This is a genomic window from Bradyrhizobium sp. URHD0069 (genome assembly GCF_000701345.1).
In the GTDB taxonomy this organism is placed as follows: Bacteria; Pseudomonadota; Alphaproteobacteria; order Rhizobiales; family Xanthobacteraceae; genus Bradyrhizobium.
Map to the genome: position 1 here is coordinate 1 of NZ_JNIJ01000041.1, position 57,671 is coordinate 57,671.

Genomic DNA, 57,671 nt, shown 5'->3' on the forward strand with positions numbered 1-57,671 from the left:
CTGGTCGTAGGGTATGTCTTTGCGATCCGCTCCGAGCGGCTGATCTGCCGTGAAGTGCAGGTGAACCTAGCCTATCGCTGGTTCTGCAAGCTCGGCATCGAGGACACTGTCCCGGATCATTCGGCATTTTCGCGCACCCGCAACGAGCGTTTCCGCGAGGGAGACGTTTTTCGCCGCGTTTTCGAGCGTGTCGTTGAGACATGTATCGCGTCAGGTCTGGTTGACGGTGAAGGCTTTGCCGTCGATGCGAGCCTGATTGCGGCCGATACCAACAAGCAGCGCTCGATCGCGGGTCAGGATTGGCGCAGGGATCGCGATCCTGCAAGGTCAAGTCGCGCTGTGAAGGAGTATTTGGCGACTCTCGACGATACAGCGTGGGGCGCCGCAAGCGATGTCGTCCCGAAGTTCGTCTCGCCATCGGATCCGGCGGCCCAGTGGACCGGAGCTCACAAGGGCCCGGCATTCTTCGCTTACGCCAACAATTACCTCATCGACGTGAAGTTCGGCGTCATCGTTGACGTCGAGGCCTCCCGCGCCATTCGCCAGGCCGAGGTCGGCGCGGCGAGGACCATGATCGCACGAACTGAGGAACGCTTCGGTCTAAAGCCGGCGCGACTCGCGGCCGATACTGCCTATGGGGCGGCTCCGATGCTGAACTGGCTGGTCGAGGAGAAGGGCATCACGCCGCACGTTCCTGTGTTCGACAAGTCGAAGCGAGATGACGGCACCTTCTCGCGCAGCGACTTTCGATATGATCCGACAAGCGATGTCTATCACTGTCCCGGGGGTAAGACCCTGAGAACGACCGGGACACTCGTGAATGATGGAACCACGCTTCTCTATCTGGCCAGAAAGCATGACTGCGATGGTTGCAAACTCAAAGCGCAGTGCTGTCCGAAGGTCCCGTTTCGCAAAATTCCACGCAATCAGCACGAAGCCGCTCGCGATACTGCGCGTTCTTTCGCCGGGACCGCCGCCTTCGAGCAATCAAGGCGAGAGCGCAAGAAGATTGAGATGCGGTTCGCGCACTTGAAGCGCATCCTGAAGCTCGGTCGGCTTAGGCTGCGCGGCCCGCGAGGCGCCCAGGATGAGTTTGTTCTTGCAGCCATCGCTCAGAACCTGCGGCGGCTTGCATCGTTAGTCGCTCGGCCGCCACCCGATCGGGCTCTGTGCGTTGCGTAGCGTTGGAGTTGCGTAAAGCGCGTTAGGGCCGCCGCGTCAAAGCCGTGGCTCTTGACGAAAAGCCCAAGGGGCCCAATCCCCGTTGCAGCCGACTTTTGCAACAAAATCCGCCAACACCGGACGTTCGTCCCAGGTCGGCTTTTGACCTCGAGTCGGACATTGTCCTCATTCCGGCGTATTAGCTGTAGGCGAGCGATCAAGCCTGCTTTCGGCCGGCCGCGTCGATGTACTAGAATTGTCGCTCCTGCTCCTTCGAAGGGCGACGTAAATGGCAATTCATGCTCCCTCGCGTACCCGTGTCCGCTTCGCGGTTGCAGTACTTTCGGCGGTCTGTGCATTTCATGCCGACGTGCATGCGGCGTCGCCGGTACCCGAAGGAGTGTCTCTCAGCGAGTCGACGATTACGTGGAGCACCGTCAAGTACGCGACCAATGCGGAGAACGGATTCGTCAGCGGGTCGCTCGACAAGAAGACCATCGTCGATCGCACGTTCAAGACCCACGTGCTCGAGAATCGTTATCTGAAGGTAACGCTCCTGGCCGAATTTGGCGGGCGCATTCTTTCTATCATTTACAAACCGACCGGCCACGAACAACTTTATCGCACGGAAGTAGGCGTGCCTTACGGAATCAAGGGCGGCATTTTTTATTACGACTGGCTGATGGTGTATGGCGGCATCTTCCCCACGTTCCCGGATGCCGAGCACGGCAAGGCGTGGCTGAGGCCGTGGGATTTTAAGGTGGTGAAGGAGAGTGCCGGCGAAGTGACGGTGTCGATGTCGCTTAAAGACGATTTCGAGTATTCCGCGGCACCGAGGAAGTTCGGGGGCTCGACGGGTATCGAAGCGACTTATTATGTCACGCTGAAAGCCGATCGCGCCGCGCTCGATGCGCGCGTGGTGCTGAAAAATCCGCACGACAAGACGATCAAATACGAGTACTGGACGTGCACGACGCTCGCGCCAGGATCGGACCCGAAAAATCCTAAAACTACCGGCGGCGCCGAAATCATCGCGCCGATCCAGACGTACAGCACGGCCGACTGGTCGACCAATCTGTCCGACGGCGACAAGAGCGCGGGCATGGGCAAGAGCCGTTTCGAAAAATTGCGCTACTTCAAGAACTGGCCGACGATGGGCATCGCGTACGCGGAGCCCGGTATGCTGGGCGGGAATTTCTGGGGCGTGATCAACCACGACAACGAAGAGGGGATCTTCCGCATCGCCGACAATACGGTCACGCCGGGCTTGAAAATGTGGACGTGGGGATTTCCGTCGTTTACGAACGAAACCGACGCACGCAAAGACCCGAACGAACAGCGGCCTTACATCGAATTATGGGCGGGCGTGTCGGACGAGTTTTTCCACAGCGCCAGCTTTCCCGCACTCGGCGAAGTGTCGATTCCGGAAACCTACAGCTCGACCGTCGGCATGAGCAACGTAACGCATGCGAACGAGAACATCCTGATCAATCTCTCGGCCGAGGCGTCCGGCGTGAATCTTCAGTTCTTCAGTATCGAACCGGCCACGCCGTTGCGCGTAACGTTGAAACGCGGCGACGCGGTATTGTTCAACGACGCCGTGAAAGCCGACCCGAAAAACGGAAATCGCATTTCCGCGACGATTCCTGCCGGCAGCAGCGGCGAACAGGTAGAGCTGACGATCACGACCGCGGAAGGTAAAGAGCTGATCACGACCGCGACAAAAATAAAATGAATTCTTGCCGACCGCAAACAATTGGCTAGGTTGGCCGTTGCGGGTGAAGGGACGTCTTCTTTTGTCAAAGCCGCAGCTTAGCGCTGGCGACGCGGAATTATCCTTTATTCAGTCGCTCGAAATGAGCCAGCGCCAGGGCACGCGTGCATGGGAGTTGCGCACTGCGACCGCCTTGGCAGCCCTATTTGCCAGCCAAGGACAATCCGAACGCGGCCGGCCGCTTCTACAAACGCGGCCGATCTGAAGGCGGCCGAACGCGTGCTGGCGACCTTGGGTTCAAAGGTTGGCTTGCCATCTGGGACCGGCGACTACGTTTTAAACGGGAGATGACGCCTTGTTATGTCTATGGGAACCCAGGATCGACAAATTGACGCCGAGGATCGCGGTCGCGATCGGTTACATTATCGGTTTTGCACCGGTCTTTGCGCAAGACGGCATCAAAGTCGACTTCAAGACCGCGCCTATGCAGCTTACGCTGCAGGTCACGACTGACCCCTCCGACGAACAATGTCGTCGCATCGAAACGTCAGACCCCGCGTCTCTGGCACCAATGTTCTTGCACAGGACCTTCCACGATGATTTCGACGAGCATCCGTTGTCGAAAGGAAAGTGGGCGCCTCACTACGCCGGGGGCGCCTCTTGGCCGGAAGCGCGCTACTGGGGAGGAGATGGGTCCGACTTCAAACGGAAAACCACCTATAACGGCGAACAGCAGATCTATGTGGATCCACGCTATGGCGGCCGGGGAACAACTCCGCTGGGGCTCGACCCGTTCAAAATTCGAGATGGCGTTCTCTCGATCGTTGCAAGCCGCACACCACCTGCACTGAAGTCGGTGCTGTTCGACAATGAATACGTGTCCGGCATCCTGACCACCCAAAGTTCATTTTCGCAAAAGTACGGATATTTCGAGGTCCGTTCGAAGATACCGGTCGGGACCAGTGTATGGCCGGCCTTTTGGATGCTCGCGGATGACGGCGGCTGGCCTCCCGAAATCGACGTGATGGAAGGACGCGGGCAGCGGCCCGGCTATCTGGCGATGACGACGCATTGGCGGATTCCGGCCACCGGATCCGTGAAATACTGCGGGTTCGACTTCCTGGTGCCGGACGCATCGACCGATTTTCACGACTACGGCGTGCTATGGGCGCGGGATCGGATTGTCTACTTCATCGACCGCAAGCCGGTGTTGGAAATCAAGGTCCCGAGCGGCTTCGACGATCCCATGTACATGATCGTAAACCTTGCAATGGGCTCGAAGTACTTCAAGGGCGTAGGCATAGTCGACGGCGAATCTCCTGATACCGTCGAATTCGAGATCGACCAGATTTCCGCTTATCAAATTGATTCCTATTAGTCATTGTGCCGTTCGCAATGGCGCATGCGTGATGGAAGCCTGACGGGAGAAGTCGATGTTTGGTAAGTTCTCGCGTCGGCATTTCGCCAAGCTTGCAGGTTTTTCCGCCCTCGGGATGGCGGCGACGCCCGCAAGGCCGCAGGACAATGAGGCCAAGCCGGCATGCGACCGCGACGCCCCTGGCAGTTTCCCGAATGGCTTCCTATGGGGCGCGGCCACTTCCGCATATCAGATTGAAGGCGCGGTCGACGAAGACGGCCGCGGCCGCTCGACCTGGGATACGTTCTCCCGCACGCCAGGCAAGATCGGCGATCACAGTAACGCGGACCGCGCCAACGATCACTACCATCGCTACAAGGAAGACGTTGGCCTGATCAAGGAATTGGGGGTCAAGGCCTATCGCTTTTCGATCGCGTGGCCACGGGTGTTTCCCGAAGGCACAGGGGCGCCAAACCCCAGAGGTCTCGACTTCTACGATCGCCTGCTGGACGAGCTCCTGAAAAACGGCATCGAACCGTTCGCGACGCTGTATCATTGGGATCTGCCGCAAGCGCTGCAAGACCGCGTCGGCCGCTGGCAATCCAGCGACACGTCCAAGGCGTTTGCGGATTATGCCGGCTACGTGGCGGAGCGTTTGACCGATCGCGTCAAGAACATCTTCACCGTCAACAAAGCCGGAAGGTTTGTGAACTTTGGTTATGGATGGAACATTGACGCCCCCGGTCTCAAAATGCCGCAGGCCGAACTGAATCAGGTGCGTCACCACGTCGCGTTGGCCCACGGTCTCGCCGTGCAGGCGATCCGCGCGAACGGGCGCGCGGGGACCAAGGTCGGCCCCGCGGAGAATATCGCGGCCTGCTTGCCGGCGATCGATACGCCCGAAAACGTTCACGCGGCCGAGATCGCGACGCGCGAATTGAATTCGGGCTTCCTGGGCGTGATCCTGGAGGGCAAATACACCGACGGGTTCTTGCAATATGCTGGCGCCAACGCTCCAAAATTTACCGCCGACGAGTTGAAGATCATTTCCTCGCCGAATGATTTCGTCGGCCTGAACATTTACGCGCCGCAATATTACGTCGTCGCAGCCGACCGCGCGCCGGGTTTCAGGGTTCTACCCTTTCCGGCCTCGTTTCCACATATGAATGTCGATTGGCTCAGGATCGGCCCGGAGACCATCTATTGGGCGCCGCGACTTGCAGCAAAAATCTGGAACATCGATACGATCTACATCAGCGAGAACGGCACGTCTTCGGCCGATGAATTGGCTGCCGACGGCAACGTCTACGACCTCGACCGCATCATGTACCTGCGCAACTACCTGACGCAGCTGCAGCGCGCGACATCCGAGGGCGTGCCGGTGCGCGGATATTTTCTGTGGAGCCTGATGGATAATTTCGAATGGATATACGGATTTCAAAAACGCTTCGGGCTGTATCGGGTGGACTTCGACACGCAACTTCGGACGCCGAAGCTAAGCGCATCGTTCTACCGCGACGTCGTCTCACGGAATGCAATAAGTGCTTAAACGAGAGGACACCTTAGCATCGGCAACGGCACGTTCAGATTCGGATGACCGCTACGACGCGCGATGGTACGCAGCAAAGGTCTGGACTGACCAACTCAATTAGTTAGTGTACCAGCGAGAAAATACAGAGCGGAGGAAAGCCTTCATGCATAAGAAGGTCCAAATAATTGCAGTGATTCTCGGCATCGCCGCCTGCGGACCGTCTTGGGCGACATGGCCAGAGGATAAACCGATTGAAGTTGTCGTCGGCTTCGCTGCTGGTGGCGGAACCGACGTTATGGCCCGCAAGCTCCTGCCGTTCGTCGAGAAAAGGGTGGGCGGAAAGGCCAAGTTTGTTGTGCTGAACAAGCCCGGGGCCGGAGGAGAGATCGCGTTTGCCTCGATTGCTCGAGCCGCTCCCGATGCCTACGCGATGGGTGTGGTCAACGTGCCCGGGTACAATTTTCTTCCGATGACGAGAAAGACCCAGTACAGCATGGATGACATTCGTTTGGTGGCGCGCGTGGTCGATGATCCGAGCGTCATGGTGGTACGTGCTGAAAGTAAACTCGCAAATCTTTCGGACGTTCTTGCTGCGTTGCGTAGCAAGACGGGTTCGGTAACGTTCGGTCACAACGGCGCAGGTACGAACGGTCATTTGGCGCTACGCATGTTAGCGGGCGCTGCTAAAGTTGAGCCCAACGAAATTTCTTACAGGGGTACTTCGGCGCAGAGGACCGATATTCTGGGCGGCCATTTGGAGGTTGGAATGGTCAGCCTTAGCGAAGTTCCCGAGCTGCACGGTACCAACAAGGGAGAACTTCGCGCTATTGCGATATTATCAAAGACGCGCTCTCCGTCACTCCCCGACGTTCCGACGGCAGCGGAAGCAGGCGTCCCGATCACAATGACAGCGGAACGCGGCTTTGCAGTACCGAAGGGCGTTCCCGACGACGTCGTCAAGAAGCTCGAAGCTGCAATTGCTGATAGCGTGCGTGATCCCGAGTACATAAAGAGCTCGCCAGGCGACGTCCCGGTTCTCGCTTTCATGCCCGGCGCGGAATGGCAAAAACGTCTCGATGACATGTCACAAGGCCTGCGGCCTTTGGCGGACGAGATGCGAGTCAACGAGCAGAAGTGATCAGCCGACGCCGCCCGTGTGCCTGTCGTAAATCAAATCCGGAGGTATTGATGATGCAACCCGCCCAGTACGGGCCGACAATTGATGTGCCCTGCCCTCTCAACAGCGCGCGGTACTGGCGCATCCTTCTCCATGGATAGATGGGTTCGCATCTCGTTATAGTATTTCATGTACGACTGCAGCACATGACGAAGATGCCGCTCGCCGAACACAACAACGTGGTCAAGGCATTCCCGTCGGATCGAACCGATCAGCCGTTCGGCATGTCCGTTTTGCCATGGGGAGCGCGGCAACGTCGGCTGATCGCGAATGCCCATTGATCGAAGCGGTCGGATGAAGACCTCGCCATAAGCCCCATCCCGATCGCGGATTAGATAGCGGGGAACTTGATCCCAGCCGCATGCTTCCGTGAGCTGATTTGCGATCCATTCTGCGGTCGGATGCGCTGTGACGCCAAACCATAGAATCTGCCGCCGGCCATGCCCCATGATCAGTAGGCCGTAGAGCAGCCGAAACGAGATTGTCGGCACGACAAACAGATCCATCGTCGCGATGCCGTCGGCATGATTTCTGAGAAACGTTTTCCAGCCTTGGGACGGCGGCCCTCTGCGCCTGGCCATATATTTGGCCACGCTGGTCTGGCCGATATCGATGCCGAGCTTGAGAAGCTCGCCGTGGATGCGCGGCGCGCGCCCCAAAGTGGGTTCTCGATGCTCATCCGCCGGATCAGCGCGCGCAATTCCGTCTCGATCTGCGGCCGCCCTCCCCGTCCCAATGACTTCCAACGCCAATAACAACGAAAACCGGCCCGATACCATCGCACCAGCGTTTCAGGCTGGATAATCCTCAGGACCTTCAGGATCGTGGGAAACCATCGATACATCTGGAGGAAGAACCAACGATCGTTGTTCGTGAGCCAGGCCGGCCGGGCATCTTGCGCCGCAGAACGATCAACTGATGTCGGAGCGCAGCATTCTCAGCCTCAAGCAGGCTCTTCGACTTGTATGGCGAGGCCAGCACGGCCAGAACAAACCAGATCAGCGCGATCATCGCGCCAACTTACCCGATTCTGTTACACGGCAAATCCGGATAAGGTTTTCGGTACACACAGGAACGTCATTGCGTCAACAGCAACGGTTGCTGTTCTTCCCTTTGCAATGCCAGCCGCGAAAATTCCCCCAGCGATGTCCATCTGCCCGAGCAGCCACCCTCCGAAAATATCTCCGTACTGATTGGTGTCCGCGGGCATACCGAGAGTCCGAATGGAAAGTAAACCGCGTGGTTCGCCTGCAGGGTTACCTCAGGACCTATGTCTCGTTTCGGTACGGTCATAAAGGCTGCTCGCAGCTCATGTTGTCTGGATAGCGCACCATACAAGTCACGCCGCTCGTCAAGAAATCCGCTACGCTTGAATGCGGCAAGCAGTATCTAGTCGGTCTGTCCAGCCCGTCCGATCTGGCTGTAGTAGCGAATGGCGCCAGGATGAAGGGGAAGGAACGTGTTGCGCTCGACATTGGCTGGAACGGTCGCGGCCGCCGCTGCATGCACCTCCATCATCTCTTCATGCTTCTCGAAGACAACCCGAACGATGTTGTAGACGAGATCGTCGGGCAGCTCGGCGTGCGCGACAGCGAAATTGTAGAGGCCGACCGTCTGATAATGGCGAAGCAGGGAGGGATATGTGCCGGCGGACACACGTGAGCTGGTCAGCTCCGGCATTACAAGCCGCAGCGCTGCGATGTGCTCTGGGGAGAGCGCGATGTAGCGAACCCTGTGTTTGGATTCGAGTTCAATGAACGATGGAAACGGCACGCCGGCCGCGACCGCTAGAACGTCGATCGAGCGCATCTGAAGTTGGGAAGCCAAGTCGGCCCAGTCGCCATAGACGAAGCTCGCCGAGACTTTCAGAGCATTGAAAATTTCCGGAAAGTAGATGGCCGAGGTGCCGCCTCGTGGGCCGGCACCGATGCGCCTGCCGGCCATGTCAGCTACGGACCGGATGTTGGTGTCCTGCAGCGCGAGGAATTGGAACGGCGTGTCGTACATCGGAAAGATGGCGCGCATCTTGCGCGCGGGTAACTTGCCCGTCCAAACGCCTGTTGAATTCCAGGCCTGCAGCGCAACGCCGATCGTGACGAAGCCGAGCTTCGCCTCGCCCGCTTCCAGCAGCGCGACATTTTCAGCTGGCCCTTCCGTCGGTCGGGTGACGACCGGAAGATCAAGCGCGCGCGTCAGGATCTGGGCGAGGCCCGTGCCATAGACGAAGTAGGTGCCGCCGGGCGAGGCGGTACCGATTGTGAGGTGATCGGGCCAATAAGGTTCGGCGGCCCGGCCAAGTGACGAGAAGGTGAGCGTGGCGGCGATTGCCGCAATCCGGGCCAACAGGGGTATCTGCATGGTCTTCCCCCAATGCTTGCTCTCAGGTTGATGGCTGCGGCAGCAGCGGGTCGGGTGGACCCATTGCGGCCTCCGGGTCCGAGGCTTCGAGTTCCGTCTCGCGATCGAGCGTCCGGCGCATGCGATCCTCGTCGAGCGCGTCTTCCCATTTGGCAACAACGACCGTCGCGACGCCGTTACCGACCAAATTGGTCAGCGCGCGAGCCTCCGACATGAAACGATCGACACCGAGGATCAGTGCAATGCTCGCCACCGGGACCGTCCCAACCGATGCGAGCGTTGCTGCCAGCACGATGAAACCCGACCCCGTTACGCCGGCCGCGCCCTTCGAGGTCAGCAGAAGCACGCCGATGATGCCGAGCTGCTGCCATATGGTCAGCTCGGTATTGGTCGCCTGCGCCAGGAAGATTGCCGCCATGGTCAGGTAAATGCAGGTACCATCCAGGTTGAAGGAGTAACCGGTTGGGATCACCAGGCCAACGACCGACTGCTTGCAGCCCAGGTTCTCGAGCTTCGCGATCATGCGCGGCAGCACCGATTCGGATGAAGAGGTGCCGAGAACGATCAGCAACTCTTCCTTGATGTACTTTATGAACTTGAGGATGTTGAATCCTGCAAACCAGGCAACCCCGCCTAGCACGAAGAGCACGAAGATCAGGCAGGTCACATAGAAGGCAATCATCAACTGCGCGAGCGAGAGCAGCGTGCCCACGCCATACTTGCCGATCGTGAAAGCCATCGCGCCGAAGGCGCCGATCGGCGCCGCTTTCATGATGATGCCGACGATCGCGAAGAAAGCATGCGAGACGATGTCGATGATGGCGAGGACGGGGCGCCCGCGCTCACCCAACATGAACAATCCGAAAGCGAACAGGATCGCGAAGAACAGAACCTGCAGGATCTCGCCTTCCGCGAAGGCCCCGACCACAGTGTTGGGGATGATGTGCATAAGGAATTCGACCGTGCCCTGCTGCCCGGCCTTGGTCGTATAGACCTGGATCGACTTGGTATCGATCGTTCTGGCGTCCACATTCATTCCGACGCCGGGCTGAAGGATATTGACCACGATCAAGCCAACGATCAGCGCAAGCGTGGTGAGGACCTCGAAATAGATGAGCGCCTTCAGTCCGACGCGGCCGACCTTCTTCATATCCTCCATGCTGGCGATGCCGTGCACGACGGTGCAGAAGATGATCGGCGCGATAAGCATCTTGATCAACTTGATAAACCCGTCGCCCAGCGGCTTCATGGCCTCGCCAAGGTGCGGGTAGAAATGGCCCAGCAGGACACCGAGCACGATGGCGGTAAGCACCTGCACATAGAGATGCGTGTAAAACGGTTTGTGCGGAATATCGGCAGCCGTCGAAAGTGCCGTATCCATGGCCTCCCTCCATGCTAATCGACGCCGGTTGACGCCCTGACGTCACATAATGTTACGCGATTTACGGGTGGCTGTCTCCAACGCGTCTCACTCCCTGCATCATTGTGGTCTGATGCGCCCGCTCCATTCGGCAGCATTGGGAGCGGGCAATCAATGGATTCGACATCGAAGCGTCAGCAAAACGGGGCCATGTTGCAAGACGCCGGACGCACCCGGGCATTTCTGATAATTCGACGGAATCTCGTTCCGTTCAGAAAGCGAGCAAACGGCACGTGCGATATTATCGGAAACCCTGGGCGCGCGTTGTCCGGTAATCCGGCCGTAGCGGCACTCCCGCGGCCGCCCTACGATTTGGATTTCCCTACATTACGCACGTCGTCATTCCGAATTTTTGCACAAACAAATGAACCCGCAATACGTGGTGCACAAAGGATGCTTGCAGTTGCAAAACGTTGGGCGCATTAGAAGAAGGCCAGCTCCCTGGCACGGATCCTGCCAGACCTGGCCCAACCAATAATGGCCGAGGAAACGCCAAGGGGAGGACCAAATGGAACGCATGCAGGATCTTGACCCAGTCGAAACTGGTGAATGGGTCGACTCGCTGCGCGCAGTTCTCCACCATGAAGGCTCGGTTCGCGCGACCTACCTGCTCGAGATGCTGGCCGAGGAGGCACGGCGCGCGGGAATCGTCCAGCCTTCAACGCTGAACACGCCCTATGTGAATACCATCCCGCCGGAGCGCGAGGAACGCGCCGACTGGGATCGCGACATCGAGCATCGCATTCGGTCGATCATCCGCTGGAATGCCATCGCCATCATCCTGCGGGCCAACAAAGAATCGTCCGAACTGGGCGGCCACATTGCCAGCTTCCAGTCAGCGGCGACCCTCTACGACATCGGTTTCGGGCATTTCTGGCACGCGCCGTCGGCCAATCATGGGGGCGATCTGATTTACATGCAGGGGCACTCCGCCCCCGGCATCTATGCGCGTGCCTTCGTGGAAGGACGGCTCAGCGAAGAGGCGTTGCTGGCGTTCCGACAGGAGGCTGGCGGCCAAGGCCTGTCGTCGTATCCGCATCCCTGGCTGATGCCCGACTTCTGGCAGTTCCCCACCGTGTCGATGGGGCTCGGGCCGTTGATGGCGATCTATCAGGCGCGGTTCCTGAAATATCTGCACGGGCGCGGCATTGTCGATACCGCCGCTCGCAAGGTCTGGGCCTTCATGGGCGACGGCGAGATGGACGAGCCGGAATCGCTCGGTGCCATTTCGCTTGGCGGCCGCGAGCAACTCGACAACCTGATCTTCGTCATCAATTGCAACCTGCAGCGGCTCGACGGCCCGGTGCGCGGCAACGGCAAGATCGTGCAGGAACTGGAAGGCATGTTCCGGGGCGCTGGCTGGAACGTCATCAAGGTGCTGTGGGGCTCAGGATGGGACCAGCTGCTCGCTAAGGATGCGTCCGGCATGCTGCGCAAGCGCATGGAGGAGTGCGTCGACGGGGAATACCAGGACTTCAAGTCGAAGAACGGCGCGTACGTGCGCCAGCAGTTCTTCGGCAAGTATCCAGAAACCGCCGCGCTCGTGAAGGACATGAGCGACGACGATATCTGGGCGCTGCGCCGCGGTGGCAGCGACCCTGTAAAGGTCTATGCTGCTTATGCGGCGGCCGTGAAGCACGCGGGACAGCCGACCGTGATCCTCGCCAAGACCGTGAAGGGCTATGGCATGGGCGAGGCGGGCGAAGGCCAGATGATCACCCATCAGCAGAAGAAGATGGGTCTGGACGCGCTGCGCAAATTCCGTGACCGTTTCGCAATCCCCGTCACCGACGCCAAGCTCGAAGAAATCCCCTTCCTGAAGCTGGCAGAAGGCGGCCCGGAGCAGAAATACCTGCAGGAGCGTCGCCGGCAGCTAGGAGGGAGCCTGCCGCAGCGGCGGCGCAAGTCGGCGTCCCTCGAGGTGCCGGAGCTTTCCGCCTTCAGCGCGCAGTTAGCCAGCACCGAACAACGCGAAATCTCCACCACGATGGCGTTCGTGCGCATCCTCAACACGCTCCTGCGCGACAAGACGTTCGGAAAATTCGTCGTGCCGATCGTGCCGGACGAGTCGCGGACCTTCGGCATGGAGGGCATGTTCCGCCAATTCGGCATCTTCTCGCAGGTGGGCCAGCTCTATAAGCCTCAGGACGCCGACCAGCTGATGTACTATCGCGAGGACAAGTCCGGCCAGATGCTTCAGGAAGGCATCAACGAAGCCGGCGCCATGTCCTCATGGATCGCGGCCGCGACGTCGTACAGCACAAACAACGCGCCGATGATCCCGTTGTATATCTACTATTCGATGTTCGGTCTGCAGCGCGTGGGCGATCTCGCCTGGGCGGCAGGCGATATGCGCTGCCGCGGATTCCTGCTGGGCGGCACTGCCGGACGGACCACCCTCAACGGCGAAGGACTGCAGCACGAGGATGGCCATAGCCACCTGCTCGCCGCTACCATCCCCAACTGCGTCTCATACGATCCGACGTTTGCCTATGAGGTCGCGGTCATCATCCAAGATGGGCTGCGGCGTATGTTCAAGGATCAGGACGACGTCTACTACTACATCACGTTGATGAACGAGAACTACCCGCACCCGGCGATGCCGAAAGGCGCAGAGGAAGGAATACGCCGCGGCATGTACCTGTTCCGCGAAGGGGCGGGAAAGAAGAACGCGCCACGCGTCCAGCTTCTCGGCTGCGGCACCATCCTGCGCGAAGTCATCGCCGCCGCGGAGCTCCTGCAGAACGACTTCGGCATCGCAGCCGACGTCTGGAGCTGCCCGAGTTTCAACGAACTGCGCCGGGACGGCCTCGCGGCCGAGCGATGGAATCTGCTTCATCCATCGCAGACGCCGCGCAAGAGCTATGTAGAAAAATGCCTCGACGGTCGCCAGGGGACGGTCATTGCATCGACGGATTACATGCGCGCCTTCGCCGAGCAGATCCGGCCGTTCGTGCCGCAGCGCTATGTGTGCCTCGGCACCGACGGTTTCGGTCGCAGCGACTACCGGGTGGCGTTGCGGAAGTTTTTCGAGGTCAACCGCCATTACGTGGTGGTCGCGGCGCTCAAGTCGCTGGCCGACGAAGGGGTGGTGCCGAAACCAAAGGTTGCCGCGGCGATCGCCGCCTATGGAATTGATCCGGAGCGGCCACCGCCCTGGACCATGTGACGGAGACACTGGTGGCGCGGACAAGGATGCCGCGCCGCGTTTCGCAACAGCACGCACCCGTGGGGTGTTACGATGGGTGAAACCAGGCAGGTCCTCGTTCCCGACATCGGCGACTTCAAGGAAGTCCCGATTATCGAAATTCAGGTGAAGCCTGGCGATCGCATCACCGCCGAGGCGCCGCTGATCACGCTGGAGTCCGACAAGGCCTCGATGGAGGTCCCTTCCCCGTCAGCGGGCGTCGTGAAGAACATTGCGGTGAAGCTCGGCGACCGGGTGAGCCAGGGCGCGCCGATCCTCACGCTCGATCTCGACGGGGCCGGTGCCGCCGCGGAAGCGGCGAAACCAGCTGTCACCGCGCCGCCGGCGCCGACCAGCGCCCCGGCGGGGGTCGCCGAGGTAAGGGTACCGGACATCGGCGACTTCAAGGACGTGCCGATCATCGAGGTCATGGTCAAAGCAGGCGACACGGTCAAGCCGGAACAGCCGCTGGTCACCCTCGAATCCGACAAGGCCTCGATGGAAGTGCCGTCTCCGCTCGCGGGCGTGGTGCAGGACCTCAAGGCCAAGATCGGCGATCGGGTGAGCGAAGGAACGGTCATCCTCACGCTGCGCACCGGCGCCGCGGCGGCGCAAGCGCAGCCTGCAGCACCGGCCGCGGCCGCAGCGCCGGCGAAACCCGCGGCACCTGCAGCCGCGTTACCACCGGCCGAGCGGAGCCTGTCGGAGATGGCGGCCGACATCCCTTATGCCGGGCCATCGGTCCGAAAGCTTGCGCGCGAACGCGGCGTCGACTTGCGTCAGGTGAAGGGAAGCGGACGGCGCGGCCGCATCCTCCCGGAGGACGTCGCTAATTTCGCCAAGGCTCCGGCCGCAGGCGCCGCGGTCGCCGCGGCGGACGGAGCCGCTCTCGGCCTGCTGCCGTGGCCGAAGATCGATTTCGCCAAGTTCGGGCCGGTCGATACCAAACCGCTGGCACGCATCAAGAAGATTTCCGGCGCCAACCTGCACCGCAACTGGGTGATGATCCCGCACGTCACCAATCACGACGAATGCGACATCACAGAGCTCGAGGAATTCCGCAACCGGCTCAACAGAGAGAACGAGAAATCCGGCGTGCGAGTCAGCATGCTCGCCTTCATGATCAAGGCGGCGGTAGGGTCGTTGAAGAAATTTCCAGAGTTCAACGCCTCGCTCGACGGCGACAATCTGATACTCAAGAAATACTACCACATCGGGTTCGCGGCCGACACGCCGCAGGGGCTGGTGGTACCGGTCATCCGCGACGCAGACCACAAGGGCGTCATTGCGATTGCCAAGGAGATGGGCGACCTCGCCAAGCTCGCTCGCGACGGCAAGCTGAAGCCCGACCAGATGCAGGGCGGCACCTTTACGATCTCCAGCCTGGGTGGCATCGGCGGCACCCATTTCACGCCGATCATCAATGCGCCCGAGGTCGCCATCATGGGAACCTGCCGGTCGTTCCAGAAGCCGGTGTGGGACGACAAGCAATTCGTGCCGCGCCTGTTCCAACCCCTGTCCCTCTCGTGGGACCACCGGGTGATCGACGGAGCAGCGGCCGCGCGGTTCAACGCGCATTTCGGCAGCCTGCTCACCGACATGCGCCGCGCCCTCGTATAGGGGAATAGACGATGGCCAACCTCATCGACGTCAAGGTCCCCGACATCGGCGAATTCAGCGACGTGCCGATCATCGAAGTACTGGTGAAGCCGGGTGATCCGATCAAGGCCGAGCAATCGCTGATCACGCTCGAATCCGACAAAGCCTCGATGGAGGTGCCCTCCCCGGTCGATGGCGTGGTGAAGGAGATCAAGGTGAGGGTCGGCGACAAGGTATCGGAAGGCACCCTCATCCTCACGGCAGAAGCGGAGGCAGCTCCGGCCGGCGTTGTCCCCAAGGAGAAAGTGACTGGCGGTGGCACGGCGACCGGCGAAGGCGCGCCGGTTGCCGACTACGGCGCGGCGGCCGGCGTCTACGAGGTGGTCGAGGTGCGGGTGCCCGACATCGGCGACTTCAAAGACGTGCCGATCATCGAGATCGCAGTGAAGGGCGGAGACAAGGTCAAGCCCGAAGACCCGCTGATCACCCTCGAGTCCGACAAGGCGTCGATGGAAGTCCCGTCGCCCACGGCCGGCACCGTGAAGGACCTCAAAGTCAGCGTCGGGGACAAGGTCAGTGCCGGAAGCCTGATCCTGATATTGGAGACCGGAGTCGCCGGCGCAGCTCCGGCCGCGCCCTCGGCAGCACGCGGGCCGGCGACCGCGCCAGCTGCGCCGATCCCGATGGCGGCCAGACATTCGGGCGACGCCGACGTCGAATGCGACATGCTGGTCCTCGGCGCCGGACCGGGCGGCTATTCGGCGGCGTTCCGCTCCGCCGACCTCGGCATGACGACGGTTCTGGTGGAGCGCTATCCGACGCTCGGCGGCGTCTGCCTCAATGTCGGCTGCATCCCCTCGAAGGCACTGCTGCACACCACCGCCGTCATGGACGAAGTCAAGGCAATGGCCGCGCACGGCATCGCCTTTTCGGAGCCGCAGATCGACATTGCCAAGCTGCGCGGTCACAAGGAGAAGGTGATCGGCAAATTGACCGGCGGCCTGGCCGGCATGGCGAAGGCGCGCAAGGTCTCCGTGCTGCAGGGCGTCGGAAGATTTCTCGACCCCTACCACCTCGAAGTTGCCGCAAACGACGGCGCCGGGCGCAAGGTCGTAAAGTTCGACAAGGCGATTATCGCGGCCGGCTCGCAGGCCATCAAGCTGCCGTTCATTCCGGACGACACCCGCGTGGTGGATTCGACCGGCGCCCTGGAACTGCGGCAGATTCCCAAATCGATGCTGGTGATCGGAGGCGGTATCATCGGACTCGAAATGGCGACTGTCTACTCGACGCTCGGGACGCGCATCGACGTGGTCGAGATGCTCGACGGACTGATGACCGGTGCCGACCGCGACCTGGTCAAGGTGTGGGAAAAGAAGAACGCGGGCCGCTTCGACAAGGTCATGTTGAAGACCAAGATGGTATCGGCAGAGGCGACACCGGACGGCATCAAGGTCGGCTTCGAGGGCGAGAAGGCACCGGCTGAGCCCCAGCTCTACGACATGGTGCTGGTCGCGGTCGGGCGCAGCCCGAACGGCAAGAAAATCGACGCCGAGAAGGCGGGCGTCGCGGTGAGCGACCGCGGCTTCGTCGCAGTCGACAAGCAAATGCGCACCAACATGCCGCACATCTTTGCCATCGGCGACATCGTTGGCCAGCCGATGCTGGCGCACAAGGCCGTGCATGAGGCACATGTCGCGGCGGAAACCGCGGCTGGCAAGAACAGCGTGTTCGAGGCACGCCAGATCCCTTCGGTCGCTTACACCGATCCGGAGGTGGCGTGGGCGGGCGTGACCGAGGAGCAATGCAAGGCGCAAGGCATCAAGTACGGCAAGGCCGTGTTTCTGTGGGCCGCATCGGGTCGCGCGATCGCCAACGGGCGCGACGAGGGATTCACCAAACTGCTGTTCGATGAGGCCAATCACCGCCTGCTCGGCGGCGGCATCGTCGGCACCCATGCGGGCGACCTGATCGGCGAGGTCTGCCTCGCCGTGGAGATGGGATGCGATCCGGTCGACGTCGGCAAGACCATCCACCCGCATCCCACATTGTGCGAATCGATCGGCATGACGGCGGAAGTGTTCGAGGGCGTGTGCACCGATCTGCCGCCCGCCAGGAAGAGATAGCGAGTCGCGGTTGCGCGACGAGAGAGACAGTGGGAGGACATGATGGAAGAACAGCTGCGCCGCGACGCACTGGAATATCATCGCGTGCCGACGTCGGGAAAAATCTCCGTCACGCCGACCAAAAGCCTGGTGAACCAGCACGACCTCGCGCTCGCCTATTCCCCCGGCGTCGCCTACGCGTGCCTCGCTATCCGGGACGACCCGAAGGAAGCGGCCACGCTGACGTCGCGCGCCAACCTGGTTGCGGTAATCACCAACGGCTCCGCCGTACTTGGCCTCGGCAATATCGGGGCGCTCGCCGGTAAGCCGGTGATGGAAGGCAAGGGCTGCCTGTTCAAGAAGTTCGCCGGCATCGACGTGTTCGACATCGAGGTGGACGAGAGCGATCCGGACAAGCTGGTCGAGATCGTGGCCAGCCTGGAGCCGACCTTCGGCGGAATCAACCTCGAGGACATCAAGGCCCCGGAGTGCTTCTACATCGAGCGGGCGCTACGGGAGCGCATGAAGATACCGGTGTTCCACGACGATCAGCACGGCACCGCAATCATCGCCGCGGCGGCCGTCCTCAATGGCCTCGAGCTGGTCGGCAAGAACATCAGCAATGTGAAGATCGCCTGCTCCGGCGCCGGTGCGGCGGCCATCGCCTGCCTGGACCAGCTCGTCAGCCTCGGCGTTCGCATGGAAAACATTCTCGTCACCGATGCGAAAGGTGTCGTGTACGAGGGCCGCCCCGAAGGAATGGACCCGATCAAGGCGCGCTATGCGCGGCCGACTTCCGCGCGCACCCTGGGGGACATCATCGAGGGGGCCGATATCTTTCTTGGGCTGTCGGCCGGCGGCGTGCTCAAGCCGGACATGGTCAAACGCATGGCGAAGGACCCGCTGATCCTGGCATTGGCCAACCCGACCCCGGAGATCTTGCCGGAGGAAGCCAAGGCCGTACGTCCCGATGCCATCATCGCGACGGGCCGCTCTGACTATCCAAACCAGGTCAACAACGTCCTGTGCTTTCCCTTCCTGTTCCGCGGCGCCCTTGATGTCGGCGCAACGACCATCAACGAGGCGATGAAATCGGCCGCCGTTCGTGCCATCGCCAGTCTGGCGCACGCGGAGGTGTCGGATGTCGTCGCCACCGCCTATGGGGATCAGCGTCTCCAATTCGGCCCCGACTACCTGATCCCCACTCCGTTCGATCCGCGCCTGATCGAGCGCATCGCGCCAGCGGTAGCCAAGGCCGCGATGGAGAGCGGCGTGGCGAGTCGCCCGCTGGCCGACCTCGAAGCCTACCGGCAAATCATGGCTCGCTTCATGTACCAGTCCGGCGCGAGCATGGAGCCGGTCTTCGCAGCGGCCAAGGTCGCGCAGATGCAGATTGCACTGGCCGAGGGTGAAGACGATCGCGTACTGCGTGCGGCGCAGCTCATCGTCGACGAAAGTCTCGGAAGACCCGTTCTTGTGGGGCGGCCCGACGTCATCAATCCCCGCATCGAGTCCTTGGGGTTGCGCCTGGAGGACGGTCGCAACTGCGAAATCGTCTGCTTCGAAAACGATCGCCGATATGAGGAAAGCTGGCGCGAGTATTATGACCTCGTGCGCCGCAGCGGCGTGACCCAGACGCTGGCGCGCGAGGGCATGCGCAACCGCTCGACGCTGATCGCAGCGATGCTGCTGCGCCGCGGCGATGTCGATACCATGCTGTGCGGGACATCGGGGGCTTTTGCCGAGCACCTCAACTATGTGCGCCAGGTCATCGGCCTGCGCGACGGCGTGCGCACGCTGGGCACGATGAACATGGTGATCCTGGGCGGGCGTCCGCTCTTCATGTGCGATACCTACGTGAATTTCGACCCATCACCAGAGCAACTCGCCGAGCTCACCCTGCTCGCTGCCGAGGAGGTTCGACGCTTTGGCCTCGTGCCCAGCGTCGCCTTGCTTTCGCATTCGAGCTTCGGCAGCGCCGACTCACCCTCCGCCGGCAAGATGCGCGCGGCGCTGGCGCTCATTCAGTTGCAGGCGCCCGATCTGGCGGTGGAAGGCGAGATGCACGCCGATGCCGCGCTGTCAAAACGGGTGCTCGATCGGGTCTTCCCCGACTCGCATCTGGCGGAGGAAGCCAATCTCCTGATAATGCCCAGTCTGGACGCGGCCAACATCGCCTTCAACCTGTTGCGGATGGCCGCCGGCGGCGGCGTCACCGTAGGACCGATCCTGCTCGGTGCCGACAAGTCCGCTCATATTCTGACACAGACCGCCACGGTCCGCGGCATCCTCAACATGACGGCGTTGGCGGTCGTCGATGCGGCACAGACCAGCGCGCATGCGCTGCCCCGAATGGCGGCGGAGTGACCCTGTCCGACGCCGGCAAGCTCGGAACGGAACACATGGTGAGCGAGACGTCCGATCTCCATCGCGTTATCGTCGTCGGCGGCGGCGCCGGCGGGCTGGAGCTCGTGACCCGGCTCGGCAACAAGCTGGGTCGTTACAAACGGGCCGACGTGACCCTCGTCGACAAATGCCGCGCCCATCTGTGGAAGCCGCTGCTGCATGAGATCGGAGCCGGCAGCATGGATCTCGGCGTGCACGAGATCGACTACCTGGCGCAGGCGCATTGGCATCATTTCCGCTATCGCATCGGCGAGCTGATGGGGCTCGATCGGCGGGCGCGCGCCGTTCATCTTGCTGCCCATGTCGACGACGAGGGACAGCTGGTCACGCCGCCGCGGAGCTTTCATTACGATACGCTGGTCATCGCGATCGGCAGTCAGTGCAATGACTTTGGCACACCGGGCGTACGCAAGCACGCGTTGTCGCTGGATACGCCCCTGGAGGCCAAGCGGTTTCACAGCCGCCTGGTGAACGCATACATCCGTGGCCATGCGCAATCCACGCCGCTGCGGCCCGAGCAACTCCAGGTGGCGATCATCGGTGCAGGAGCCACGGGAACGGAGCTCGCCGCGGAATTGCACTACACGACGCGACAGGTCGTTGCCTACGGTCTCGATCGCATCGATTCCAAACGAGACATCAGGATCAATCTCATCGAAGCGGCGGACCGCATATTGCCGGCGCTACCCGAACGGTTGTCGAATTCGGCGGCTGCCCTTTTGAAGGACCTCGGGGTGCGCGTCTGTGCCTCATCGAAAGTCGCCGAGGTCGCGACAAACGGAGTGAAACTTGCAAGCGGCGAATTCATTCCGGCGGAACTCGTCGTCTGGGCCGCCGGCGTCAAAGCGCCCGATGTGCTCAAGGACCTCGACGGTTTGGAGACAAATCGCCTCAACCAGCTGGTCGTCACATCGACCCTGCAAGCAACCCGCGACGAGAACATTTTCGTCATCGGCGACTGCGCGGCCTGTGCCTGGGATGGCAAGCCGGGCCAGAACGTTCCGCCCCGAGCCCAGGCGGCACACCAGCAAGCGACGCACGCCTTCAAGCAGGTCAAGCGACGGTTGGCGGGCCAGTCTCTCGCGCCTTGGCATTACCGGGATTTCGGCTCGCTTGTGTCGCTCGGTGAGTACTCGACGGTCGGAAGCCTGATGGGCGGCCTCATGGGGCGTAGCCTCTGGATCGAGGGCCTGTTCGCGCGGCTGATGTACCGATCGCTCTACAAGATGCACGAATTCGCGCTGCACGGGCCGACCAAGGTAACGCTCGATACCCTTGCGCGACTGATCACGCGGCGCACCGAACCGCATGTGAAACTGCATTGAGGGACCAATGAACAACCCGATCCCGCTCGAGTACCTAACGAGTTTCTCGCAAACCAGCCAGGCGATGATGCAGCAGCTTGCGACCGGCCTGCTAACGAGCGGCGACAACGCAACCAACTTCACACGCTACAGCGAACTTGCCTCGGTCCAGCAGAATTACTTACAACAGATGGGCGCGTTGTGGATGAACAGCGCCTTCGGTTCCGGCCCCATGCAGCCGGCCAAGGGCGATCGGCGGTTCGCAAGCGAGGAGTGGAAGAAAAGCCCATATCACGAGTTTCTCAAGCAGTCGTACCTCGTGAACGCCCGCTACGTGAACGATCTGATCGAGCGTGCGTCCCTCGACGACAGGACGCGGGCAAGAATGCGTTTCTTCGCACGGCAGATCCTGGATGCGCTGAGCCCGTCGAACTACCTTGCCACCAATCCCCGGGTGATCCGGCGTGCGATGGAGACCGGCGGCGACAGCGTGGCGACGGGCGTGAGGAACCTGCTCGATGATCTCGGCAAAGGCCGCATCTCGATAACCGACGAGCAGGCTTTCGAGGTCGGCCGGAATCTGGCGATTACGACCGGTTCCGTGGTCTTCGAGAACGAGCTGCTTCAGTTGATCCAGTACCAGCCGCTCACGGAGACGGTAGGCGCGCGGCCACTGGTCTTGATTCCGCCCAGCATCAACAAGTTCTACGTGTTCGATCTGCAACCGGCCAATTCGTTCGTGCGCTACGCCGTCGAGCAGGGCAACACCGTCTTCATCGTGTCCTGGCGCAACGTGATGGTCGAGCAAGGCCATCTGACGTGGGACGACTATCTCACCGAGGGGATCATGCGGGCGATCGACGTCGCTTGCGAAATCACCGGTGCCAACAAAGTCAACGCACTGGGCTTCTGCGTCGGCGGCACGATGCTCGGTTGCGCGGCTTCCGTGATGGCGGCGCGCAACGAGGACAAGATCGAAAGCCTGACGTTCCTCACGACGATGCTCGACTTCGCGCAGGCCGGCGAGATCGCCTTGCTGATCGACGAGCAGAGTGTGGCGGCGCGCGAGCAAACGATCGGCGGCGGCGGCATCCTCCCGGGGCGAGAGCTCGCGTTCGTGTTCTCCACGCTGCGCGGAAACGATCTCATCTGGCCCTACGTGGTCGGCAACTATCTCGAAGGGCGCCAGCCGGGTGCGTTCGACATTCTGTACTGGAACGCCGACAGCACGAACCTGCCGGGCCCCATGTACTGCTGGTATGTGCGTAACACCTACCTGGAGAACAACCTCCGCAACCCCGGGGAGACGACCCAATGCGGGGTCAAGGTCGACCTCTCGGCGATCCACGTGCCCACCTATGTGCTGGCAAGTCGCGAGGATCACATCGTGCCCTGGCAAACCGCCTACCGGACCACGCAACTGGTGTCCGGCGACTTGCGCTTCGTGCTCGGAGCAAGTGGCCACATCGCGGGTGTAATCAACCCGGCAGCGCGCAACAAGCGCAACTACTGGATCGAAGGCGAGCAGGGAAAGCGGCCCGAACGCTGGCTGGAGACGGCGCGCGAGGTACCCGGAAGCTGGTGGTTGGACTGGAGCGCCTGGCTTCGTTCTCACGCCGGCACGCAGGTGCGGGCACGCACGCGCCTGGGCAGCACCGCGTTTCCCGAGATCGAGCCTGCGCCCGGCCGCTACGTCACGGTGCGCGCCGCCTGAACCAGATATGGAGACTAGAGGAGGAAAATCATGACTGACATCGTTATCGCCTCGGCGGCAAGGACCCCGGTCGGGTCGTTCAACGGCGCGTTTGCCAACCTGCCCGCGCACGACCTTGGTGCGGTTGCCATCAAGGCCGCCCTCGAGCGGGCAAAGCTCGCGGGCAAAGAAGTCGACGAGGTGATCCTCGGCCAAGTGCTCACGGCCGGCCAAGGGCAGAACCCGGCGCGGCAAGCCGCCATGAAGGCGGGCATCCCCGAAGACAAGACGGCCTGGAGCCTCAATCAGGTGTGCGGCTCGGGACTGCGGGCAGTCGCGCTCGGCATGCTGCATGTCGCCAGTGGAGACGCCGACGTCATCGTCGCCGGCGGCCAGGAATCGATGTCGCTGTCGCCGCACGCGGCTCACATGCGAGACGGAACGAAGATGGGCGACGTGAAGTTCGTCGACACCATGATCAAGGATGGCCTCTGGGATGCGTTCCACGGCTATCACATGGGGACAACGGCGGAGAACGTCGCCCAGAAATGGCAGATCAGCCGCGAAGATCAGGACAGATTCGCCGTCGCCTCGCAGAACAAGGCGGAAGCGGCCCAGACATCCGGCCGCTTCAAGGACGAGATCGCACCGGTGACGGTGCAATCACGCAAAGGCGACATCGTCGTTGACCAGGATGAGTATATACGTCCCGGCACGACGCTCGACGCGGTTGCGAAGCTCAAGCCCGCTTTCTCCAAGGACGGCACAGTCACCGCCGGCAATGCCTCGGGACTGAACGACGGTGCCGCCGCGTTCGTCATCATGAGCGCCACAGAGGCGCAGCGGCGCGGCATCACGCCGCTCGCCCGCATCGCCTCCTGGTCCACCGCCGGCGTCAATCCGGCCATCATGGGCTCAGGCCCAATTCCCGCCTCTCGGCGGGCGCTCGAGAAGGCCGGCTGGAAGGTTGCCGACCTTGATCTCGTCGAGGCGAACGAGGCGTTCGCCGCGCAGGCGCTCGCCGTCAACCGGGACATGGCCTGGAACACCGACATCGTGAACGTCAACGGCGGTGCCATCGCCATCGGTCACCCGATCGGCGCGTCCGGCGCACGTATTCTAGTGACCCTTCTGCATGAAATGCAGAAGCGGAACGCCAAGCGCGGGCTCGCGACGCTGTGCATCGGCGGCGGTATGGGCATCGCTCTCACTGTCGAGCGCTAGTCGCAAGTTGGCTTGGTAAACTATTTATCGCAGGTAGCCGAGTGGGGATTCCATGGGCAATGCCTTTAGATTGGAGCCAACCGAGGGAGGAAGGCCATGTCGCAACACGCACTCTCAAATCCTGAGCTGCCGAAGCGGGCACTATCTTGGCTGATATGGACGGGTATAACCGCGCTGGGCGCATTCGCACTTGCTGGCATCGCGCTCAATCGCAATGAGCCGGTTAGCGCGGCCTGGCTGGTGACAGCGGCTATCTGCGTCTACCTCATCTCCTATCGCTTTTACAGCAAGTTCATCGCCGAGAAGGTCTTGCAGCTGGACGACACGCGCATGACGCCGGCCGAGCGCCATAATGATGGCCTCGACTACGTTCCTACCAACAGATACGTCGTCTTCGGTCATCACTTCGCGGCCATCGCGGGGGCCGGACCACTGGTCGGGCCGGTGCTCGCTGCACAGATGGGCTATCTGCCGGGAACTCTATGGATCCTCGTAGGAGTGGTGTTTGCGGGCGCGGTGCAGGATTTCGTTATTCTATTCTGCTCGATGCGACGCGACGGCCGCTCGCTCGGCGAAATGGTGAAAATGGAAATGGGCCCAATCGCGGGCGGCGTTGCCCTCGTTGGCACCCTCGGGATTATGATCATAATCCTCGCCGCCCTCGGCCTGGTCGTCGTGAAGGCATTGGGCGAAAGCCCGTGGGGCACGTTTACGGTTGCCGTCACGATCCCGACCGCCATGCTCATGGGTGTCTACATGCGGAGCATCCGGCCAGGCAAAGTGGGAGAAGCCTCTGCATTCGGCGTGATCGTTCTCTTGCTCGCCATCTGGTATGGCCAGTACGTGGCCCAAGACGCAACGCTCGGGCCAGCTTTCACCCACAGCGCGCCTGCCCTAGCTTTGGCAATCATCGTTTATGGCGCCATCGCCTCTATGCTGCCAGTGTGGCTCCTCCTCGCTCCTCGCGATTACCTCAGCACGTTCCTCAAGATCGGCGTCATTGTCGCGCTCGCGATCGGCATTTATCTGGTCCAGCCCGATCTGAAGATGGAGGCGGTGACCCGTTTCACCGACGGTAGCGGACCAGTGTTTTCCGGCCCGCTATTCCCGTTCCTTTTCATCACCATCGCATGCGGCGCAGTTTCGGGCTTTCACGCGTTGATCTCGTCCGGCACGACGCCAAAGATGATCGAGCGGGAGTCGGACGCCCGTTTTGTCGGCTACGGCGGCATGCTGATGGAGTCTTTCGTCGCCATAATGGCGCTTTCCGCTGCATGTGTGCTCGATCCTGGCATCTACTTCGCCATGAACAGTCCGGCGGCGGTAATCGGCGACACGCCTCAAAAGGCAGCCGAGGTAATTAGCAATTGGGGTTGGGTGATCACCCCCGAAGCGATCACCCAGACCGCAACCGACGTGGGGGAACACACTATCCTCAACCGAGCCGGCGGCGCCCCGACTTTGGCGGTGGGCATGGCACAAATCATGGCACAGGCCTTTGGAGGCAAGGCGCTCGAAGCCTTTTGGTACCACTTCGCCATCCTGTTCGAAGCACTGTTCATCCTCACGGCGGTTGATGCCGGCACCCGCGCAGGGCGATTTATGATTCAGGATCTGCTCGGCAACATCTATGCCCCGCTCGGCCGCACCGAGTCCCTGTTTTCCAATGTGGTTGCTACACTGCTCTGTGTCGCCGCATGGGGCTACTTCGTCTATCAGGGCACGGTCGACCCGCTTGGGGGAGTGAATACGATCTGGCCGCTATTCGGCATCTCGAACCAGATGCTCGCCGGCATTGCTCTTCTGTTGGCCACTACCGTGCTGATCAAGCTTAAGCGCGAGCGCTACGCCTGGGTGACGCTTGCGCCCACGGCATGGCTTCTGGTTTGCACCCTCACGGCAGGGTGGATGAAGGCGTTCTCGTCCGATCCGCGCGTTGGATTCTACGCGTTGGCCAACAAGTACAGCGAGGCGGCTTCGGCTGGCACTGTCCTCGCTCCGGCCAAGAGCATTGCCGAGATGGAGCGTGTGGCTTTCAACAACTACATATGCGGCACGCTCACAGTGCTGTTCGTTGCTCTCGTGCTAGTCATGGCTTATTTCACGCTGCGAATGTCGCTGAAAGCGTTCCGCAATGCCATGCCGAGTGCGGCTGAGACGCCGCCAGCAATTCGTGAGGGAGGATTGTCCGGTGCTCCTGCGTAATGTTCGGAAACCGGTCCTGTCGTGCCGGGAAGTCACAGGGGCGACGGTAGAAGGGTGCTTTGCGTGCGCGCGGGACGCGGCCACACAACTGCGCCAGGGTTGGCTTAGGGTCATTGGTGCGCCCGACTATAAGGCCTACTTGATCCACCATGCGGCGCGGCATCCCGGCTTGGCACCGATGGCTGAGGGTGAATACGTCAACATGTTCATCGAGCGGCGCTTCAATGGACGGAGTGCTGGGCGCTGCTGCTAGTTCATAATCCGGGTGGCGAGATCAGGGGCGTAAATCAAATCCGGACATACTGGTGGTGTAGCCCGCCGAGAATTGGGCGGCAAAGAATGCGCCCGGCTACTTCGACGGCGCGCAAGATCGGCGCATCTTTCTCCAAAGATAAATGCGTCCGGATCTCGTTGTGATAACTCATGTACGACAGCAGTATGTGACGGAGGTGTCGCTCGCCCGACACAACAACGTGGTCAAGGCATTCCCAGGGATGCGCCAACTGAAGCAACAAGGCGCGGCCGGCGCCAAAGAAGACGGCCGCCTCGCGGTCGACCCGCCAGGTCAGTGAAGCGGGACCGAAGACCCCCTCAATTGATCCGGCCGCCGCCTCGCAAACGGTGTCGAGACTGCTTTCAAAATCATCTTCGGACAACAACGGTATACCCTCAGGATTTGCAACGGGATGACAGGCCACCGGATCGAAGTAAGAGCAGTATTTGCCCTGTTGTCATCGCTGGGGCGCCAACGAGAAGTACCTGTGCTCCATCGAGGGCGCCCGTCCACCGGGCGTCCCCTTAGGGACGACATTACCTGAAGTTCTCGCTGACGCCCTCCCTGTTATTCGTGGACCATCGACGGCGTCTTCATCGATGAGACCTGGGCCAAGACCAACATCATCCGCACCCATGGTTGGGGGCAGAGAGGACAGCGCGCCTGCGCGGACAAGCGTCGCACGGCATTGGCAAACGCTCACATTCCTCGCGTCTTTGCGGCACGACCGGATGGGCACCCGGCATTCCCCACGTCCTTTTTTTTGATCTATCACCGCTGCGAGATCATGCTCTTCAATTGATTCAGCAGTGTCAGCACCCAGCAGAACGCGAACAGTCCGGCGAGGCCGACGCCGGTGCGGCGGTCGAGCAGCGACAGCCCGGTCCAAAGCCACACGCGATAGATCCACAGCGCGGCAATCGCGACACCCAATAGGCACACCAGCAGCTTGACAAATCGCGTGTTGGCGACGCCAACGGCTGCGAACAGGATCGTCAGCGGGACAAGGAACATCTGACAGGTTGAAACCAGTGTCTCGTTCACGGGCAGCTCCGAAAGGGATTCTAGTGGTCCTTCGATTGTAACATTCGCAACGACGCCAACTGAGACGGAATGCGAATGTTAGAATCGAACCACAGCCGGTATTTCAAACAAATCGTTGCCGCGCAGCCCTTACACCAGACTACACGCCGTCCCCAGCTAAATGGCTACGGCCGAAGCGGCGCGAAATCCGGGCTACCCTCAATACGGAGGCTTCTTTTTCGCCTGCTGCAGTTTGACGGCTTCGCACGCCTTCGCCGACCAAGGCTTGGGCGATGGCATGGCCGATGCCATTTCCCGCACCGGTTACCAGGGCTGCCTCGCGCGCCGGGTCGAATGGAGTGTTCGGCAGGCTCATGTTGATCGGAGCTCCGATTGCGATAATTGCAATGTATTGAGGTCGTCCATGTCGAGCACCGTAATACGGCTATTGCCGTTACGAGCCACCCCGGATTGCGCTGCGCTCCATCCGGGCTACAATTCGACGTAACTACTACTCGTCGGGGTCCGGAAACCGCCCTGGAGGATTCAATTTAGACCGAACTCGGGTTAATGTCCGGCCGGTGAGACCAACTCCTACTCTTCCTCGATCCGACCCGCGAGTGAGCCAACAGGCGGATGACGTGGATCGGGGGCTTCCTGCTCTAGGATTTTTGGATCCTTCGTCGTCGACATCCACATCGCCAATTCGGCCAAAGAACTGTCCGATTCCCCAATTGCGCGCAGCGAATTGTCGGTCATCGCCGGCTTGCCAAATTCTTCGACCAACTTCCTGTTCATGAGATGAGGACGGGGCCTGCGAGGCAGCACCTGTTCCAAAAATCGAAAGATCTTCAAGCCGCCTGGATCGATGTCCCCCCAGTGAAAGAAGGGCACGTCGTCGCCGATTGTCGACAGGGCCCTATTCAGCAGCGAGACGACCCCCGCGGAAGGAAAACCACCGAGGTACACGATCAGTCCCTCGCCGCCCATCTCTCGCACCTGACGATTGAAGCTGGCGTAATTCTCGACTGTCAGCACAAAACTAGGCCGAGTGCCCATCTTGAGAAGCGGCAGCATTTCAGGATGGACCGAGGCGAACGGCGCAGCGTTGCCATCAACCAAAACCCCCACCTCTCCCTCGAAGATAACCGGTCTTTTCAGGTGAATTGGGTGGCTGTAACGTTCCAAACCGATGCTGGCCCAGATTGCATCGGCCGCAGCGCCAGGCTGGCCAAATTGGATGCCAACGACGGTAGCGAGCCGGGAGGCGTGTCGATCGAACGCCTTCGTATCGTTCGTCGCCCTGAGCGAGAACGTGCGCGCGTCCAGCCCTCGAGCTTCCAGCCGCGAGATCGAAGCCAGCAGCATGAAGAACTCCTTGCTGGCTTCTATCTCCGCGGCGGCGAGGCGATAAGCGCTTTCACTCCTTGCCCAGTGCCCCGCCATTTCGTCAAGCAGGCGGACCACCCAGGCCTCTCCCGACGTCGCGATTGGAAGCAATTCGTCCCGAGCGCGCTGCGCGACCACGGCCGCGGTCGGACGGCCCAGGTGACGGGCGAGCAGATCCGGATCGCGAACACGCACGCGTTCGATCAGATGACCACGATCTCTTCGGCCCCGTTGCACCTCGACGGCGCCGAACCGCTCTGCTGCCGCCATGAGATCATGGAAGCGGCCAACCTGCTGCACCGTAGACAGCTTGTCGTACTCCGGAGCGGCAAATGCCGGCCGGGACCGATCCGGATGCCGTTCGCTTCGCTCCAGCAGCCGTTCGAGGAATTCGACGCCGGCGTCGGCTGTCCCCAGGTCGGTCATTCCGCTGCCTGATCCTGCGAAGTGACCGTGGATTGCTCATCCGCGATCAGTTCGGCCTTGAATACGTCGAAGCCCTTGCGATAGGGGTCGGCCGCGACGAGTTCGCCTCGCGCCTTCAAGGTGAGGAGTTCGGTGTCGATCATCACCTGATTACCCAGGCGATTGACGTTCACCACGGTATCGACGACCTCCATGAAGACATGGCGCCTTTTCGTCGGGCGTAGCCAGGACGACCTGAAGGCCAAGGTCACGCATGAATTCCGAACACTGACCGATCGCCTTCGTGTCCAGGCGGTTGAAGGCCTCGTCGAAGATCGCCAGCGACAGTCCGCTCTCGCCGGTCCGCCGGTTCTGGTAGGTGGCAGCCAGGGAAGCGCCGATTGCGATGTAAAACGGAAGCTGCCCCTCGCCGCCGGATCCCGTCCCTGCCCGGCTAGTCAGCGACGACCGGATCTTGCCGTTGGCATCCTGGATGTAGAGCTCGAAATTGAAGTATTTGCGCGGATCCTCGATCTCGTCAGTCTTCGCTTCCGGATTGGACAAGATCTCCTCGATCCGGCGGACCGCGCGCATCGTCGGTGTGTTGGCATCCTGGCTTCGGTCGCCGAACAGCGGCAGGCTGAAGTCGGGCCGGCGGATTCGTTGACGAGATCGATCATGTCACGTGGGTTGGAGCCTCTAGTGCCTTGAACGAAAAGTAATCGCGACCGTGGAATTGCCGATCGGCCAGGTGCCGGTTCAACTCGGTGAGCGTTGCCCTGATCCCTGTGAAGGCGTCGTCCAGGCGGTGGAGCAGGTCGTCGCGGAAAGCCGACGTCATTTCGGTGGCGGCGTTCCGGCACTGCTCCTCATACTGAACCAGTTCATGGGCATCGAGCCGCTGTTTTTCGGCCGTGGCCCATTGTTCAGCGGCGGCCGGCGTGGCTTCTTCGGCGGTGAAGGGCGGAGAAACATGGAAGTCCTGACCATGTTTGTTCACCGCATTAGTCATTTCGCGCATGAGGCTGGAGCGGCGATCCGTCGACCGACGATCCCTATCTGCAACGAAACCCGCAAGCAGATTAGGTATCGTATCGGTGGCGATTCCTCCAACCTCCGGTTGGTAGTCGCGCATCGCCGTCGATTGTGGGAACCCCTGCCTCAGTCCTCCGAACATTTATTTGCTGCCGCAACGTCCAAATCTCTGCCTCAAGCGCTGCTCGCGAGCGGATCAGATCGACGACCATCCAACCAATAAGCCTGCAAAGATCCCTCATGGCACAACAGCATCGCCCGATTCTCCATCAACTACCAGCCAGATAAGGTTTTCGACAGGGACAGCCAGGTTGCACACGTGGCAAGCGGATCCAATCAATCTCATTGAAACATTCGACATACCGCTTAACGCCCTGCCGCCGCTCGCTCGCCTATATCAGAATATTAGGAGAGCTTTACCCCGGGTGATCGCTGGTTGGTACTGAAGCTCTTTTGGGCATTGCGGTGCCCTTAGCAGTGGTGCCACTTGGATCCGGCTCGACTGCCCCGCAATCAAGGATCGTCCCAACGTTATCGCGGCGTATGATGCGCCCACGGGCGCGCAGCCTCAAAGGCCGCCGCGGCCCTTAGCACCAGGGCGTCTTCGTGCCAGCGCCCGACGATCTGCAGCCCGACGGGCAGTCCACTTGAAGTGAACCCACAAGGGACACTGACGGCTGGATGTCCGGTGAGATCAAACAGGTTGAGGTAAGGCACCCAGCTCTCGCGCATATCGCCGGCATCTTCGCCGTTGATGGTGATTCGATCGAGCGCGCCTGCCTCGGCCGGAAGCGGCGGCCGGCTGCAGGTCGGCGTCAGCACCAGATCGTACGCTTCAAACCAGTCTTGCACGGCGCGGAAATATTGTGTTCGCTTGTACGTCGCCTGCAGGAGTTCATGACCGGAATACGCGCCGCCGGCCCGAATGCCTTCGACAAAGCTGGTGTCGAGCTGAGCGGCGACATCCTCCAATCGTCCGTGAAAACGAGCGGCCCAGTTTGATTGCTGCAGAACGCGCCACGCCGGCCCCGCATTCGCAACTGGCTCGTCGCGCTGTTCGACCGTGCAGCCGAACTCACGGAAGGCCACGAGCGCAGCCTCGCAGCAGCGGCGTACCTCGGTGTCGAGCATTCTGTTGCCAACCAGCGGACGCCAGGCGATCTTCAGCAGGTTGATCCCTTCTGTTGGACCCTGCAGGGCCGCCAGCGCATTCGCCGGGCCACGGCCCATCGAATGCGGATCAGCGCGATGCGCACCGGACACTACGTCGAGCATTAAAGCGGCATCAGCCACGGTGCGCGCCATCAGACCTAGATGAATGAAGTTGTTAAAGGCGTCGGGCACCTGACTGTGTGGAATGACGCCAAGCGTCGGCTTCAGCCCTACGATGCCGGTGAGCGCCGCGGGCAGCCGCGTGCTTGCGCCCGCGTCGGTCGCCAGCGATATAGGTCCCATGCCGGCCGCCACGGCGACGGCGGATCCGCCGCTGGACCCGCCGGGCGTAAGCGCCGTGTTCCACGGATTTCGCGTTGTTCCAAACAGGGGACTATCGGTCAGCAGCTTGTGTGCAAATTCAGGGGTTGTGGTCTTGCCCACGATGACGGCTCCGGCGCATCGCAGACGCTCGACCGCCACGGCATCGGCATCCGGCACGTTGTCCGCCATCAGCCGCGAGCCCCACGTCGTGCGCATGCCCGCGGTGTTGATGATGTCCTTGATCGAGACCGGCACGCCATGCAGTGCGCCAAGGGCATCGCCGCGTTCGACGGCAGCATCCGCCGCGCGCGCGGCCTGCATCGCGCCCTCACGATCGATCGTAATAAACGCGTTCAAGGTGGGCTGTGTCTGCTCGATCCGATGCAGCACCCCTTGCGTCACTACGGCCGACGAAATGCGGCGCGTGCGTATGCGCTCGCGTAACTCCAGCGCGGAACAGAACAGAAGATCGTGATCGGCCACCTGATCAGCCCCGGACGAGAATTGCGAAACTGGGCCGCCCGGCGGCAGGGCGGCTTGCCCGTCCGCCCTTACACGGGAATGCAAAGCGCATTCGGCACCAAAAGATTGTCGTAGACGCAACGGCGCTCGGCCAGCCTGAGGCCGTCAGCGGTACGGCGAAACTTGTCATAGTAGGTGCCGACCTGATGCAGAGTCGCGTCAGGGCGATCGAACAGCACTTGCAGGACCACGTAGTTGGCGCGCGCCGTAATCGTGCCGTCGCTCGCCTCCTCGAAGACGCTGAGGTTGGCGATCATGTGCCGCAGGTAACGCGGCGCAAACATCGCGGTTTCCCGCAGGGCGAAGGCACGGTCGCGGATCATGCCTTTGTTCTCGCAGTAAATCAGCCCAACTGGCAGGCCGCGGTCGAAATTCTCACGCGACAGGACCACGTAGAGGGCATCGTCCGTGAACAGCTCGACCCAGTCCATCAGCCGCTGTTCGTCGAGAGTTACGGCATAGGCGGTATTGAACGTCTCGATCTCGTGGCGCAGCAGCACGGCCTCGAGCCGGGCATCGGCAACGACAGGGGTGGAAAGCGGGCGTGTCATGACAGGCTCTCCATGGCTAGAGTCCCATTTCCTGGCGCCAGTGCTGGTACATCCCGCGGATCGCGGCCTCGGAGATCAGCGTGTCCGACGTTCCCATCGCCACCGCCGGATCGAGCTCGACGAGATGATTGCCGTTCGGCACGTGCTGCATGCCGTCCTGCACGAACTTGATCGCCTCGTTGTCCTCCAGCCCGAGAAAGCCGGCCGGCCCCATCAGGTTGCCTTGCCGGAGCCTGTGCCGCGTCATCTCCTCGTCGTCGCCTTCGAAGCCGAACATCGTCCATTTCATGATGAACTCATGCGGACCGGTCGGCACGATCTGACGCACGCCGAGCGTGTTCATCTCACGCTGAATGATCAGATTGGGCCAGATCGTCGCCATGGTGACGGACCAGGGACTGTCGAACTCCTCGATGAAGTTCATCAACCGCGGGTCAGCCAGCTCCATGCCTTCGCGATAGGCCCGCATCTCGTTCTTGCTCTCGCTGCTGACCGACTTGTCGGACTTGGCCGACGCCATCACGCCATGACGTCCGGTCGGATCGGCGAGCATCAGAGACTTGTTGCCGGCGACCAGCAGGCCGAAGCTCACAAGGAACGTATGCAGCAAGGTCGCGTGATAAGGATCCTTCAGATTTTCGTGGTAGAGCTTCCAGTTGCCCGGCAGCGTGTGACGGTAATGGCCGAGTAGCCGCGGCTTGCGGCCGTCGAAGGTCGCCTCGAATTCGGCCAGAATCTCCGGCCCGAGATATTCCTGCAACGTCTCCATGTCCGGCCGATACGACGCGAACACCACGCCGCGATGGGTCGTGACATTGAGCCGTCGCAGCCCGTGATCGGCATTGTGGAAATCCTTGGGCATGCCGCCCTTGCCGTCGACGCCGCGCCGGAACGGAACGCCCGCCAGATTGCCTTTCAGGTCGTAGGACCACTGGTGATAGGGACAGACGAACTCCTTGGCGTTGCCGCTCAGCTCGCGGCAGAATTCGGCGGCGCGGTGCGCGCAGCGATTTTCGAACACGTGGATGGTGCCGTCCTCCGCACGCGACACCACCACCGGCGTCGGCCCGACATTGGACCGGATGTAATCTCCGGGATTGGGCACTTCGCATTCGAGCGCCACGTAATTCCAGGTGCGACCCTGGAAGATGCGTTCGATCTCTCGCTCGTAGATGGTCTGGTCGGTGTAGACCCAATCGGGAATTCGCCGCAGGCCTTCCTTCGGCCAGACGTAGCGAGTGGTGATCGAGAGCGGGGGATTTGCGTTCATGTCGCCGACCTCCAAGTTGATTTCTTCGCTCGCCGATATCGCATTCAACAGCTGCGCTCCGGCCGCCGCAAGATCGAACGGACCTTCCTTTTCAAGCTCGGCCCTGGCCTCCCGGATGGCCTTGGTCTTCGAGAAGGCCACCACCCCGGTGAGGCGCCCGCTATTGCGGTCGATCGTGCGGTAGACCGCTCCCGGGGCGGCGCCCGGCACCCCGGAATGGGCCACGAGGTCGCCGGCTCCGACCAGCCCGAGCATCTGGATGTTGAGACTGAATTGATCGGTCCAGAACCAGGGCGCCTTGCGCGCAGTCGCGGTGACTCCTGCGATCGAACGGCCGGCGGCATCGCCCTGCTCTTCGGCGTTGTGCCAGCTTTCCAGCCGGAGCGCGCGGTTGCCGCTTTCGATGTGATGCAATGCACAATCGCCGGCCGCCCAGATCCGCGGAACGCTGGTGCGCCCGTCGGCATCCACCACGATGCCCCCGGCGCACTGGCAGCCCGCGGTTTGCGCGAGGTCAAGTTCGGGCTCCAGCCCTATGCCTACCAGCACCAAATCGGCTTCGATGATCTCTCCGCCGGCGTCGATACCGAGGCGGCGGCCGCGTTCCACAATCGCACGCACATCGGCGTTGAGCCGCAAATCCACTTGGTGCTGCTGTGCCAGCTTCCTGAACACGCGGCCAAGCGACGCCGGCAACAGCCGCGACATGATCTCCGCCTCGCGCTCCAGCAAGGTCACGGCGAGCCCGCGCGCGGATGCGGCCGATGCGAGCTCGAGGCCAATGAAACCGCCCCCGATGATACAAACATCGGATGCGTTGCCGAATGCTCGATCGATCGCGGCGGCATCCTCGATCGTACGAAGGTGCAGCACGTTAGGCAAATCGGTGCCGGGCACGGTGAGGCGGCGAGCCCGACCGCCGGTCGTCAGCAAAAGCGCGCCGTAGGATAGCGTCGTACCGTCGTCAAGCCGGACCGTTTGTGCTGCGCTGTCGACGGCCGCGGCGCGAATGCCAAGATGCAGCTTCACCTTTTGCCGTGTCGCGTCCTCTTCGGTCAGGCGATATAGAGGGCCTCCGCCCTGCCCCGACAGCATCTCCTTCGACAACGGCGGTCGTTCGTAAGGCGGATGTGGTTCATCGCCGATCAGGTCGATCGTGCCGCCGAAACCGGCTTCGCGCATGGCGATGATGGCAGCGGCCGCGGCCTGACCGGCTCCGATGACGACAACGCCACCAGTGGCTGCTGCATTTTCCAGCGTACTCTCCTCGGGGCGCTTTTCGCCTGCCTCGTGGGCCGACTGGTCCAGGGCAACGAAAACTTCGCCGCCTTCGACCTTCACCGCAAACGTCTGGAGGTCCCTGGTGAGCGGCGCGCATAGCGCCTTGCCGCTGCGGATGTCGAATACGCCCTGGTGCAACGGGCATTCGATCTTGCCATCCTCGACAAAGCCCTCGGCGAGGAGCGCGAGGGCATGCGTGCACACACCATGCGTCGCATAAACTTCGTCCTTCAGGCGATAAAGTGCGACCGGCGTTCCGGCGATCTCAACGCCGAGCACGCCGTTCTCGGGGATTGATTCCAGTGATGCTGCCCGCTGCCATGCCATGCGCGACAAATCCCGATTGCGTCTCGACCAAAAAGCAGCGACTGCAAAATGCGATCTAAGATTGCCTATTGCATATCGTCAGTATAACCTCATATTTGGTCCGCGCACAATACGGGGGTCTTGGACCGGTTCAAAAACAGCCCCACTGGGAAAGGACGTGACATGGCTCAGGAGCCGATCGCCACCAAGGGAAACTTCCTGCACATCTACGATTTTCGTGTGAAGGCCGGCCATGAGGCCGAATTCATCAAGTCATTCGAAAAGTTCGACTATTCCGATGACAATCCCATGCACAAATCGGCGGCTCAGGTGAAGGACGGCGTACTGTGCCGCGACACCGAAGATCCGCAACGGTTCTTCCTGATCGCGGAATGGGCGGACATCGAGGAACACGCGAAGATCCGCAAGATCCTCGCCAATGAGATCAAGCCGGAATTCATCAAGTACATCGAGGGCGGCAAGTTCGTGCCTAAATATGTCGAGGTGGTTTCCTCAACCCCGGATGAGATTCTTCAGAAGGCGGCAGGCTGAGGACCGTGCAGCGACAGCTCTACACTTTCTTCCGCTCCTCGACGTCGTTCAGGCTGAGAATCGCGCTGGCTTACAAGGGCCTCGACTATGAGCCGCATTATGTAAGCCTGCCGAAGATGGAGCATCACGCGGCCGGCTATCAGGCACTCAATCCGCAGCGGCTGCTGCCGCTTTTGATCGATCGCGGCCGCCGCTACACCCAGTCGCTGGCGATCATCGAGTATCTCGACGAGGCTTATCCCGAGCCGCCGCTGATGCCGCGCGACATTGAGGGGCGGAGTTACGTGCGGACCGTGTCGCAAATCATCGGCTGCGAAATGCACCCCTTGAATAATGTGCGGGTGCTCAAGCATTTGAAGACGCAATTTGGTGCAGACGATGCAGCGACCAGGGCGTGGTACTCGCACTGGATCGCAGAAGGATTCCGGGGCTTGGAGGACTACTTGCGGGAGGCTCGGCGGCATGGCGCTTATTGCCTGGGCGATAGTGTCACAATGGCAGACATCTGTCTCGTGCCGCAGGTCTTCAACGCCGCACGGTTCGATTGTTCGGTTGATGACTATCCGATCATAAAAGGTGTCTTCGAGCGCTGCATGGCGCTTGGCGCATTCCGCGACACCCAACCGAGTACGCAGCCAGACGCGTTCTGATGGCCGGCGGTGGCCACTAACTCGGATTATAGATCGTCCGGCCGAGATGGTTGTTGCCCTCGATCAGCAGCAGCAGCGTATCGATGAAGGCCTTGCGCTCGTCCGGCGAAAGCGGAGCCAGCAGCCTGTTTTGAGCGCGCAGCATGGCCGCATACATCTGCTCGGTGATGCGCTGCCCGGCCGGCGTCAAACGCGCAAGCACCATGCGCTTGTCCGCCTTGCTGCGATGGCGCTCCAGCAGTCCGCGCCGGGCAAGGCGTGCCAGCACGTCGGCGACATTGGTGCGATCGATGCCGAGCTCGCGACCGATCGAGTTCTGGTCGAGATCGGGATTGAGTGACAGCGTGGTCAGAAGTCCGTACTGCACGGGCGTGATGTCGAACTCGTCGCACTCTTCGAAGAACAAAGCATAATGAATCTGGTGCAGCCGGCGCAGCAGGTAACCCGGTCGCGCCCACAGCGGCATGTCCGGCGATCTTGCCTGGCCGACGTCGCGGGCTTGCGCAAGGGAAAAGCCGTGCTTCTTTTTGGGCTCGGTGGCCCGTGATTTCGTCGCTGTGTTGCGGCGTGTTATCATTGTCCTTCAATCCGATCTCGGGTACGTCGGCGAGCGCCGCTTCCCAAGCTGTTCTGCAATCCGGCAAGAAAGTACAGCGGATTCGCGCGCCGAACCCATGCAATGCGGCTTCCTAGAGTATCCTGCCGCCCGCGACAAATTCGTCAGTACACCATCCTATCTTGCGCTGCCCGACAAACCTGTTAGCCTCTCACGCGCCGGCCATTGAACATTCGAGGTATGCATGCTTCGCCTGCGCCATTTGTCCCGCACGTTCATCGCGCTTCTTGCGCTTCAGCTGCTTGCCTGCGAAGTCACGGCCGCCGACGCGATCAGGGTCCGGCTCGACTGGACGCCTTGGGGCGACCAGGCCCCGTTCCACCTTGCGCAGGAAAGCGGGTTGTTCAAGAAATACGGTCTCGACGTCAGCATCGACGACGGCAACGGCTCGGTGGCCACGGTGCAAATCGTTGGCAACGGCGAGTACGATGTCGGCCACGCCTCGCTCGCGCCAATGGCGATCGCGCGCTCTAAGGGTCTACCGGTAAAGGCGATCGCAGGCTTCATCCAGGAAAACGATATCGGCCTTTTGGTGCCGAAGGACGGCGGCATCAGCAGTGCGGCGGACCTCAAAGGCAAGAAGATCGCGTTTACCGCGGGTTCGCTCGAGGCTCCGTTCATCGACCGCTTTCTCGCCACCGGCAAGCTGAAGCGCGACGACGTCGACCTAATCAACGTCGACGCGGCCGGCAAGGCCGGCATGTACATGACGGGTCGTGCCGATGCGGCGTTTTCCTCGGTGCCGTTTTTCCTTGCCGTGGTCGAGTCCAAGCGGCCGTCGACCGCCGTGCGCTTTGCCGACGCCGGATTGCGATTTCCCAGCTTTGGGCTGTTTGCGACCGAGAAAACCATCGGCGCCAAATCCGACGCGCTCAGGCGATTCACGAGCGTGGTGGCCGGATGCTGGGCCTACATCTTCAACGGCCACGAGGACGAAGGTGTAAAGGCGATCATGGCCGCCCGGCCACAGGCCAAGCTCGACCCGAAAGTGTTGCGGCAGCAGATCGATACGCTAAAGAACTACGCGCAGACGGATGCCGTCCGCTCGCTCCCGTTCGGAACTATGGCGCCGTCGGACTGGCAGCAGGCGGTGACAACCCTCTCGCAGGGCGGGCTGCTCAGTGATGCCATGGATCCGCGCGATCTCTACACCAACGACATGATCGATCCAAAGATCGTCGCTGAGGTCAGCACGGCCTTGAAGTAAGGCGCGAGGATGATCGCCGCAAAGGACGTCGGCAAGCGGTTTGGCGATGCCGCCGACGGGGTCACCGCCATCGCAAACATCTCGATGAACATCGCGGAAGGCGAGTTCGTCAGCCTGCTTGGGCCGAGTGGCTGCGGCAAGAGCACGTTCCTCCGCTGCCTGGCCGGACTCGAGCAAACCACCGGCGGGACACTGCTGGTCGACGGCAAGCCAATCGAGGGCCCGCCCGAACGGCTGGGCATGGCGTTCCAGCGCGACGCCCTGCTGGACTGGATGAACGTGCTCGACAACGTGCTGTTGCCGGCCGACTTCAGCGGCGGGCGCAGACGCGAATTCGAGCCGCGGGCGCGCGAGCTGCTCAAAATGGCAGGGCTTTCGGGCTTCGTGCAAGCCTATCCGCGCACCCTGTCGGGAGGCATGCGCCAGCGTGTTGCGATGTGCCGGTCCCTGTTGCTGGAGCCACGGCTATTGCTGATGGACGAGCCGTTCGGCGCGCTGGACGCGCTGACGCGCGACCAGCTCAATGTCGACCTTCACCGGCTCTGGACGCAGCTGCGGATGACCGTGGTCTTTGTCACCCACAGCATCTCGGAGGCGATCTTCCTGTCCAGCCGCATCGTCGTATTCAGCCCGCGTCCGGGCACTGTGATTGAGGACATCCAGGTCGAGCTGCCGGATGAGCGCAGGCTCGCAGTGCGCGAGACAGAGCCGTTCGGACGCTACTCGCGCCATGTCCGCGGCCTGTTCGAGAACATGGGGCTACTGCATGACTGAGGCCTCTCGCGGCTACGCCGTAGCGCTCCGCCGCAAAGCGCTGCCCTTCGCGGGTGCGGCCGGATTCCTGCTGTTGTGGGAACTGTTCTGCCGCATCTACCAGGTACGCCCGGTGCTGCTGCCGCCACCTTCGCTTATCTTCGGCGAGCTTGCGCAGTCGCCCTTGTGGTTCGCACAGCAGACCGCCTACACGGTTGGCATCACGCTGGCTGGGTTCATGGTAGCGGCCATACTCGGCGTGCTGTTTGCGGTGGTCGTCACCGAATGGAAAGTGCTGGATCGGCTGTTGTTCCCGTTGTTCGTCGCGCTCAACAGCGTCCCGAAAGTCGCAATTGCGCCGCTCTGCATCATTTGGTTCGGCACCGGCGCCGAGCCGAAGATTGCGATCGCATTTCTGATCGCGGTGTTCGCGGTGGTCATCGACACCATCCTGGGCCTGCGTTCTGTCCCTCCCGACATTCTCGACCTGGCTCACACATTGCGCGGTTCACGCTGGAAGGTGCTCACGCGCATCAAACTCTTCTGTGCCCTGCCCCACCTATTCGCCGGACTGAAAGTCGCGATGTCTCTGGCGTTGGTCGGGGCGATCGTCGGCGAGTTCGTGTCGTCGCAGCGCGGCCTCGGCTACGTCATCCTGAGCGCGCAAGGCATGTTCGACACGCCGCGCGTGTTCGCGGCCATCGCCATCCTGGCCGTGCTTGGCGTCGTCTTGATCGAGTTGCTGGATTTCGTCGAGCGACTTGCATTGCCATGGCAACACATCACCGGACGCGCAACGCACTAGTCCTATCGAAATTGCTGCACCAGCGGTGCGCACCACGTCGATCGTTTATGCATGGCGCCGATGGCAGGCAGCGTGCCGAATCTTTCCTCTCGGCGGCGCTAAATCCGGAGCGTTTCCCGTTTGACAGTCCTCGGAAAGTTCATCAGTATACCATCATATTTTTATGACGTCATATTCAATGCGCTGGACAGGGGAAAGTGCGACGATGGCTCTGCGAAGCAACGATGCCACTACGATTGGAAGAAGATCATTTCGGCGACCGCGCTGCTGGCCTTATCCGGCTTGCCGCACGCGACAGCGTTTTTGTTTGTCTGGCCAACAACTGCGTGGAGCATCGCGATGAAGAGGCGCACCTTCCTGAGCCAGGCGGCCGGGGCCGCCGCCCTCGCCGTCGCAACTCCGGCCATCGCCCAATCGGGCCAGGTCCGCTGGCGCATGACCACAAGCTGGCCGAAGAGCCTCGACACCATCCATGGCTCGGCGGAGCTCATGAGCCAGCGTATTGCTCAGCTCACCGACGGCAAGTTTCAAGTGGGCGTGTTCGCCGGCGGCGAAATCGTTCCTGGCACCCAGGTCTTTGATGCGGTCGCGAACAGCACCGTGGAATGCGGTCACACCTTGACCGCGTTCTATGTGGGAAAAAACCCGGTATACGCCTTCGATTCCGGCGTTGCCTTCGGTGCCAATTCGCGCCAGCAGGCGGCATGGCTCTACTACGGCGGAGGTCTTGAAGTGCTGCGCGAAGTTTTCCGCAAGGAAGGATTGCTCAATTTTCCCTGCGGCAACACCGGCGTGCAGATGGGCGGTTGGTTTCGCAAGGAGATCAAGTCGGTCGAAGATCTCAAGGGCTTGCGCATGCGAATCGGCGGACTCGGCGGGACCGTGCTGTCGCGGCTCGGCGCGGTGCCGACGCAAATCCCCGCCGGCGACATCTATCCGGCGCTTGAACGCGGTACCATTGACGCGGCGGAGTGGATCGGGCCGTATGACGATGAAAAGCTCGGCTTCGCCAAGGTGGCGAAATACTATTATACGCCGGGATGGTGGGAAGGCTCGGCGATGATCACCACGCTCGTCAACGCCGCGGCATGGGACGCGCTCCCGGTGCAATTCAAGGCCGCGTTCGAGACCGCCGCCAACGAGCAGAATCTGCTGATGCAGGCCAAGTACGATGCGCGAAACCCGGATGCGCTGCGGCGACTGATCGCGGGCGGGACTGAGTTGCGGGCGTTTCCGCAACCGGTGCTCGAGGCCTGCTACAAGGCGTCGATCGAGACCTTCGACGACATCGCCGCCAAGAACGGCGACTTCAAGAAGGTGTACGAGCACTGGAAAGCGTTCATGAACCAGTCCAATAGCTGGTTCCGTGTGGCCGAGCACCGGCTCGACGCATTTCGCTACGGCGCCGCCGTCTGGTAAACTGGCCCAGCGCCTGCGCGCCAACGACGCCGGGTTCGGGCGATCGCGAGAGGGCAACGAAGGATGAAGCATCAGGGCATCGGCGCGCGGGTGCCGCGCAAGGAGGATGCGCGCTTCCTGCATGGCCGCGGTCAGTACGTCTCGGACATCATTCTTCCAGGCCAGAGCGAGGTCGCTTTCCTGCGCAGCCCCGCGGCGCACGCAGTACTGCGCGGGATTGCCAAGCCGCGCGGGCTCGAGTCCGTCGTGTTCACCGCAGCCGACCTCGCCGGCATCCAGCCGATTACCGCACAGTGCACCGTACCTGGCTACAAAGTGTCGGTGCAGGATCCGCTGGCGCGCGGCAAGGTGCGGTATGCCGGCGAGCTGATCGCCATGGCGGTGGCGCCCAGCCGCGCCGTCGCCGAGGACATCGCCGAGCAGATAGTGCTCGATCTCGATGAGCTTCCGGCACTCGTCGATGCACACGCGGCGCGTGCGACGACGACGCGGATACACGAAGAATGGGAAGACAACCTCTTTCTCATCCTTAATTACGACAACGGTTTCGAAGAGCATGCGAGCAAGGCGTCCGTCGTCGTTGAGCGCGAAGTGTCGATGGCGCGGCAGGCGATGGTGCCGCTCGAAGGCAAGGCCATCGTTGCCGACTGGGATTTCCGCGCCGATCAACTTATTGTTTATACCTCGACGCAGGTGCCTCACGTCATCCGGATCGGCCTCGCCCAGAGTCTGGGGCTCGAAGAGGGGCGCATCCGCGTGATTGCCCCCGATGTCGGCGGCGGCTTCGGATACAAATGCGTGCTGCAGCCTGAAGAGATCTGCGTCGCCTGGCTGGCGCTGACCTACAAACGTCCGTTCCGATACGTTGAAGACCGCCGCGAACACCTGATCGCCGGCGCCAACAGCCGACAACACCATTACCGGCTGCGCGCCCACGCTGACGAGCGGGGGCGGCTACTGGCGCTCGACGCCGAGGTCACTGTTGACGGCGGTGCCTATTCGAACTGGCCGTTCACGGTGGCGCTCGAGCCCGGTCAAGCCACCGGCAACCTGCCCGGCCCTTACGATATCAAGGGCTACCGCTGCAAAACCTATTGTGTCGCCACCAACAAGCCCGGCTTCCTGCCATATCGCGGGGTGGCACGCACCAGCGTCTGCTTCGCGATCGAACTCCTAATGGATGCCATCGCGCGCAAGGTTGGCCGGGAGCCATGGGAAGTACGCCGCGAGAACCTGGTGACTGCGCAGGCGATGCCCTACATCAACGTGACGCGCAAGCATTACGACAGCGGAGACTATCCGAAGAGCCTTGACACGGTGCGACGGGAGATCGATCTAGACCTATGGCGGGCGCGCCAGCTCCGCAGCGAGCCGGACGGTCGGCGCATCGGGATCGGTTTCGCCAGCTATTGCGAGCAATCGGCGCACGGCACCAGCGTGTTCGCGGCCTGGGGACTTCCGCTCATACCGGGCTACGATCAGGCAACGGTTCGCCTAGTCGCAGATGGCAGCCTGGAGGTGCGCGTAGGCGTCCACTCCCATGGCCAGGGTATGGAGACTACCCTGGCGCAGATCGCGCACGAGGTACTCGGGACCGACATCGCCAACATACGCGTGATCCATGGCGACACGGGAATGACGCCGTTCTCAACCGGCACTTACGCCTCGCGCAGCATCGTGATGGCGGGCGGCGCCGTGGCCAAGAGCTGCGAGGCGCTGATACCGCGGCTGCTCGCGATCGGCTCGCACCTGATGCAATGCGCCAGCAATACCGTCCAGTACATGCCCGGCCGCGTCGTCGGACCGCAATCGTCCGTATCGGTCAGGGAAATCGCACAGGCATGGTATCGGCAGCCGCAATTGCTGCCGCCCGACGTCGACGTCAACGGACTGGAAGCGACGATCGGCTATAAGCCGCAGGTCGACACCGGCGCGTTCAGCTACGCATCGCATGCAGCCGTGGTGGCGGTGGACGTCGACATGGGTAGCGTCGAAATCCTCGATTATGTCATCGCTGAAGATTGCGGACGCATGGTGAATCCGATGGTCGTCGATGGTCAAACGATGGGCGGAGCGGCACAGGGCATCGGCACCGCGCTGTTCGAGGAAAGCCCCTACGATGTCAACGGCCAACCGCTCGCGTCAACCTTCATGGACTATCTGCTGCCCGGCCCCACAGAAGTCCCAAAATTCCGCATCTATCATACTGAGACATTGTCGCCCTACACCGCCTTCGGCATCAAGGGCATGGGTGAAGGCGGCGCGATCGCTCCGCCGGCGGTGCTGTTCAATGCGGTTAACGATGCGCTGCGCGGCCTCAATGTCGAAGTGTCGGAAACCCCGCTGACACCCCGCCGCCTGCTTGCGGCTATCGAGCGTGCCTCCGCACAGCGCGCGCCGGCATCCGTCAGGAGCGCGCGGGAATGAAAGCCTCAGCATTTGACTACGTGCGCCCGCCGGATCTCGCGGGCGTCCTCGACATGCTGCGGCAATTCTCGGGCGCCAAGCTGATCGCCGGCGGCCAATCGCTGTTGCCGCTGCTTAATCTGCGACTGGCCCGACCAACGCTGCTGATCGACATCGGGCGGACCGAGGCGTTGCGCGCGATCGAGGACCGTGGGACACATGTGAGGATCGGCGCGGCGGTCACCCATGCCGAGCTTGAAGACTGCCTGATCCCGGATTGTCCGATGCTGCGCACGGTTGCCGGCGGGATCGCCTATCGCGCCATACGCAACCGCGGGACTGTTGGCGGAAGCCTGGCGCATGCGGATCCCGCGGCTGACTGGCCGCTGGCAATGGCCGCCCTTGGCGCTACTGTGGTCGTTGAAGGCAAGGCCGGCCACCGTCGGCTGCCGGCCGACGGCTTCATGCTCGGCGCATTCCAGACCCGTCTCGAGGAGGACGAGCTGGTCGTCGCGGTCGACGTACCGAAATTGTCACCCGACGCCCGGTACGGCTATTACAAGTTCTGCCGGAAAACCGGTGAGTTTCCCGAAGCCAGCGCAGCGGCGGTCTTCGATCCCTTTTCGAGGACAGCGCGGCTTTATCTGGGAGCCCTCTCAGGCCCGCCTCAACCGCTCCATGACCTGGCGGCGACAATTGCACGGCAAGGCCTCGCTGCCATCGCTGATGTCGCGATCGCCGACGCCGTCGACAGGGTTGCCGCAGGTGACTCTATTGAACGCAGGATGCGCTGTGCTGCGGTGACGCGTGCCCTGAAGGAAGTGTTCGCGGAATGACGACCGTCGCCTTTACCTTGAACGGCGTGCCCATCTCTGCGGACGTACAGCCGCGCACCCATCTAGGCGATTTCCTTCGTGACGGCCATCGTTTGTCGGGCACCCATCTTGGCTGCGAGCACGGCGTGTGCGGCGCCTGCACGGTGCAGATCAACGGTGCGCAGGCGCGATCGTGCCTGACCCTCGCGGTCGCCTGCGACGGCGCCGAAGTGATGACCATCGAGGGCTTCGACCATGATCCGGTTATGGCCGATCTGCGCGAGGCTTTCACGACACACCACGGCCTCCAGTGCGGCTTCTGCACCCCGGGCATGCTGATTGCCGCGCGCGACATCGTGCTGCGAGTGCCGGACGCCGCGGAGAAAACGATCCGGCGGGAGCTCTCCGGCAATCTGTGCCGCTGCACCGGCTATGTCGGCATCGTCGACGCCATCGCATCAGTGATCGAGAAGCGCAAAGAGCGGACAGAGGCGGCGCTGGCTACCCCTGCGCGAACTGCGGCTGCCTTCGCGACGTTTGAGCCTATCGCGCCTTCCTCGACCGCCAGCCGGTCGCCATCGAGCAGAGAGACGCTGACCTTCGCACGTGAGGCGTCGCTGCGGCCCGGCTGGACCCGCTTTGACGAGAGTTTTGTGATTCACAAGCCTCGCGCGGTCATATGGGAGCTGTTTGGCGACGTCAGGCGGGTGGCGGCGTGTCTGCCCGGCGTGGAAGTCACATCGTGCGACGACACGTCCGCAAAGGGCCGCATGATGACGAAACTCGGCCCGATCGCGGCAAGCTTCGCCGGCTCGGCACTAATCACGCGCGATCCGGCTAATTGGAGCGGGACCATCGTTGGGGCTGGGACCGACAGCGGCTCGGGCTCTCGAACCAAGGGTGAGATCGTCTACCGGCTCGGGCCCATCGAACAGGATGAGATGACGCGCGTCGATTTATCCGTGCTCTATAACCTGCAGGGCTCGCTCGCGCAATTCTCGCGGTCGGGCCTCGCGCAGGAATTCGCCCGGCAACTCGTTGCCAAATTCGCCGAAAACTGCAGTTCCCAGCTAGGTGGCGGCCAACCGGCCGCTCCGGCAAGTCAGTCGCTCGACGTGGGCAAGATGCTGTGGCTTGCCAGCCTCGCATGGCTGAAGCAAATCTTTCGACGTTCAAATTAGGGACATCGGATGACGTCGGCTGTGTGTACCGAAAAATCAAAGCCGCGCGTAGTGATGGTGAAGTCCACCCAAGATGGCGTGCGAACTTACGAAACCGGATCGCTGAACCGGCCGAGAAACCGGCGCATCTTTGTTTAGAGACCGATGCGTTCTGACGCCGTTGTAGTAGCGAGCGTAAGATTTCAGAATTCGGCGCAGATGTGCCTCGCCCGAGACAATGATGTGATCCAAACACTCCCGCCGGATTGATCCGATCGGCCGTTCGGCAAAGCCGTTCTGCCAAGGTGAGGCTGGTGCAATTGGCTTATCTCGGATGCCCATGGCGCGAAGTCGGCCCGTGACGACGGTGCCGTAGATCCGATCTCGGTCTCGGATCATGTAACGCGGAGCCCCATCCCAAGGAAATGCCTCGGTGATCTGGCGTGCAACTCACTCCGCTGTCGGGTGGGCTGTGACGTTGATCCATACGAGATCTCTGCGATGAAGCCGCACGATGACAAAACCATACACCAGTCTGAAGCCGATGGTCGGGACCACGAACAAATCCATGGCGGCAATGTCCGGAGCGTGGTTTCGCAAAAAGGTCTTCCACCCCTGACTGGGCGGTCCACGACGCTTGACCATGTACTTGGCGACGCTTGATTGAGCGACGTTAAACCCGAGTTTGAGCAGTTCGCCGTGGATCCGCGGTGCACCCCAAAGAAAATTCTCCGTGCTCATCTGCCGGATCAGCGCGCGCAGTTCAATCTCGATTCGCGGGCGCCCTCCTCGCCGCCGCGATTTCCAACGCCAATAGCGGCGAAAGCCGGCCCGGTGCCAACGCACCAGCGTCTCAGGCTGGACAATCCTCACGACCTTCAAGGTCGACGGAAAACATCGATACATCTGGACGAAGAACCAGCGGTCGTTATTTGTGAGACGAGCCCGGCCTTTCAGCTTACGCCGCAAGACGATCAACTGATGTCGGAGAACCTCATTCTCCGCCTCAAGCCGGCTCTTCGACTTGAATGGCGAGGCCAGTATGGCCAGAACGAAGCAGAACAGCCCGATCATTCCGCCAGCTTATGCGATTCCATCACCTCATCAACTCGGATAAGGTTTTCGGTACACACGGAGGAGACGGCGGCCCTACCTGCTTGATCCTCGCGCCGTGCTCGGGGCCGTCAAGGCGCAGCCTGGCAGCGGTAGAGCAAGACGTCAGGACAGCACGACGGCCGGCCTTGACGGCCCTTGCGCGCGGCGCGTCTGCGCGCGCAGGCCGGGACGAAGGAACGACCGCCAGGCACGAACAAAGGAACAGCGCGAAGTGAGGAGCTATCGATGACGTAACCAACACCCCTTACCCGCCGAGGTCTGCGAGAGGACGAGACGACGATGGAGGATCGGTCTTCCCGGCGCATTCGAACACTGGTGACCCGCCGGGCACCCTTGCCGGTACTGGCCTGTTTCGACCCCTAGGTGAGCTAATTTGAAATTCAGCATGGCCTGATTTGAAAGTGGCTACTCAGCAGCCGCGAACTTGCCGAATCGCAGGTCAGCGCACGTCTGCGACCTTACCATACCCTGTCCAGACCCGAGTTGCTCACGAGTTAGTCAGATGAAGCATCAGTCAGACACTGCTGTTTCACCCCTCAGAAGGCAAGCCATAGAGGCGGTCCTGCAAATGCTGCAACCGGGTTTCAGCGTTGCTGCCATCGCCGCTAAGCGCCACGTCAAGAGCAACCCTTGGTTCAAGCGTGGGGCGCTGTTTAGGAGCGCGGTGGACGTGATGCGGCGGGCTGGCATCCCGCTGACGGCCCGCCAGATCGCCGAAGGAGATCCATCCCGCGCCAAGAACCCCGAAGATCCTTCCCCAGTCAGTGAAGGGCGGCCGACCGGGGTCGCGGCAGTGCAAGAAGCGCAACCATCTGTGCCGAAGGAAACAGGCGTCAACAAGGACGGACGGCAATTCCGGACCGCCACCGAAATGGCCGACATAATCCTCGACGCACTTCGAGCCGTTGACGGCGTTCCTGAGCGCGGTTTTGTAGTTACCGTTTATGGAGCGAACCCCTGGAATGCCATGCTGACAATCAACCCTGAAGCTGGTCCGATAAAAGATGCCCAACTTTGGCGGACACGGGTTCAGGAGATCGGCACTCGGCTAAGGCAAGACTTCGACGTCATCCACGAGCTATGATCGGCGCAGCAGGCGACACAGGCCCGGTGCACAGGCTGACCTTACGTCTGGGTTCATCCGGACGATGAACGATAAGCGCTTTTCACCATCCGGACGACGATGACGATGGGCGCCTAATCGTCCAGATCCACGAGATAGACAATGTTGATGTCGTCGGACAGCTTAGTAGATTCCGTTACCTGCCGGTAAAGCGCAGCTTCTGCGGAGCGCGCGAGTCTCACCCTCATGGCAGCCTTTGCATCGCATAACGGAACGCCTTTAGACGTGAGCGCACTCAGGTCGGCGCGTAGCCAATCCTGTTCGCAAAGGCCTTCCGCCTCCTGATGCTTCTTGGCCTCCAAGGCGAGTGTGGGCTTGCCGTTGATCTCTATCGTGAATATTGAGAGTGAGAGTTGGTCGTTCATTTATCTTCGCCTTCAGCGTCCACTCAACCTTCCGGGCTTGTCTAGCCGTCATCAGATCGTAGTCGCGGCGCAAGATGTTTTGGACGTGGAGTGCGGCGCGAGCCGCGGTGTTGGCATCAGCGGCGCCCGTGAACAACACACATAAGAACAAATTATTTTGAGCGCGTTCATCCGTAACGCGATTGATGGCAATTTCCTGAACGTTATGACAACCGACTTGCTTTCGGATTTCTGCCAACGCCCGCCGCCGCAAATCCGGCATCGAAAGTAGGGTCTTCGCCATTCAGGTTCGCGGTCTTACTTCGAAGCGTTGGCGATCTTGTGCTCCAAGTGGCCGGTCTGATGATCGCGGCCGACCTGGCTCAGCAAAATCTTGTTCAGCTTCAGCAAAACCTCGCTCAGCTCTCGGTTTCGGGATAGCCGGCTGCGAAACTCTGTCCGCAAACCTTTCGCAACGTGCGGACGAGGGTGTTTCCGTGTTTGCCGCTGATTGCGCCATCCTTGTTGCGGTGGCGATTGTCGAGACCTGCCTTGCTCATGCTGCTCTCCATTGTGCGCGCAGCCGACAGCATCCTCCCGCCGGGACCAAACGGCAACTAACGCGGGCTCGAAATCACGCGCGGTTGTAGCACTGCATGGGTTTTCGATGGCATCGACGGAACTATACAATGGCATCATGCGGACGATGCGCGCTGAAGAGCCGTCCTACTTGCGCTGCCGGGCTGGGTTGCCCACCACCGTGACGCCTTGCAGCACGTCGCGGGTGACAACAGCGCCCGCCCCGACAACGGCATCATCGCCGATGGTCACTCCCGGAAGGATGATGGCCCGCCGCCGATCCAAACGTTCTGTCCGATAGATACTGGGCGTCCAAACTCGACGCCTGTCTCTCTGATAGCTAGATCACACGGATGATCATGCGAACCGGGGGCGAGTAGCGCGGCGTCCGGCATGACCGGCATTACGCCGGTTCAATTGGCGCAGATCGAAGCCCGAAATGCTTCATCGCTTGAACGGAAGCTGCGCCCTGATCTTGCGACCAATCGAGGACTTCGAAAAACATTCCGCGCTTGAGCATTTCGCCTTCGAGATCAGCGGCGTGCTTTTTCCAGTCGGGCGTCTCCCGAACGCGAAATCTAGTTTCCTCACCTTGTCTTTTGAGCGCGTCATCGGCCGCCAAAGCCCCGCGTACGCCCTCGTACATCATGGTGAGGCTGTCGTTGGTGAAGACTTGATAATTCATCGAACCTCACCCTATCGGTTAGGCTGCGATGTCCGGCTTAGGTACCACCGTGACGGTCCACCGCGCGGGAGTGCTGGACTTATCTTCCTTAACTGATCGGACCATCCCGGTGACCGGCAATCCATTCAACATCAATCTCGCCCTTTCGCCCCGGTATTGGGCATAGCGGCAACGTCGAGCCTCTAACGAATCGGTAATTTCGATAGTTTGCATGCGCGTAACCAATGGTCGCGGGAACCCAAAAAAGTCCCCCAACAACCCCAGGATATAGACGAAACGTTAACAATAGTTCCGGCCCTGTTCGGCAGCGCTCCGGCGACTTAGTAAAGCACTCTGTCGCGCGAAGGTCCGACCGCTATCGATGACTGGCTGAGAAATCGGTCGCGCAATTGTTGAGGCAGTCTTCTCTTTGTGTGACGTGGCTAAGCATCGTCCAAACCGCCAATCCGATCAAAGCTACAGGAGTAACGACGATCTTTTTTAGGAAGTCGTCTTCATGGCGATTTCGAAGTTTTGCGCGCCGCCCGCCAGTTTGAGAATTTCTCAAAGAACCGACCCGAAGCCCATATGCGAAACCACCAATTCAAAAAGCGCCGCGATTGCATGTCTATACCCCTGAAAATTGACTGTCTTTAATGCTGCCAGCTTACTGGGTTCGCCCGGAGAGTCGAGCGTTCAACGGTGATCAGTTCTTTCTTTGCGGTTGGGCGTGTTTGACCTTCTCTCTTCATTCGGATGAACGCAAAGGCGTGATCTCGCGCTCTGGCGTCAGCTTCACCATTCAGGGACGAGCCCGCTCGACGATCCCAGCCGGACGGGTTTCATTTGGCTGCTGACGGCGGCGATGCGTGCCACCATCAGGCGGCGACTTCCGGTAGATCGTCCAATACCGTTGCAGTTGAAATTGCACCTCGTGTTGCTGGGATTCTGGCCGAGAGCCTTCGAGGACTTCATTCTTGAGCGTCGCCGTGTATTGTGTACCGGCACTGGGGGCCGGAAACCAAGCAACGCGGGGGGCAGTCTATGAGCAGCAAACGAGCCAAGCAAGTTATCCAGCGGGCCACGACGCGGAGCACGGGACCTATCGATAAATATTTCGGTGACAGGCTGCGCGCGCGGCGCGTCATGCTGAAAATGACCCAAGACGGTCTAGGTAAATCGCTGGGCGTCTCGTTCCAACAGATTCAGAAATATGAAAAGGGCACCAATCGGATAAGCGCCGCCTTGATGGTGACGTTGGCTAAAATCCTCGACGTCGACACTGGATATTTTTACGACGAGATACCAAAGACCAAGCGCGGCAGCGAGATCGAAACGCCAGCGCGCTGACCCAGCTTGCGCTCTCGATACATGGTTGTCGGTTGATCGACGCTTTCCTCAGCCTAAAAAACGACAACTTGCGCTGCGCAGTTGCCGATCTCGGGCAGATGCTCGCACGATAAATCCAAGCTGGCGTCGCCCTGAGCGTCCCCGCCCGTAGCCCCTGCCTTCGCGCTCACCTCTCCTCGTCCGGATGCACCCAGACGTAAGGCGCGACAACAGGGCCAGCAGAAAGCCGCCATCGCGGTGACGGCCTCTCAGAAAAAACTGTAGGCGTAAGTTTCCTCCAGTCATTGCGACGAGCGAAGCGAGGACGCGATCAGAGCTTGGTTGCCGCTCGGGACAGAAGTTTCCAGTCCGCGCCTTGTTTTTGCCAGTTCATCAGGATGTGGAGATTGGTGGCGCTTTTCTTGCCATCGGCGACGGCCTCACTTTCGCCCACCCAGTGGAAACGCACGACCGCTGCCGGGCCGACGACACGAATATTGGTGTCCTTGTACTCTAACGACGAAAACTTCGATTTTCCGCTGGTGGCATTGGCGATAAACGTCGCCTTGTCCTCGAGCTTGCCATCGGAGTGGCTGTAGCTCAATTCCGCCGCGCAGAGCGCGTCGAGTGCTTTCGCGTCGGCGGCGAATTGAGCCGCACGGAATGCCTCTACATTCTTCGCGACGGCATCTTCATCCGCAGAAGCCCCGAAGGCCGGGACCACGCTCATTGGGACCACGCTCAGGAGTGCAAGCGCAAGCGTTGGCAAGGCCAGCTTACGACGATCGATGTCCATGGTTTCCTCCATTGTTCTAGTGATGAAGGTAGTCTTGCAATCACACTCTTTTTTGTCGAGTGCCCGCTTCAGCCCCGTGGAAGACCGCGCGTGATGCTGCGTCTGCGAACGTCGTTTTCCTGCCGCTGGTCGTGGGCATGATCGGCATTTCAGCGCAGCCTCAAGTTTCCAGATCGGCGTATCGCGCGGACGCCGGATCGCATCCAGCGGGATACCTTGCCGCGCGGCCACGCCAAGCAAACGCACGGGGCGAGCGGTTGCTGGACCGGCAATTTCTTACAGGCGTTGACATCGCAGCATAGTGAGCGCGGGGTGGTGCTGGCCAACCTACTGCGGCGGTTTTTCTAAGCATTTAATTTCCCTGTGCCACCTGTGTGTACCGAATTTTCGATTCGGCGTAGACGCAGCAAGCGGACGGCGTAAGCTCGCATCCTGATGACCGATCTGTTCAAGCTGCTTCTCGGTATCCTGGCGTCGCGCTTCAAGGCGAGAGCAACGCTGGAAGCGGAAAACCTGGTCCTGCGGCAACAGGTCAATGTGCTTCGCCGGCGAACGCCGAAGCGACCGCACCTCAACAATACCGATCGTTTTCTATTTGTTTGGCTCTATCACTGGTTTCCGTCCGTCCTTGAGGTGGTTGCGATTGTCAGGCCGGAGACCGTCATTCGCTGGCACCGTGCTGGGTTTCGGGCGTATTGGCGCTGGCGATCCCGCAGCCGTGTTGGCAGACCGAAGGTCTCGGCTGAGCTGCGCACGCTCATTGGCGAGATGAGCCGTGCGAACCTACTTTGGGGCGCGCCGCGTATTCATGGTGAGTTGCTCAAGCTCGGCTTCGAGGTTGCCCAGTCGACGGTCGCGCGGTACATGTGCCGCCACTCGCGGCCACCGTCTCAGGGCTGGCGGACGTTTCTCAGCAATCACGTCGACGGCATCGCGGCGATCGACCTCTTTGTCCTGCCGACGATCGCATTCCAAGTTCTGTATTGTCTTGTGATTGTGCGCCATGGACGACGAGTTTGGGTGTCGTTTGGCGTGACGGCAAACCCAACCGCGGAGTGGATCTCGCGCCAAGTCACCGAGGCGTTCCCGTGGGACCACGCGCCGCAAGATCTCATTCGGGATCGAGACACCTCGTATGGTCCAGTCTTCTTGCAACGGATCCGTGCAATGGGCATTCGGGACCGTCCGATCGCACCCCGATCGCCCTGGCAAAATGCTTGCGTCGAGAGACTCATCGGCTCGATCCGCCGCGAATGTCTCGACCACATGATCGTGTTTGGCGAAGCGCACCTGCGCCGGATCCTGCGCGGATATGCCGCCTACTATAATGTGTCGAGGACCCATCGACCTCTGAGCAAGGACGCCCCTCTCCATCGCGCGATTGAGCGCCTCGGCGCCGTCGTCTCACGACCTGTCCTTGGCGGCCTTCACCATCAATATGGCAGAATCTAATTTTCGGCACACACAGCCGTCTGTCTAGGTGGTGATAGAATTACCCACAGTTCAGACGAACGAACACGCCTCAACCAACCCGCCCGCTTCAAACAGCGTCTTTAGCAACCTTCAGGGGTGACGCCTTGACCGACTTGCTTGCTGGCTGGCTTGGCCGCGAACTCCATAGGCTCTTTCGTGAAAGGATTTACACCGCTGCGGGCTTCAGTAGCAGGCTTGTTCACGACTGACATTTTGACGAAGCCGGGAATGACGAACTCGCCGGATTCATTCAGCTCCTTATAGCCTACAGTGGCCATCTGCTCGATGACGGCCTTTACGTCTTCCTTGGAAAGCTGCGTTCCGTCTGCAATTGCATCAATCAACTGATTATGGTCATCTTGGCCATGATGGATTCCTTTGTGGAGGCTCAGAACAATTTAAAGCCCATGAGCTACGCGGAGCGCGTCACTCTCTTTAAATGCGGCAAAGCCACGCAGCTCGCTTCTCTTTCATGCCTATGGTCATGACGTCACCGGGCTTAAAACCTATCGAGGCCCAAAACGCAAGGAGCAGCTCGGCGTTCCATAACTGGCTTCTACTCGCCTACGCTTTCCTTTGATTAAACCGTCGCCCAAATCTCCGCTTCGGACCTAATGGCCCACAGGCGTGACAATGCAAATTACTACAGCCTTGTGTGATCATTCCTGCATTCATTCGGCTTTCGGAGATTTCAAAATGGCTCTATTCAAACTTCCCCTCGCGGGCGACGTAGTTCAATGGACAACCCGATCACCTAATTCATGAGCGGCAACCAAATAACAGTGAACGTCTATTTGGGCGGGTCCGGCGCCCCCGAGGTTGGGCCGAGATTCTCGATCGGATTGGCACCTATGGCCGCCAACTAGGCCAGTCTCCGACGCGATGATTGTGCTGTTGAAGCATTCAATGCTGCGGCCTCGGCGACTGCACCAACACCAAGTTTCGGGATGCGGTTTTCCGCACAGCTCAAATAGTTTGGGATCTTCAGTTTCAGGGCACGACAGTTTTGTTCTCATGGCCATCTCGCGGCGAAATAGCCGATTACATCTATGATCAGAATAGTGCGCTGGGCTCGCGCGCGGCACTCCTCCGCGTAGTGGCCAATCTTCGTAAGGCAGGATTTCAACATGTTGACATTCTCGCCCACAGCATGGGCAACTTAATCGCCGTGGACGCGCTATCTAACAGCGCATCAACAAAATCACCTGTTGCAATCGCTCAACTCAGAATGGCTGCGCCCGACGTTGATCGCGACATGTTCATTCAAGCAATCCCGAGAGTGGCAAAAGTCGCCAAAGGCCTAACACTTTATGCATCGGCAAATGATAGAGCTCTATGGCTCTCGAAGCGAGTGCCGGAAACATTCCACGCGCAGGTGACGTACCCGCGTCCGGACCGATCGTTATGGCTTCGGTATCCACTATCGACGCAAGTGTCATCGGTTACGAGCTGTTCGGGCTCAATCATAGCGCATTCGCCACAACGCGAAATATATATTGAACGATCTCAAAATCCTTCTTGAAACAGGTGCTAAACCACCAAGGTTAGACGAAATTCGCGCCTTTCCTGAGCCTCCCAAAAAGGCCACCCATTTCCGTTATGCTCCTCAAAATTAATCCGGGTCCTTACGAGATAGACGCCGCCGCCCACTATCGCTTCGCCTCACACATTTTTGTAGGCGACGCACTAAGGAAATTATGGAGAGACGGCGTCAGCCATCATCCCCGTGGCCGGTCTGCTGCTTTTGGCTTCCGTGTCACTCTGGTCCGTATTCTTCTCGAAACAGACCGAGATCATGTCCGGCCAGGCGAGGCTTCAGGAGCAGCTGGAGGCGGCGCGATCGCTGCGCCAGAAGCGGCAATATGATGCGTCACTGAAGGCTTACGATCAGGCTGTTGAGTTGCTCGCAAGGTGAGCGTGGCGTCCTTCGGCCTTTCCGGCGATCAATGCGTGTTTAGAAGCGAGGCGACCGGCGCAGCACGGGTGGTAGCGGGCCGTTTCGGGAGCGCCCCGATCAACGTGCAATACAATTCGAAGAAAGGCGGAGGTGCAACGATTGAAGGCCTGGCCATTCCTTGCAAGCGGCGGCCAGCGGGATGGACGCCGACAACGACATTCTGTTTTTGATTCTCACCGCGCACGGCTCCCGCGCCGGCCTTGCAGTCAAAGCGGGGCGGCTTACGCAAACGCTCACGCCGTCTAATCTCGCCTACATGCTGGCGCGGACCGGCATGCGATACAAGGTGGTGGTCATCTCGGCCTGCTATTCCGGGGTCTTTACCGTCATTCCCCGGGCGCGTTCCGACTTGGGACGCTCATCCGGGAGCTCAGGAGATACGTCCTGCGCCGCTTCAAAACGGCACTTCTGCCGGTTTGGCCGCGTCGCGGGCTTGACTCCTCCATCCGAACTCATTTGAATTAAGTTGCCGTCGATGGTGACCGCTGCGCCAGATAAGCCGCGTGTAGCCTCCGGTTCTTCGCTTAAATGGCGGCAGCCCCGGGGGTTTTTGTTTTCTGGGAACGGCCTATGAGCGACACTTCGGGCTCGCAAAGCGAGATTACGATTGCCTGCATTCAAATGGAGCCGATCGTGGGCGCCAAGCAGGCCAACGTCGCCAAAAGCTTGGAATGGATCGGACAGGCGGCACTCGACGGCGCCCGCCTGATCGTGCTCCCGGAGCTCGCCAACTCGGGTTACGTTTTTCGTGACCGGGCCGAAGCTTTCGCGCTCGCCGAGGAAGTGCCCACCGGCGAAACCACTGCCGCCTGGGTCGAGGCAGCCCGCCGCCACGACGTCTATATCGTCGCCGGCATCGCCGAACGAGCTGGGACCACACTCTACAATGCTGCAGTCCTGCTCGGGCCGTCGGGCTACATCGGCACCTTCCGCAAAATGCATCTGTGGGCGGCCGAGAATCTGTTCTTCGAACCAGGTGATCTCGGCTTTCCAGTGTTCAAGACGCCGATCGGCCGCCTCGGCATCGCTATCTGTTACGATAGCTGGTTTCACGAGACTTTTCGGTTGCAAGCGCTCCAGGGCGCAGACATCGTCTGCGTCCCCACCAACTGGGTGCCAATCCCCGGCCAAGAACCTGGCCGACCCGCGATGGCCAACATCCTGCACCAGGCGGCGGCCCACACGAACTCCATGTTCATTGCGTGCGCCGACCGAGTTGGCACGGAACGCGAACAGCTTTTTGAAGGCCAGAGCGTCATCGTGAGCTGCACCGGCTGGTTCGTGGCGGGCCCCGCGAGCCGCGACCGCGAAGAAATCATCTACGGGCGCGTCGATCTGGCGGACGCCCGACGCAAGCGCAACTGGAACGAATTCAATCAAGTTCTGCGGGATCGCCGCACCGACGTCTATGACGAGATGCTCGGGTCGGAGATCAAGCGGGGCTGGTACTGAGCTAGTACTGACCGCTTTTCAACGGATTGAGAACGGCAAACGGGAGTTCAACCATTCGCTCAAAGGGAAGCAAGCCTCTTTTGCCAATTCTCCGATCTCGTTCGGGATCGCGGCTTGCTCATCGTGGCGGTCCGAACGATGGGGGTGGGAAGCGTTGCGTGCCGGGATGGCGGTCAGAGTAGGCTATGGCTCATCATCAGAAGACGGACGTGCTGATGACAGCGAGCAGGACTCTCGCCGAGCAGATCACTTCTTTCTTGAGGCCGGCCGGTAGGTGGCTGACGATCTTCGGCGCCTCCGTCCTGCTTGTTGCCTTCCTCCTGGCGAGCCCGATGGTGCTTGGGGAATACGCGCAACAGATTCTCTCGCAGGCATTTTTCTTCGCGATCGCCGCCATCACGGTCGATCTCCTGTGGGGCTACACTGGTGTCCTGACATTTGGTCAGTCGGCCTTCTTCGGCATCGGGGTCTACACTGTTGCC

Annotated in this window: 50 protein-coding genes and 4 pseudogenes (1 of these 54 running past the window's edge); 31 read left to right on the plus strand and 23 right to left on the minus strand. The window is 60.9% G+C overall.

Features of this window, described 5'->3' with window-relative positions:
- From N554_RS0123180 to N554_RS0123200, 5 genes are all read left to right on the plus strand, one after another.
- The coding region (locus N554_RS0123180) for an IS1182 family transposase (protein WP_036053871.1) at positions 1-1,182 on the plus strand (1,182 nt) is incomplete at its 5' end.
- A 268-nt stretch (positions 1,183-1,450) separates the two neighbouring features.
- Positions 1,451-2,896 carry a DUF5107 domain-containing protein gene (locus N554_RS0123185; protein WP_051677651.1) on the plus strand — a complete coding sequence of 482 codons (1,446 nt, stop codon included), beginning with the start codon at positions 1,451-1,453 and terminating at the stop codon, positions 2,894-2,896.
- A gap of 358 nt (positions 2,897-3,254) precedes the next feature.
- A complete protein-coding gene (locus N554_RS0123190; protein ID WP_029585684.1) occupies positions 3,255-4,253 on the plus strand; it encodes a glycoside hydrolase family 16 protein in 999 nt (332 codons plus the stop codon).
- A gap of 55 nt (positions 4,254-4,308) precedes the next feature.
- A complete protein-coding gene (locus tag N554_RS0123195) occupies positions 4,309-5,781 on the plus strand; it encodes a GH1 family beta-glucosidase (RefSeq protein ID WP_029585685.1) in 1,473 nt (490 codons plus the stop codon).
- A gap of 145 nt (positions 5,782-5,926) precedes the next feature.
- Positions 5,927-6,901, plus strand: coding sequence for a tripartite tricarboxylate transporter substrate binding protein (locus N554_RS0123200; protein ID WP_029585686.1), 975 nt, complete (start codon positions 5,927-5,929; stop codon positions 6,899-6,901).
- A gap of 32 nt (positions 6,902-6,933) precedes the next feature.
- Here N554_RS0123200 and N554_RS0123205 read toward each other — a convergent pair whose 3' ends face one another.
- The 4 genes and pseudogenes from N554_RS0123205 to N554_RS0123225 all read right to left on the minus strand — a co-directional run bounded on the left by N554_RS0123205 (position 6,934) and on the right by N554_RS0123225 (position 10,679).
- A complete protein-coding gene (locus N554_RS0123205; protein WP_245283687.1) occupies positions 6,934-7,599 on the minus strand; it encodes an integrase core domain-containing protein in 666 nt (221 codons plus the stop codon).
- A gap of 413 nt (positions 7,600-8,012) precedes the next feature.
- Positions 8,013-8,165 (minus strand): annotated as a pseudogene (locus N554_RS38640) (acyl-CoA thioesterase); the annotation flags it as partial.
- Between the two features lie 164 nt (positions 8,166-8,329).
- Positions 8,330-9,298 (minus strand): TAXI family TRAP transporter solute-binding subunit, encoded by a 969-nt coding sequence (locus tag N554_RS0123220; RefSeq protein ID WP_029585690.1) that lies wholly within the window; start codon positions 9,296-9,298, stop codon positions 8,330-8,332.
- A 22-nt stretch (positions 9,299-9,320) separates the two neighbouring features.
- Entirely contained in the window at positions 9,321-10,679 is a 1,359-nt protein-coding gene (locus tag N554_RS0123225; protein ID WP_051677653.1) for a dicarboxylate/amino acid:cation symporter, read from the minus strand.
- 547 nt (positions 10,680-11,226) lie between these two features.
- Here N554_RS0123225 and aceE point away from each other — a divergent pair.
- The 9 genes from aceE to N554_RS43100 all read left to right on the plus strand — a co-directional run bounded on the left by aceE (position 11,227) and on the right by N554_RS43100 (position 26,694).
- Positions 11,227-13,887, plus strand: coding sequence for a pyruvate dehydrogenase (acetyl-transferring), homodimeric type (gene aceE / locus N554_RS0123230; protein WP_029585692.1), 2,661 nt, complete (start codon positions 11,227-11,229; stop codon positions 13,885-13,887).
- 72 nt (positions 13,888-13,959) lie between these two features.
- Positions 13,960-15,525: a dihydrolipoyllysine-residue acetyltransferase gene (gene aceF / locus N554_RS0123235; RefSeq protein ID WP_029585693.1), complete on the plus strand. Its 1,566-nt coding sequence runs from the start codon at positions 13,960-13,962 to the stop codon at positions 15,523-15,525.
- Between the two features lie 11 nt (positions 15,526-15,536).
- Positions 15,537-17,630 (plus strand): dihydrolipoyl dehydrogenase, encoded by a 2,094-nt coding sequence (gene lpdA, locus N554_RS0123240; protein ID WP_081851373.1) that lies wholly within the window; start codon positions 15,537-15,539, stop codon positions 17,628-17,630.
- Positions 17,631-17,672: 42 nt separating this feature from the next.
- Positions 17,673-19,976, plus strand: coding sequence for an NADP-dependent malic enzyme (locus N554_RS0123245; protein ID WP_029585695.1), 2,304 nt, complete (start codon positions 17,673-17,675; stop codon positions 19,974-19,976).
- Positions 19,977-20,011: 35 nt separating this feature from the next.
- On the plus strand, positions 20,012-21,340 hold the full coding sequence (locus N554_RS0123250) for an NAD(P)/FAD-dependent oxidoreductase (protein ID WP_029585696.1): 1,329 nt from the start codon (positions 20,012-20,014) through the stop codon (positions 21,338-21,340).
- A 7-nt stretch (positions 21,341-21,347) separates the two neighbouring features.
- Positions 21,348-23,033 carry a PHA/PHB synthase family protein gene (locus N554_RS0123255; RefSeq protein WP_029585697.1) on the plus strand — a complete coding sequence of 562 codons (1,686 nt, stop codon included), beginning with the start codon at positions 21,348-21,350 and terminating at the stop codon, positions 23,031-23,033.
- A 30-nt stretch (positions 23,034-23,063) separates the two neighbouring features.
- Entirely contained in the window at positions 23,064-24,236 is a 1,173-nt protein-coding gene (locus N554_RS0123260; protein ID WP_029585698.1) for an acetyl-CoA C-acetyltransferase, read from the plus strand.
- Between the two features lie 96 nt (positions 24,237-24,332).
- A complete protein-coding gene (locus tag N554_RS0123265) occupies positions 24,333-26,441 on the plus strand; it encodes a carbon starvation CstA family protein (RefSeq protein WP_051677654.1) in 2,109 nt (702 codons plus the stop codon).
- Positions 26,371-26,694, plus strand: coding sequence for a CstA-like transporter-associated (seleno)protein (locus tag N554_RS43100; RefSeq protein WP_081851379.1), 324 nt, complete (start codon positions 26,371-26,373; stop codon positions 26,692-26,694). Before N554_RS0123265 ends, N554_RS43100 begins: the two co-directional genes overlap by 71 nt.
- Before the next feature lie 235 nt (positions 26,695-26,929).
- Here N554_RS43100 and N554_RS42195 read toward each other — a convergent pair.
- The 10 genes and pseudogenes from N554_RS42195 to N554_RS0123315 all read right to left on the minus strand — a co-directional run.
- Positions 26,930-27,100 (minus strand): annotated as a pseudogene (locus tag N554_RS42195) (DUF2236 domain-containing protein); the annotation flags it as partial.
- 386 nt (positions 27,101-27,486) lie between these two features.
- Positions 27,487-27,759: a hypothetical protein gene (locus N554_RS0123275; protein ID WP_029585701.1), complete on the minus strand. Its 273-nt coding sequence runs from the start codon at positions 27,757-27,759 to the stop codon at positions 27,487-27,489.
- A gap of 139 nt (positions 27,760-27,898) precedes the next feature.
- Positions 27,899-28,114 carry a hypothetical protein gene (locus tag N554_RS42205; protein ID WP_029585702.1) on the minus strand — a complete coding sequence of 72 codons (216 nt, stop codon included), beginning with the start codon at positions 28,112-28,114 and terminating at the stop codon, positions 27,899-27,901.
- Positions 28,115-28,332: 218 nt separating this feature from the next.
- On the minus strand, positions 28,333-29,553 hold the full coding sequence (locus N554_RS0123285; RefSeq protein WP_051677655.1) for a Wadjet anti-phage system protein JetD domain-containing protein: 1,221 nt from the start codon (positions 29,551-29,553) through the stop codon (positions 28,333-28,335).
- Positions 29,550-29,726: a hypothetical protein gene (locus N554_RS42210; RefSeq protein WP_245283688.1), complete on the minus strand. Its 177-nt coding sequence runs from the start codon at positions 29,724-29,726 to the stop codon at positions 29,550-29,552. The genes N554_RS0123285 and N554_RS42210 overlap by 4 nt, the downstream gene beginning before the upstream one ends.
- Positions 29,704-30,126, minus strand: a complete 423-nt coding sequence (locus N554_RS42215; protein WP_029585704.1) for an SbcC/MukB-like Walker B domain-containing protein — start codon at positions 30,124-30,126, stop codon at positions 29,704-29,706. The genes N554_RS42210 and N554_RS42215 overlap by 23 nt, the downstream gene beginning before the upstream one ends.
- Before the next feature lie 82 nt (positions 30,127-30,208).
- Entirely contained in the window at positions 30,209-30,667 is a 459-nt protein-coding gene (locus tag N554_RS42220; RefSeq protein ID WP_245283689.1) for a hypothetical protein, read from the minus strand.
- 431 nt (positions 30,668-31,098) lie between these two features.
- Positions 31,099-32,526 (minus strand): amidase, encoded by a 1,428-nt coding sequence (locus N554_RS0123305; protein WP_036053874.1) that lies wholly within the window; start codon positions 32,524-32,526, stop codon positions 31,099-31,101.
- 68 nt (positions 32,527-32,594) lie between these two features.
- Positions 32,595-33,116, minus strand: a complete 522-nt coding sequence (locus tag N554_RS0123310; protein WP_029585707.1) for an aromatic-ring-hydroxylating dioxygenase subunit beta — start codon at positions 33,114-33,116, stop codon at positions 32,595-32,597.
- A 16-nt stretch (positions 33,117-33,132) separates the two neighbouring features.
- A complete protein-coding gene (locus N554_RS0123315; RefSeq protein ID WP_029585708.1) occupies positions 33,133-35,994 on the minus strand; it encodes an FAD-dependent oxidoreductase in 2,862 nt (953 codons plus the stop codon).
- A 162-nt stretch (positions 35,995-36,156) separates the two neighbouring features.
- Between N554_RS0123315 and N554_RS0123320 the strand changes: the two genes are divergently transcribed.
- Both N554_RS0123320 and maiA read left to right on the plus strand, forming a co-directional pair.
- Positions 36,157-36,525, plus strand: a complete 369-nt coding sequence (locus tag N554_RS0123320; protein WP_029585709.1) for an antibiotic biosynthesis monooxygenase family protein — start codon at positions 36,157-36,159, stop codon at positions 36,523-36,525.
- A 5-nt stretch (positions 36,526-36,530) separates the two neighbouring features.
- Positions 36,531-37,175 carry a maleylacetoacetate isomerase gene (maiA, locus tag N554_RS0123325; protein ID WP_029585710.1) on the plus strand — a complete coding sequence of 215 codons (645 nt, stop codon included), beginning with the start codon at positions 36,531-36,533 and terminating at the stop codon, positions 37,173-37,175.
- 16 nt (positions 37,176-37,191) lie between these two features.
- Here maiA and N554_RS0123330 read toward each other — a convergent pair whose 3' ends face one another.
- Positions 37,192-37,752, minus strand: coding sequence for a MarR family winged helix-turn-helix transcriptional regulator (locus N554_RS0123330; protein WP_245283690.1), 561 nt, complete (start codon positions 37,750-37,752; stop codon positions 37,192-37,194).
- A gap of 223 nt (positions 37,753-37,975) precedes the next feature.
- Between N554_RS0123330 and N554_RS0123335 the strand changes: the two genes are divergently transcribed.
- The 7 genes from N554_RS0123335 to N554_RS0123365 all read left to right on the plus strand — a co-directional run bounded on the left by N554_RS0123335 (position 37,976) and on the right by N554_RS0123365 (position 46,377).
- Complete coding sequence (locus N554_RS0123335) at positions 37,976-38,998, plus strand: ABC transporter substrate-binding protein (protein WP_029585712.1); 1,023 nt, start codon at positions 37,976-37,978, stop codon at positions 38,996-38,998.
- Between the two features lie 9 nt (positions 38,999-39,007).
- Positions 39,008-39,772: an ABC transporter ATP-binding protein gene (locus N554_RS0123340; protein WP_029585713.1), complete on the plus strand. Its 765-nt coding sequence runs from the start codon at positions 39,008-39,010 to the stop codon at positions 39,770-39,772.
- The gene (locus N554_RS0123345) at positions 39,765-40,556 is read left to right on the plus strand and encodes an ABC transporter permease (RefSeq protein ID WP_051677656.1); all 792 of its coding nucleotides are present in this window, start codon (positions 39,765-39,767) and stop codon (positions 40,554-40,556) included. Before N554_RS0123340 ends, N554_RS0123345 begins: the two co-directional genes overlap by 8 nt.
- A 339-nt stretch (positions 40,557-40,895) precedes the next feature.
- Positions 40,896-41,975, plus strand: a complete 1,080-nt coding sequence (locus tag N554_RS0123350) for a TRAP transporter substrate-binding protein (protein ID WP_029585715.1) — start codon at positions 40,896-40,898, stop codon at positions 41,973-41,975.
- A gap of 63 nt (positions 41,976-42,038) precedes the next feature.
- Positions 42,039-44,402, plus strand: coding sequence for a xanthine dehydrogenase family protein molybdopterin-binding subunit (locus tag N554_RS0123355; RefSeq protein ID WP_051677657.1), 2,364 nt, complete (start codon positions 42,039-42,041; stop codon positions 44,400-44,402).
- Positions 44,399-45,217, plus strand: coding sequence for an FAD binding domain-containing protein (locus N554_RS0123360; RefSeq protein ID WP_029585717.1), 819 nt, complete (start codon positions 44,399-44,401; stop codon positions 45,215-45,217). The genes N554_RS0123355 and N554_RS0123360 overlap by 4 nt, the downstream gene beginning before the upstream one ends.
- Entirely contained in the window at positions 45,214-46,377 is a 1,164-nt protein-coding gene (locus tag N554_RS0123365; protein WP_029585718.1) for a xanthine dehydrogenase family Fe-S subunit, read from the plus strand. Before N554_RS0123360 ends, N554_RS0123365 begins: the two co-directional genes overlap by 4 nt.
- A 36-nt stretch (positions 46,378-46,413) precedes the next feature.
- Here the strand turns inward: N554_RS0123365 and N554_RS43105 are convergent, their stop codons facing one another.
- Positions 46,414-46,755: an integrase core domain-containing protein gene (locus N554_RS43105; protein ID WP_197033703.1), complete on the minus strand. Its 342-nt coding sequence runs from the start codon at positions 46,753-46,755 to the stop codon at positions 46,414-46,416.
- Positions 46,756-46,806: 51 nt separating this feature from the next.
- The gene (locus N554_RS41515) at positions 46,807-47,430 is read right to left on the minus strand and encodes a hypothetical protein (protein WP_051677658.1); all 624 of its coding nucleotides are present in this window, start codon (positions 47,428-47,430) and stop codon (positions 46,807-46,809) included.
- A 544-nt stretch (positions 47,431-47,974) separates the two neighbouring features.
- Here N554_RS41515 and N554_RS37490 point away from each other — a divergent pair.
- The gene (locus tag N554_RS37490; RefSeq protein WP_051677659.1) at positions 47,975-48,556 is read left to right on the plus strand and encodes a hypothetical protein; all 582 of its coding nucleotides are present in this window, start codon (positions 47,975-47,977) and stop codon (positions 48,554-48,556) included.
- A 113-nt stretch (positions 48,557-48,669) separates the two neighbouring features.
- On the opposite strand, the gene N554_RS0123380 is transcribed toward N554_RS37490, so the two are convergent.
- From N554_RS0123380 to N554_RS0123395, 4 genes and pseudogenes are all read right to left on the minus strand, one after another.
- Positions 48,670-48,960: a hypothetical protein gene (locus N554_RS0123380; protein WP_029585720.1), complete on the minus strand. Its 291-nt coding sequence runs from the start codon at positions 48,958-48,960 to the stop codon at positions 48,670-48,672.
- Positions 48,961-49,257: 297 nt separating this feature from the next.
- A pseudogene (locus tag N554_RS36290) lies at positions 49,258-49,499 on the minus strand (hypothetical protein).
- A gap of 166 nt (positions 49,500-49,665) precedes the next feature.
- Positions 49,666-49,880 (minus strand): annotated as a pseudogene (locus tag N554_RS40225) (DapH/DapD/GlmU-related protein); the annotation flags it as partial.
- A 41-nt stretch (positions 49,881-49,921) separates the two neighbouring features.
- Positions 49,922-50,203 (minus strand): hypothetical protein, encoded by a 282-nt coding sequence (locus N554_RS0123395; RefSeq protein WP_197033707.1) that lies wholly within the window; start codon positions 50,201-50,203, stop codon positions 49,922-49,924.
- A 1,023-nt stretch (positions 50,204-51,226) separates the two neighbouring features.
- Between N554_RS0123395 and N554_RS0123400 the strand changes: the two genes are divergently transcribed.
- Positions 51,227-51,532, plus strand: coding sequence for a helix-turn-helix domain-containing protein (locus tag N554_RS0123400; protein WP_051677660.1), 306 nt, complete (start codon positions 51,227-51,229; stop codon positions 51,530-51,532).
- A gap of 310 nt (positions 51,533-51,842) precedes the next feature.
- On the opposite strand, the gene N554_RS0123405 is transcribed toward N554_RS0123400, so the two are convergent.
- The gene (locus N554_RS0123405; protein ID WP_029585723.1) at positions 51,843-52,307 is read right to left on the minus strand and encodes a nuclear transport factor 2 family protein; all 465 of its coding nucleotides are present in this window, start codon (positions 52,305-52,307) and stop codon (positions 51,843-51,845) included.
- Positions 52,308-52,742: 435 nt separating this feature from the next.
- Between N554_RS0123405 and N554_RS42225 the strand changes: the two genes are divergently transcribed.
- Positions 52,743-53,759 carry an integrase core domain-containing protein gene (locus tag N554_RS42225; RefSeq protein ID WP_029585725.1) on the plus strand — a complete coding sequence of 339 codons (1,017 nt, stop codon included), beginning with the start codon at positions 52,743-52,745 and terminating at the stop codon, positions 53,757-53,759.
- A 101-nt stretch (positions 53,760-53,860) separates the two neighbouring features.
- On the opposite strand, the gene N554_RS36300 is transcribed toward N554_RS42225, so the two are convergent.
- The gene (locus N554_RS36300) at positions 53,861-54,124 is read right to left on the minus strand and encodes an HU family DNA-binding protein (protein ID WP_371259515.1); all 264 of its coding nucleotides are present in this window, start codon (positions 54,122-54,124) and stop codon (positions 53,861-53,863) included.
- Positions 54,125-54,681: 557 nt separating this feature from the next.
- Between N554_RS36300 and N554_RS43110 the strand changes: the two genes are divergently transcribed.
- The 5 genes from N554_RS43110 to N554_RS0123445 all read left to right on the plus strand — a co-directional run.
- Positions 54,682-55,302, plus strand: a complete 621-nt coding sequence (locus N554_RS43110; protein ID WP_081851376.1) for an alpha/beta hydrolase — start codon at positions 54,682-54,684, stop codon at positions 55,300-55,302.
- Positions 55,303-55,506: 204 nt separating this feature from the next.
- On the plus strand, positions 55,507-55,695 hold the full coding sequence (locus N554_RS0123430; protein ID WP_029585726.1) for a MotA/TolQ/ExbB proton channel family protein: 189 nt from the start codon (positions 55,507-55,509) through the stop codon (positions 55,693-55,695).
- 181 nt (positions 55,696-55,876) lie between these two features.
- Positions 55,877-56,197, plus strand: a complete 321-nt coding sequence (locus N554_RS42230; protein ID WP_245283691.1) for a C13 family peptidase — start codon at positions 55,877-55,879, stop codon at positions 56,195-56,197.
- Between the two features lie 110 nt (positions 56,198-56,307).
- The gene (locus N554_RS0123440) at positions 56,308-57,189 is read left to right on the plus strand and encodes a nitrilase family protein (RefSeq protein ID WP_156042055.1); all 882 of its coding nucleotides are present in this window, start codon (positions 56,308-56,310) and stop codon (positions 57,187-57,189) included.
- A 185-nt stretch (positions 57,190-57,374) separates the two neighbouring features.
- Positions 57,375-57,671 carry the 5' end (the start) of a branched-chain amino acid ABC transporter ATP-binding protein/permease gene (locus tag N554_RS0123445; RefSeq protein ID WP_051677661.1) on the plus strand. It continues 1,608 nt past the right edge of the window, so the window shows 297 of its 1,905 coding nt (coding positions 1-297); its start codon is at positions 57,375-57,377; the stop codon falls past the right edge of the window.

Bases quoted from the DNA above. Each gene is read 5' to 3' on its own strand.
- N554_RS0123185 (WP_051677651.1), top strand. From the start codon at position 1,451: ATGGCAATTCATGCTCCCTCGCGTACCCGTGTCCGCTTCGCGGTTGCA.
- N554_RS0123195 (WP_029585685.1), top strand. From the start codon at position 4,309: ATGTTTGGTAAGTTCTCGCGTCGGCATTTCGCCAAGCTTGCAGGTTTT.
- N554_RS0123200 (WP_029585686.1), top strand. From the start codon at position 5,927: ATGCATAAGAAGGTCCAAATAATTGCAGTGATTCTCGGCATCGCCGCC.
- N554_RS0123220 (WP_029585690.1), bottom strand. From the start codon at position 9,298: ATGCAGATACCCCTGTTGGCCCGGATTGCGGCAATCGCCGCCACGCTC.
- N554_RS0123225 (WP_051677653.1), bottom strand. From the start codon at position 10,679: ATGGATACGGCACTTTCGACGGCTGCCGATATTCCGCACAAACCGTTT.
- aceE (WP_029585692.1), top strand. From the start codon at position 11,227: ATGGAACGCATGCAGGATCTTGACCCAGTCGAAACTGGTGAATGGGTC.
- aceF (WP_029585693.1), top strand. From the start codon at position 13,960: ATGGGTGAAACCAGGCAGGTCCTCGTTCCCGACATCGGCGACTTCAAG.
- lpdA (WP_081851373.1), top strand. From the start codon at position 15,537: ATGGCCAACCTCATCGACGTCAAGGTCCCCGACATCGGCGAATTCAGC.
- N554_RS0123245 (WP_029585695.1), top strand. From the start codon at position 17,673: ATGGAAGAACAGCTGCGCCGCGACGCACTGGAATATCATCGCGTGCCG.
- N554_RS0123250 (WP_029585696.1), top strand. From the start codon at position 20,012: ATGGTGAGCGAGACGTCCGATCTCCATCGCGTTATCGTCGTCGGCGGC.
- N554_RS0123255 (WP_029585697.1), top strand. From the start codon at position 21,348: ATGAACAACCCGATCCCGCTCGAGTACCTAACGAGTTTCTCGCAAACC.
- N554_RS0123260 (WP_029585698.1), top strand. From the start codon at position 23,064: ATGACTGACATCGTTATCGCCTCGGCGGCAAGGACCCCGGTCGGGTCG.
- N554_RS0123265 (WP_051677654.1), top strand. From the start codon at position 24,333: ATGTCGCAACACGCACTCTCAAATCCTGAGCTGCCGAAGCGGGCACTA.
- N554_RS43100 (WP_081851379.1), top strand. From the start codon at position 26,371: ATGCCATGCCGAGTGCGGCTGAGACGCCGCCAGCAATTCGTGAGGGAG.
- N554_RS42205 (WP_029585702.1), bottom strand. From the start codon at position 28,114: ATGAGCCTGCCGAACACTCCATTCGACCCGGCGCGCGAGGCAGCCCTG.
- N554_RS0123285 (WP_051677655.1), bottom strand. From the start codon at position 29,553: ATGACCGACCTGGGGACAGCCGACGCCGGCGTCGAATTCCTCGAACGG.
- N554_RS42215 (WP_029585704.1), bottom strand. From the start codon at position 30,126: ATGCGCGCGGTCCGCCGGATCGAGGAGATCTTGTCCAATCCGGAAGCG.
- N554_RS42220 (WP_245283689.1), bottom strand. From the start codon at position 30,667: ATGCGCGACTACCAACCGGAGGTTGGAGGAATCGCCACCGATACGATA.
- N554_RS0123310 (WP_029585707.1), bottom strand. From the start codon at position 33,116: ATGACACGCCCGCTTTCCACCCCTGTCGTTGCCGATGCCCGGCTCGAG.
- N554_RS0123315 (WP_029585708.1), bottom strand. From the start codon at position 35,994: ATGGCATGGCAGCGGGCAGCATCACTGGAATCAATCCCCGAGAACGGC.
- N554_RS0123320 (WP_029585709.1), top strand. From the start codon at position 36,157: ATGGCTCAGGAGCCGATCGCCACCAAGGGAAACTTCCTGCACATCTAC.
- N554_RS0123330 (WP_245283690.1), bottom strand. From the start codon at position 37,752: ATGATAACACGCCGCAACACAGCGACGAAATCACGGGCCACCGAGCCC.
- N554_RS0123335 (WP_029585712.1), top strand. From the start codon at position 37,976: ATGCTTCGCCTGCGCCATTTGTCCCGCACGTTCATCGCGCTTCTTGCG.
- N554_RS0123340 (WP_029585713.1), top strand. From the start codon at position 39,008: ATGATCGCCGCAAAGGACGTCGGCAAGCGGTTTGGCGATGCCGCCGAC.
- N554_RS0123345 (WP_051677656.1), top strand. From the start codon at position 39,765: ATGACTGAGGCCTCTCGCGGCTACGCCGTAGCGCTCCGCCGCAAAGCG.
- N554_RS0123350 (WP_029585715.1), top strand. From the start codon at position 40,896: ATGAAGAGGCGCACCTTCCTGAGCCAGGCGGCCGGGGCCGCCGCCCTC.
- N554_RS0123355 (WP_051677657.1), top strand. From the start codon at position 42,039: ATGAAGCATCAGGGCATCGGCGCGCGGGTGCCGCGCAAGGAGGATGCG.
- N554_RS0123360 (WP_029585717.1), top strand. From the start codon at position 44,399: ATGAAAGCCTCAGCATTTGACTACGTGCGCCCGCCGGATCTCGCGGGC.
- N554_RS0123365 (WP_029585718.1), top strand. From the start codon at position 45,214: ATGACGACCGTCGCCTTTACCTTGAACGGCGTGCCCATCTCTGCGGAC.
- N554_RS43105 (WP_197033703.1), bottom strand. From the start codon at position 46,755: ATGATCCGAGACCGAGATCGGATCTACGGCACCGTCGTCACGGGCCGA.
- N554_RS41515 (WP_051677658.1), bottom strand. From the start codon at position 47,430: ATGATCGGGCTGTTCTGCTTCGTTCTGGCCATACTGGCCTCGCCATTC.
- N554_RS37490 (WP_051677659.1), top strand. From the start codon at position 47,975: ATGAAGCATCAGTCAGACACTGCTGTTTCACCCCTCAGAAGGCAAGCC.
- N554_RS0123380 (WP_029585720.1), bottom strand. From the start codon at position 48,960: ATGAACGACCAACTCTCACTCTCAATATTCACGATAGAGATCAACGGC.
- N554_RS0123395 (WP_197033707.1), bottom strand. From the start codon at position 50,203: ATGAATTATCAAGTCTTCACCAACGACAGCCTCACCATGATGTACGAG.
- N554_RS0123400 (WP_051677660.1), top strand. From the start codon at position 51,227: ATGAGCAGCAAACGAGCCAAGCAAGTTATCCAGCGGGCCACGACGCGG.
- N554_RS0123405 (WP_029585723.1), bottom strand. From the start codon at position 52,307: ATGGACATCGATCGTCGTAAGCTGGCCTTGCCAACGCTTGCGCTTGCA.
- N554_RS42225 (WP_029585725.1), top strand. From the start codon at position 52,743: ATGACCGATCTGTTCAAGCTGCTTCTCGGTATCCTGGCGTCGCGCTTC.
- N554_RS42230 (WP_245283691.1), top strand. From the start codon at position 55,877: ATGGACGCCGACAACGACATTCTGTTTTTGATTCTCACCGCGCACGGC.
- N554_RS0123440 (WP_156042055.1), top strand. From the start codon at position 56,308: ATGAGCGACACTTCGGGCTCGCAAAGCGAGATTACGATTGCCTGCATT.